44 protein-coding genes (1 of these 44 running past the window's edge) are annotated in these 57,671 nt (G+C 73.3%); 22 read left to right on the top strand and 22 right to left on the bottom strand.

Annotated elements, in window-relative coordinates; translation table 11 throughout:
* The 7 genes from ACIBO1_RS26225 to ACIBO1_RS26195 form a co-directional block, all read right to left on the bottom strand.
* A protein-coding gene (locus ACIBO1_RS26225; protein ID WP_350694631.1) for a beta-ketoacyl-[acyl-carrier-protein] synthase family protein crosses the window boundary here: on the bottom strand, positions 1 to 874 show its 5' portion. The gene continues 332 nt to the left of window position 1, outside the view; 874 of the gene's 1,206 nt are visible here — the first part of the coding sequence; it begins with the start codon at positions 872 to 874; the stop codon falls past the left edge of the window.
* Positions 875 to 876: 2 nt separating this feature from the next.
* Positions 877 to 1,131, bottom strand: a complete 255-nt coding sequence (locus ACIBO1_RS26220; RefSeq protein WP_117227778.1) for an acyl carrier protein — start codon at positions 1,129 to 1,131, stop codon at positions 877 to 879.
* A gap of 6 nt (positions 1,132 to 1,137) precedes the next feature.
* Positions 1,138 to 2,193 carry a 3-hydroxyacyl-ACP dehydratase FabZ family protein gene (locus ACIBO1_RS26215; RefSeq protein WP_396751003.1) on the bottom strand — a complete coding sequence of 352 codons (1,056 nt, stop codon included), beginning with the start codon at positions 2,191 to 2,193 and terminating at the stop codon, positions 1,138 to 1,140.
* The gene (gene fabG / locus ACIBO1_RS26210) at positions 2,190 to 2,930 is read right to left on the bottom strand and encodes a 3-oxoacyl-[acyl-carrier-protein] reductase (RefSeq protein ID WP_350694635.1); all 741 of its coding nucleotides are present in this window, start codon (positions 2,928 to 2,930) and stop codon (positions 2,190 to 2,192) included. Before fabG ends, ACIBO1_RS26215 begins: the two co-directional genes overlap by 4 nt.
* Before the next feature lie 107 nt (positions 2,931 to 3,037).
* A complete protein-coding gene (locus ACIBO1_RS26205; protein ID WP_396751001.1) occupies positions 3,038 to 4,276 on the bottom strand; it encodes a CaiB/BaiF CoA transferase family protein in 1,239 nt (412 codons plus the stop codon).
* Positions 4,273 to 5,424 carry a steroid 3-ketoacyl-CoA thiolase gene (locus ACIBO1_RS26200; RefSeq protein WP_396750999.1) on the bottom strand — a complete coding sequence of 384 codons (1,152 nt, stop codon included), beginning with the start codon at positions 5,422 to 5,424 and terminating at the stop codon, positions 4,273 to 4,275. Before ACIBO1_RS26200 ends, ACIBO1_RS26205 begins: the two co-directional genes overlap by 4 nt.
* A gap of 5 nt (positions 5,425 to 5,429) precedes the next feature.
* A complete protein-coding gene (locus ACIBO1_RS26195) occupies positions 5,430 to 5,624 on the bottom strand; it encodes a ferredoxin (protein ID WP_350694639.1) in 195 nt (64 codons plus the stop codon).
* 170 nt (positions 5,625 to 5,794) lie between these two features.
* Here ACIBO1_RS26195 and ACIBO1_RS26190 point away from each other — a divergent pair, with 170 nt between their 5' ends.
* From ACIBO1_RS26190 to ACIBO1_RS26175, 4 genes are read left to right on the top strand one after another with little or no spacing between them, the layout of a single operon-like run.
* Positions 5,795 to 7,390 (top strand): (2,3-dihydroxybenzoyl)adenylate synthase, encoded by a 1,596-nt coding sequence (locus ACIBO1_RS26190; RefSeq protein ID WP_396750997.1) that lies wholly within the window; start codon positions 5,795 to 5,797, stop codon positions 7,388 to 7,390.
* Positions 7,387 to 8,775: an NAD(P)/FAD-dependent oxidoreductase gene (locus tag ACIBO1_RS26185; protein ID WP_396750995.1), complete on the top strand. Its 1,389-nt coding sequence runs from the start codon at positions 7,387 to 7,389 to the stop codon at positions 8,773 to 8,775. The genes ACIBO1_RS26190 and ACIBO1_RS26185 overlap by 4 nt, the downstream gene beginning before the upstream one ends.
* Positions 8,776 to 8,819: 44 nt before the next feature.
* A complete protein-coding gene (locus ACIBO1_RS26180; RefSeq protein ID WP_350694643.1) occupies positions 8,820 to 9,050 on the top strand; it encodes an acyl carrier protein in 231 nt (76 codons plus the stop codon).
* A gap of 27 nt (positions 9,051 to 9,077) precedes the next feature.
* The gene (locus ACIBO1_RS26175) at positions 9,078 to 13,034 is read left to right on the top strand and encodes an amino acid adenylation domain-containing protein (protein ID WP_396750993.1); all 3,957 of its coding nucleotides are present in this window, start codon (positions 9,078 to 9,080) and stop codon (positions 13,032 to 13,034) included.
* A 55-nt stretch (positions 13,035 to 13,089) separates the two neighbouring features.
* On the opposite strand, the gene ACIBO1_RS26170 is transcribed toward ACIBO1_RS26175, so the two are convergent.
* Entirely contained in the window at positions 13,090 to 14,094 is a 1,005-nt protein-coding gene (locus ACIBO1_RS26170; RefSeq protein WP_396750991.1) for an acyl-CoA dehydrogenase family protein, read from the bottom strand.
* A 162-nt stretch (positions 14,095 to 14,256) separates the two neighbouring features.
* On the opposite strand from ACIBO1_RS26170, the gene ACIBO1_RS26165 reads away from it, so the two are divergent.
* Together ACIBO1_RS26165 and ACIBO1_RS26160 are read left to right on the top strand one after the other, a co-directional pair.
* Positions 14,257 to 15,084, top strand: coding sequence for an SAM-dependent methyltransferase (locus ACIBO1_RS26165; protein WP_396750989.1), 828 nt, complete (start codon positions 14,257 to 14,259; stop codon positions 15,082 to 15,084).
* 61 nt (positions 15,085 to 15,145) lie between these two features.
* The gene (locus tag ACIBO1_RS26160; protein WP_396750987.1) at positions 15,146 to 16,150 is read left to right on the top strand and encodes an MBL fold metallo-hydrolase; all 1,005 of its coding nucleotides are present in this window, start codon (positions 15,146 to 15,148) and stop codon (positions 16,148 to 16,150) included.
* Between the two features lie 94 nt (positions 16,151 to 16,244).
* Here ACIBO1_RS26160 and ACIBO1_RS26155 read toward each other — a convergent pair whose 3' ends face one another.
* Both ACIBO1_RS26155 and ACIBO1_RS26150 read right to left on the bottom strand, forming a co-directional pair.
* Complete coding sequence (locus ACIBO1_RS26155; protein ID WP_396750985.1) at positions 16,245 to 17,672, bottom strand: NAD(P)/FAD-dependent oxidoreductase; 1,428 nt, start codon at positions 17,670 to 17,672, stop codon at positions 16,245 to 16,247.
* A 42-nt stretch (positions 17,673 to 17,714) separates the two neighbouring features.
* Positions 17,715 to 18,203: a VOC family protein gene (locus ACIBO1_RS26150; RefSeq protein ID WP_396750983.1), complete on the bottom strand. Its 489-nt coding sequence runs from the start codon at positions 18,201 to 18,203 to the stop codon at positions 17,715 to 17,717.
* A gap of 116 nt (positions 18,204 to 18,319) precedes the next feature.
* Here ACIBO1_RS26150 and ACIBO1_RS26145 point away from each other — a divergent pair, with 116 nt between their 5' ends.
* The 5 genes from ACIBO1_RS26145 to ACIBO1_RS26125 are packed head-to-tail and all read left to right on the top strand — an operon-like array spanning position 18,320 to position 24,599.
* Positions 18,320 to 19,696, top strand: a complete 1,377-nt coding sequence (locus tag ACIBO1_RS26145; protein ID WP_396750981.1) for an NtaA/DmoA family FMN-dependent monooxygenase — start codon at positions 18,320 to 18,322, stop codon at positions 19,694 to 19,696.
* 3 nt (positions 19,697 to 19,699) lie between these two features.
* Positions 19,700 to 20,836 (top strand): acyl-CoA dehydrogenase family protein, encoded by a 1,137-nt coding sequence (locus ACIBO1_RS26140; RefSeq protein ID WP_396750979.1) that lies wholly within the window; start codon positions 19,700 to 19,702, stop codon positions 20,834 to 20,836.
* Between the two features lie 16 nt (positions 20,837 to 20,852).
* Positions 20,853 to 21,935, top strand: a complete 1,083-nt coding sequence (locus ACIBO1_RS26135; RefSeq protein ID WP_396750977.1) for an acyl-CoA dehydrogenase family protein — start codon at positions 20,853 to 20,855, stop codon at positions 21,933 to 21,935.
* 46 nt (positions 21,936 to 21,981) lie between these two features.
* Positions 21,982 to 23,007, top strand: coding sequence for a methyltransferase (locus tag ACIBO1_RS26130; RefSeq protein ID WP_396750975.1), 1,026 nt, complete (start codon positions 21,982 to 21,984; stop codon positions 23,005 to 23,007).
* A complete protein-coding gene (locus ACIBO1_RS26125) occupies positions 23,004 to 24,599 on the top strand; it encodes an AMP-binding protein (RefSeq protein WP_396750973.1) in 1,596 nt (531 codons plus the stop codon). Before ACIBO1_RS26130 ends, ACIBO1_RS26125 begins: the two co-directional genes overlap by 4 nt.
* Here the strand turns inward: ACIBO1_RS26125 and ACIBO1_RS26120 are convergent.
* From ACIBO1_RS26120 to ACIBO1_RS26100, 5 genes are read right to left on the bottom strand one after another with little or no spacing between them, the layout of a single operon-like run.
* Positions 24,574 to 25,329 (bottom strand): alpha/beta fold hydrolase, encoded by a 756-nt coding sequence (locus tag ACIBO1_RS26120; RefSeq protein ID WP_350694659.1) that lies wholly within the window; start codon positions 25,327 to 25,329, stop codon positions 24,574 to 24,576. The two genes, ACIBO1_RS26125 and ACIBO1_RS26120, sit on opposite strands and share 26 nt — an antisense overlap.
* On the bottom strand, positions 25,326 to 26,492 hold the full coding sequence (locus tag ACIBO1_RS26115; RefSeq protein ID WP_396750971.1) for a Gfo/Idh/MocA family oxidoreductase: 1,167 nt from the start codon (positions 26,490 to 26,492) through the stop codon (positions 25,326 to 25,328). Before ACIBO1_RS26115 ends, ACIBO1_RS26120 begins: the two co-directional genes overlap by 4 nt.
* Positions 26,489 to 27,562: a saccharopine dehydrogenase NADP-binding domain-containing protein gene (locus tag ACIBO1_RS26110; RefSeq protein ID WP_396750969.1), complete on the bottom strand. Its 1,074-nt coding sequence runs from the start codon at positions 27,560 to 27,562 to the stop codon at positions 26,489 to 26,491. The genes ACIBO1_RS26115 and ACIBO1_RS26110 overlap by 4 nt, the downstream gene beginning before the upstream one ends.
* Positions 27,559 to 32,760, bottom strand: coding sequence for an amino acid adenylation domain-containing protein (locus ACIBO1_RS26105; RefSeq protein WP_396750967.1), 5,202 nt, complete (start codon positions 32,758 to 32,760; stop codon positions 27,559 to 27,561). Before ACIBO1_RS26105 ends, ACIBO1_RS26110 begins: the two co-directional genes overlap by 4 nt.
* Positions 32,757 to 39,227 (bottom strand): amino acid adenylation domain-containing protein, encoded by a 6,471-nt coding sequence (locus ACIBO1_RS26100; RefSeq protein WP_396750965.1) that lies wholly within the window; start codon positions 39,225 to 39,227, stop codon positions 32,757 to 32,759. The genes ACIBO1_RS26105 and ACIBO1_RS26100 overlap by 4 nt, the downstream gene beginning before the upstream one ends.
* A 179-nt stretch (positions 39,228 to 39,406) precedes the next feature.
* Between ACIBO1_RS26100 and ACIBO1_RS26095 the strand changes: the two genes are divergently transcribed.
* Together ACIBO1_RS26095 and ACIBO1_RS26090 are read left to right on the top strand one after the other, a co-directional pair.
* The gene (locus tag ACIBO1_RS26095; protein ID WP_396750963.1) at positions 39,407 to 40,240 is read left to right on the top strand and encodes a 4'-phosphopantetheinyl transferase family protein; all 834 of its coding nucleotides are present in this window, start codon (positions 39,407 to 39,409) and stop codon (positions 40,238 to 40,240) included.
* 86 nt (positions 40,241 to 40,326) lie between these two features.
* Positions 40,327 to 42,033 carry an MFS transporter gene (locus tag ACIBO1_RS26090; protein ID WP_396750961.1) on the top strand — a complete coding sequence of 569 codons (1,707 nt, stop codon included), beginning with the start codon at positions 40,327 to 40,329 and terminating at the stop codon, positions 42,031 to 42,033.
* 79 nt (positions 42,034 to 42,112) lie between these two features.
* On the opposite strand, the gene ACIBO1_RS26085 is transcribed toward ACIBO1_RS26090, so the two are convergent.
* The 3 genes from ACIBO1_RS26085 to ACIBO1_RS26075 form a co-directional block, all read right to left on the bottom strand.
* A complete protein-coding gene (locus ACIBO1_RS26085; RefSeq protein WP_396750959.1) occupies positions 42,113 to 42,535 on the bottom strand; it encodes a VOC family protein in 423 nt (140 codons plus the stop codon).
* Between the two features lie 107 nt (positions 42,536 to 42,642).
* On the bottom strand, positions 42,643 to 43,053 hold the full coding sequence (locus tag ACIBO1_RS26080; protein WP_350694674.1) for a VOC family protein: 411 nt from the start codon (positions 43,051 to 43,053) through the stop codon (positions 42,643 to 42,645).
* Positions 43,054 to 43,131: 78 nt separating this feature from the next.
* Positions 43,132 to 44,340: a cytochrome P450 gene (locus ACIBO1_RS26075; protein ID WP_396750957.1), complete on the bottom strand. Its 1,209-nt coding sequence runs from the start codon at positions 44,338 to 44,340 to the stop codon at positions 43,132 to 43,134.
* Between the two features lie 154 nt (positions 44,341 to 44,494).
* On the opposite strand from ACIBO1_RS26075, the gene ACIBO1_RS26070 reads away from it, so the two are divergent.
* A complete protein-coding gene (locus ACIBO1_RS26070) occupies positions 44,495 to 45,754 on the top strand; it encodes a condensation domain-containing protein (RefSeq protein ID WP_396751041.1) in 1,260 nt (419 codons plus the stop codon).
* 45 nt (positions 45,755 to 45,799) lie between these two features.
* On the top strand, positions 45,800 to 46,165 hold the full coding sequence (locus ACIBO1_RS26065) for an MmcQ/YjbR family DNA-binding protein (protein ID WP_396750955.1): 366 nt from the start codon (positions 45,800 to 45,802) through the stop codon (positions 46,163 to 46,165).
* Positions 46,166 to 46,395: 230 nt separating this feature from the next.
* Here ACIBO1_RS26065 and ACIBO1_RS26060 read toward each other — a convergent pair whose 3' ends face one another.
* Positions 46,396 to 46,770: a hypothetical protein gene (locus tag ACIBO1_RS26060; protein WP_396750953.1), complete on the bottom strand. Its 375-nt coding sequence runs from the start codon at positions 46,768 to 46,770 to the stop codon at positions 46,396 to 46,398.
* Positions 46,771 to 47,286: 516 nt separating this feature from the next.
* Here ACIBO1_RS26060 and ACIBO1_RS26055 point away from each other — a divergent pair.
* A complete protein-coding gene (locus tag ACIBO1_RS26055) occupies positions 47,287 to 48,483 on the top strand; it encodes a cytochrome P450 (RefSeq protein ID WP_396750951.1) in 1,197 nt (398 codons plus the stop codon).
* Positions 48,484 to 48,532: 49 nt separating this feature from the next.
* Here ACIBO1_RS26055 and ACIBO1_RS26050 read toward each other — a convergent pair whose 3' ends face one another.
* Together ACIBO1_RS26050 and ACIBO1_RS26045 are read right to left on the bottom strand one after the other, a co-directional pair.
* The gene (locus ACIBO1_RS26050; protein ID WP_396750949.1) at positions 48,533 to 49,552 is read right to left on the bottom strand and encodes a methyltransferase; all 1,020 of its coding nucleotides are present in this window, start codon (positions 49,550 to 49,552) and stop codon (positions 48,533 to 48,535) included.
* Positions 49,549 to 50,520: a ferritin-like domain-containing protein gene (locus tag ACIBO1_RS26045; RefSeq protein ID WP_396750947.1), complete on the bottom strand. Its 972-nt coding sequence runs from the start codon at positions 50,518 to 50,520 to the stop codon at positions 49,549 to 49,551. Before ACIBO1_RS26045 ends, ACIBO1_RS26050 begins: the two co-directional genes overlap by 4 nt.
* A 59-nt stretch (positions 50,521 to 50,579) precedes the next feature.
* Here ACIBO1_RS26045 and ACIBO1_RS26040 point away from each other — a divergent pair, with 59 nt between their 5' ends.
* The 4 genes from ACIBO1_RS26040 to ACIBO1_RS26025 all read left to right on the top strand — a co-directional run bounded on the left by ACIBO1_RS26040 (position 50,580) and on the right by ACIBO1_RS26025 (position 54,172).
* A complete protein-coding gene (locus tag ACIBO1_RS26040) occupies positions 50,580 to 51,887 on the top strand; it encodes a condensation domain-containing protein (protein ID WP_396750945.1) in 1,308 nt (435 codons plus the stop codon).
* 175 nt (positions 51,888 to 52,062) lie between these two features.
* Positions 52,063 to 53,175 carry an LLM class flavin-dependent oxidoreductase gene (locus tag ACIBO1_RS26035; protein WP_396750943.1) on the top strand — a complete coding sequence of 371 codons (1,113 nt, stop codon included), beginning with the start codon at positions 52,063 to 52,065 and terminating at the stop codon, positions 53,173 to 53,175.
* Positions 53,172 to 53,843 carry an NADPH-dependent FMN reductase gene (locus ACIBO1_RS26030; RefSeq protein WP_396750941.1) on the top strand — a complete coding sequence of 224 codons (672 nt, stop codon included), beginning with the start codon at positions 53,172 to 53,174 and terminating at the stop codon, positions 53,841 to 53,843. The genes ACIBO1_RS26035 and ACIBO1_RS26030 overlap by 4 nt, the downstream gene beginning before the upstream one ends.
* 29 nt (positions 53,844 to 53,872) lie before the next feature.
* The gene (locus tag ACIBO1_RS26025; protein ID WP_131057237.1) at positions 53,873 to 54,172 is read left to right on the top strand and encodes an acyl carrier protein; all 300 of its coding nucleotides are present in this window, start codon (positions 53,873 to 53,875) and stop codon (positions 54,170 to 54,172) included.
* Positions 54,173 to 54,285: 113 nt separating this feature from the next.
* On the opposite strand, the gene ACIBO1_RS26020 is transcribed toward ACIBO1_RS26025, so the two are convergent.
* Positions 54,286 to 55,374 carry a class I SAM-dependent methyltransferase gene (locus ACIBO1_RS26020; RefSeq protein WP_396750939.1) on the bottom strand — a complete coding sequence of 363 codons (1,089 nt, stop codon included), beginning with the start codon at positions 55,372 to 55,374 and terminating at the stop codon, positions 54,286 to 54,288.
* Positions 55,375 to 55,508: 134 nt separating this feature from the next.
* On the opposite strand from ACIBO1_RS26020, the gene ACIBO1_RS26015 reads away from it, so the two are divergent.
* Both ACIBO1_RS26015 and ACIBO1_RS26010 read left to right on the top strand, forming a co-directional pair.
* Positions 55,509 to 56,633 (top strand): acyl-CoA dehydrogenase family protein, encoded by a 1,125-nt coding sequence (locus ACIBO1_RS26015; RefSeq protein WP_396750937.1) that lies wholly within the window; start codon positions 55,509 to 55,511, stop codon positions 56,631 to 56,633.
* 66 nt (positions 56,634 to 56,699) lie between these two features.
* Positions 56,700 to 57,509 carry an SDR family oxidoreductase gene (locus ACIBO1_RS26010; RefSeq protein WP_396750935.1) on the top strand — a complete coding sequence of 270 codons (810 nt, stop codon included), beginning with the start codon at positions 56,700 to 56,702 and terminating at the stop codon, positions 57,507 to 57,509.
* The last annotated feature ends 162 nt before the right edge of the window (positions 57,510 to 57,671 follow it).

The raw sequence follows: 57,671 nt of genomic DNA, 5'->3' as shown, positions 1-57,671 counted from the left end.
CGCAGATGTAGTCCACGTCGGCCGGCTTGACCGAGGCGTTGCGGTGGGCCGCGCGCATGCAGGCCGCGATGCTGCCCCGGTCCGGCGCGACGGGGTGGTTGGCATCGCAGTTGACGCCGTACCCGAGGACCTCGGCATAGATCCGTGCGCCCCGGGCACGGGCGTGGTCGAGGGTCTCCAGCATCAGGATCGCCCCGCCCTCGCCGGTGAGGATGCCGGAGCGGTCCCGGTCGAAGGGCGAACAGGCGTCGGCGGTGAGCGCCCCCAGACGGTAGAAGCCGGCGTGCGCCCAGCGGCAGACCGAGTCGGCGCCACCGGCGAACATCACCTCCGCCTCACCGGTGGCCAGCATGTCGTACGCGTAGCCGATCGCGTAGTTGCTGGCCGAGCAGGCGGTGGCCAGAGTCAGCGACTCCCCCGCCAGATCCAGTTCGGTGCTCACCGCGTGCGCGAGCCGACCCGCCGGCACCTGCCGCAGCAGGTCCGGGTCCATGCCCTCGAAGCCGGACTCGACCTGTTGGGCGGTCACCGCCTCGACCACCACCGACTCGCCGCTGGTGGTGCCGACCACCACCCCGGCCCGCTCCGGCGCGACCGCCGCCGGGTCCAGACCGGAGTCGGCCAGGGCCAGGCGTGCGGCGGCGGCCGCGAACTGCGCGGACCGCCCCCAACGCGCCACGTCGATCCGGTTCAGCAGCGCCTCCGGGCGGAACCCGGGTACCTCACCGGCGTTGCGGTGGGGGAAACCGCTGGCGTCGAAGCTGCGGATCGGCGAGATGCCCGATCGGCCTTCACGCAGGCCGTCGGTGAACGCGGAGACGCCGATCCCGATGCTGGACACCGGGCCGAGCCCGGTCACCACGACCCGGTTCATGCTCAGGCCTGGTCGGCTGAGTGACGCACCACCGCGTCGTAGACCGCTTTGAGGTTGTTGAGCTGCGGCAACTCCGACTGCGGAATCTCGATCTTGAACTTCTTGTCGATCCGCGCCAGGATCTCGATCGCCCGCAGCGAGTCGGCCTCGTAGTCCTCGGCGAAGTCGCCGGTCTCGGTGAGCTCCTCCGGCTCGAGCTCCAGCACCTCCGCCACGATCTCGCGGAGTTCGGCCATGCGGGGGTCGGTCTGCGTCATGACAGGTCAGCCTTTCCAGCGGAGGTTTGACGAAGCCGGCGGCACCCCGGGCCGGGAGGACTCCCGGCCGGTGGGGACGCCGACGGTTCCCGAGGTGGCGGTCTCGGCGCCGGCCGTGGCCGTGAGCGCCGTACGCGGGCGTCGGGCCGCCATCAGCGTCCCGACGCGGGCGATGCGGCGGTCGCCGACGTACGTCTCGCCGGTGGCGAAGGCGGTGTCGGCGATCACCCGTTCCAGGTGGACCACGTGACGCAGCACGTCGCCCGGGTAGGCGACACCGTCGAAGGTGAAGTCGCGCGCCCCGACGAACATCAACACGTGCTCGTCGCCCACCGGGGTGTTCGATCCGGTGAGCCAGAGCAGGGCGGCGGTCTGCCCGAGCGACTCCACCAGCAGCGACGCCGGGTAGGCGTAGTCGCCGGGCGGCGCGTCATCGGTCAGCGCCCGGTAGCAGGGCTCGGTGGCGGTGACCGTCTTGACCGCCTCGATCCGGTCACCGGGCGCGAGCCCCAGCACCCGGTCGACCAGCAGCAGCGGGTACCGCTGCGGCAGGAGTGCCCGGACCTGGTGGTGACCGAGCCCTCCGCCGGTGACGGTGGGCGAGCCCGACGGGTCGGGCCCGGTCGGCTCGACCAGGTCGCCGCCGTCGAAGCGGGCGCGCATCGTCACGGTCACGGTGCCGTCGTCCCGGCGGCCGGAGGCGGTCACCGCCCACCGGTCGGGTCCGTCCGCGACGGCCTTGATGTCCAGGGTCAACCGGTCGGGTGGCAGCAGCGGCGCCAGGAACCGCACGGCCTCGACCGCCCGGGTACGCAGGCGGGGTCGACCGGCGCCACGCAACGCGATGTCGACCGCCTGCGCGAGGGCCTCGAGAACGAACACGCCGGGGAACACCGGAAAGCCGGGGAAGTGACCGCACAGGTTCGGGTCGTCCGGGCGGACCGGCACCGCGGCGATCACCTCGACGTGCTCGCCGACCGCGGTGACCTGGAGGTCGTCGACGGCGGCCAGCGGCGCGGCGCCGGGCGGGCAGCGGCGGGTGGTGACGGTCGGGGCGCTCACAACGTGATCCCCCCGTCGACCTGGAACACCTGGCCGGTGATGTATCCGGCGCGCGGCGAGCAGAGGAACTCGACCAGGTCGGCGACGTCCTCGGCGCGGCCGAAGCGGCGTAGGGCGATCTGGCCGAGGGCCTGTTCGCGCAGCTTGCCGGAGAGCGCGTCGGTCATGTCGGTCTCGATGAAGCCGGGGGCGACCACGTTGACCCGGATGTCGTACCGGGCCACCTCCTTGGCCAGCGAGCGGCTCAGCCCGATGATCCCGGCCTTGCTGGCGGCGTACGCGGTCTGGCCGGTGTTGCCGTACACGCCGGCCACCGACGACATGTTGACCACCACGCCGGCTCGACGCTTCATGAAGCGGAAGGTCATCGCGCGGCAGAAGTTCCAGGTGCCGGTGAGGTTGGTCGAGATCACCGCCGACCAGTCCTCCTCCTTGGAGAGCACCAGGGGGCTGTCCCGGGTGATGCCGGCGTTGTTGACCAGACAGTCGATCGGCCCGAGCGCGTCCTCGGCAGCGCCGACGAACGCCTCCACCGCGGCCAGGTCGGTCACGTCGCAGGGCGCGAAGTGCACCGGCACCCCGAACGCCGCGACCTCGGCCCGGGTCTTGGCCGCCGCCTCGCTGGCGGTGCTGTAGCAGCCGGCCACCGCGTAGCCCTGTTCGGCGAGCCGCAGCGCCGTCGCGCGCCCGATTCCCCGCGAGACGCCGGTCACCAGAGCTCGAAGCTGAGTGGTCAAGCCAACCTCCCCTGTCGGACGACTGCCGACCGAACGCGATACAACACTCCACTGACGCGTATGTTGTATCTGTTCCGCGCCAACATACTGACCCACCGGCGACGGGCTCAGCAAGTGGTGTCGTATGTTTTTTTTGCCACCTCGACGGGCACCAGACCGAGCTCGTCGAGCACCTGCGCGGTGTGCTGCCCGGGGGCCGGCGCGCCGTGTCGCACCCGGGTCGGAGTACGCGAGAACTTCGCCGCCGGACCGACGATCGGAGCGGTGCTGCCGTCGCTGAGCACGGTGGGTTGCAGCATCGCCCGCTGGGCCAGGTACGGATCGGCGGCCACCTCGGCCACGGTGCGGACCCGGGAGACGGTCAGACCCCGTCCGACCAGCTCGGCGACCACGGCGTCCGCCGGCCGCCCCCGGCACCACCCGGCCACCACGGCGTCCACCTCGACCCGGTTGGCCAGCCGGTCGGCCGCGCGCCCGAAGTCGGGGGCACGGGCCAGCTCCGGGCGGTCCATCGCCTCGGCCAGGTCCCGCCAGTGCCGGTCCAGCGCGACGGCGAGATAGATCTGCCCGTCGGCGCAGTCGTAGACGTTGGACGGCACCACGAAGTCGGTCTGGTTGCCCCACCGCTCGGGTGGACGCCCGGCGGCGGCGAGGGTGTGCAGGCCGGCGCTGCCGGCGAGCATGGCGTCGAACATCGCCACGTCCACGTGCTGCCCCTCACCGGTGCGCGCCCGGTGCCAGAGGGCGGCCAGCGCGCCGATCGCCCCGTGCAGACCGGCCAGCTCGTCGGCGAGGAACGTCGGCGCCCGGACCGGTCCGGCGTCGGGTGGCCCGTTGAGCGCCATCCACCCGCTGGCCGCCTGCATGATCGGGTCGTAGGCCGCCTCGGTACGCCGCTCGCCGTACTGGCCCCAGCCGGAGATCGAGACGAAGACCAGGTCGGCGCGGACGGCCCGGCACTGCGCCCAGCCCACCCCCCATCCGTCCAGCGTGCCGGGACGGTAGTTCTCCACCACCACGTCGGCGGTGGCGACCAGCCGCAGGAAGGTCTCCCGGCCGGCCGTCTCGCGCAGGTCGAGCCCGGCGCTGCGTTTGTTGCGGTTGACCGTCTGCCGGAACCACGACAGACCGGTGCCGGGAATCCGGGGCGGCACCTCGCCGTCGCGCCCGTGCGGCAGCTCCACCCGGATCACGTCGGCGCCCAGGTCGGCGAGGATCGCGCTGGTCAGCGGGCCGGACCAGACCTTCGTCACGTCCAGCACCCGGATTCCGTCCAGCGGTCCGGCCAGATCGTCGCGGGCCTCGCGATAGAAGTCCCCGGCGTCGTGCCCGTGCACCGCGCTCACATCCGCTGCAGGATCGAGGCGGTGCCCAGCGCGCCACCGCAGCACATGGTGACCAGGGCGAGTTCCCGGTCGGTGCGTTCCAGCTCGTGCAGCGCGCTGACCAGCAGCCGGGTGCCGGAGGCGCCCAGCGGGTGACCCAGCGCGATCGCGCCGCCGTTGACGTTGACCCGCTCCGGGTCGGCGTCGTGTGCCGCCGTCCAACCGAGCACCACCGCCGCGAACGCCTCGTTGACCTCGGCGACGTCGATGTCGGACAGTCGCATCTTGGCCCGGTCGAGGATCTTGCGGGTGGCCACCACCGGCCCCTCCAGCAGCAGGGCCGGATCGGAGCCGGTGACCACCTGGTGCAACAGGCGGGCGCGCGGGCGCAACCCGAGCGCGGCGGCCCGTTCGGCCGACATCCAGAGGATCGCCGCCGCGCCGTCGGAGATCTGCGAGGTGGTGCCCGCGGTGTGCACGCCGCCCTCGACGGTGGGCGTGAGCGCGGCCAACCCGTCCGGGCTGCTCTCGCGCAGGCCCTGGTCCCGGGTCACCTCGACGGTGTCGCCGTCGGGGCCGGGGGCGCGGACCGGGACCACCTCGGCGTCGAAGCGTCCCTGCGCCCAGGCCGCCGCCGCGCGCCGTTGCGACCGCAGCCCGTACGCGTCGGCGGCGGCCCGGTCGACGCCGTACTTGGCGGCGATCCGCTCCGCGCCGCCGAACTGCGCCTTGGGCGGGTCGTCCCACGGGTAGTCGTCGGTCTTGTAGTGGCCGGGGCCCTGGTAGAGGTTGGTGCCCACCGGCACCCGGGTCATCGACTCCACCCCGCAGGCGATCCCCACGTCGATCGCCCCGGCGGTGATCAGCGCGGAGACCAGGTGGTTTGCCTGCTGCGCCGAGCCGCAGGACACGTCCACGGTGGTGCAGGCGACCTCCGGGTCCAGCCCGGTGCTCAGCCAGGCGTTACGGGTCACGTTCAGACTCTGCTCGCCGACCTGGGTGACGCAACCGCCGATGATCTGGTCCACCGCCGAGGCCGGCAGGTCGACCCGGTCGAGCACCTCCCGCTGCACGGTACGCAGCAGCTCGACCGCCTTGAGTCCACCCAGCCAGCCGTTCCGCCGACCGATCGGGGTACGCGCCGCCGCGACGATCACCGCCTCCGCCACGGCGCTCACTCCCCCCGCAACGACAGGGCGAGCTTCGGGCAGCCGCGTACCGCGGTCTCGACCTGCGGCAACTGCTCCGCCGACGGCTGCTCGACCAGCACGTACATCAGGTCGTCGTCCCGGATCTCGAACACCTCCGGGGCGCTGTCGGCGCAGACCCCGTGGCTGTCACAGCGGTCGTAGTCCACGACTATCCACATCGTCTTCTCCCACGCTTCGGGTTGGCCGGGGCACGCCCACGATAGATGACGCATGTAGGATTCGCCGACCAGAAACAACAGACACTTGCGCGAGAGAAGAAACGTCGCATAGCGTCGGGCGGTCCGCTCCGGCGGGTAGCTTCCCCGATGGCACGTCCTGGAGGCCGAGCATGCTGACCGGATGCGTCCCCTGGCCCGACGAGTTCGCGCAGCGCTACCGCCGCGACGGTATCTGGCGCGGCGAAGTGCTGGGTGACCTGCTACGCCCCTGGGCCGCACGGGACCCGGACCGGATCGCGGTGGTGACCCGGCACGGCCGGCACACGTACCGCGAGCTGGACACCCGCGCCGATCGGCTGGCCGCCGGCCTGGTCGCGCTCGGCGTCGGGGCGGGTGACCGGGTGGTCGTGCAACTGCCGAACACCCCCGACTTCGTAGTGACGTGTGTGGCGCTTTTCCGACTCGGCGCGCTGCCGGTGCTGGCGCTGCCCGCCCACCGCCGGGCCGAGCTGGTCTATCTCGCCGAGTACGCCGACGCGGTGGCGCTGGTGGTGCCCGACGTGGTGGCCGGCACCGACCACCGGGACCTGGCCCGGGCGGTACGCCGGGCGGTGCCCTCGGTCCGGCACGTGCTGGTGGCCGGCGAGCCGCAGGAGTTGACCGCGCTGCGCGACGTCGACGCCGAGCCGGTGGACCTGCCCGCCCCCGACCCGTCGGAGGTGGCGTTCTTCCTGCTCTCCGGCGGCACCACCGGGCTGCCCAAGCTGATCCCGCGCACCCACGACGACTACGCGTTCCAACTGCGCGCCACCGCCGAGGCGATGGACTTCGACGAGAACGGCGCGTACCTGGCCGCGCTGCCGGTGGCGCACAACGCCGCGCTCGGCTGCCCCGGGGTGCTGGGGGCGCTGCGGGCCGGCGGTCGGGCCGTCCTCGCCGCGAGCCCCGCCCCGGACGAGGTGTTCCCGCTGGTCGCGGCCGAGCAGGTCACGCTGACCACGCTGATGCCGGCGCTGCTGCCGGTGTGGACCGAGACCGCCGGCATCTTCGGGGCCGACCTGTCGAAGCTGGTCATCGAGGTGGGTGGTGCCACGCTCAGCCCGGAGGTGGCCCGCCGGGTGCGCCCGGCCACCGGCGCCACGCTGACCCACTGGTTCGGGATGGCCGAGGGGGTGCTCTGCTTCACCCGCCCGGACGAGGGCGACGAGGCCGCCGCCACCAGCCAGGGCACCCCGCTGAGCCCCGCCGACGAGCTGCGCGTGGTGGACGACGCCGACCGCGACGTGCCCGACGGCGAGGTCGGCGAACTGCTCGCCCGGGGTCCGTGCACGCTGCGCGGCTACTACGCGGTGCCCGAGCACAACCGCACGGTCTTCACCGCCGACGGGTTCCTGCGCACCGGTGACCTGGTCCGCCGCGACGCCGCCGGACGGCTGGTGGTGACCGGTCGGATCAAGGACGTGGTGAACCGGGGTGGCGAGAAGATCTCCGTCGACGAGGTCGAGGCCCACCTGATCGCGCATCCGGCGGTGCGGACCGCCGCCGTGGTGCCGGTGCCGGACGCGCGCCTCGGCGAGAAGACCTGCGCGGTGATCGTCGCCCGGGACACCCCGCCCGGCCTCGGGGATCTGCACGACTTCCTACGCGAACGCGGGCTCGCTGACTTCAAGCTGCCCGACCGGCTGCACATCGCGCCCGCGCTGCCGTACACGCCGGTCGGGAAGATCGACCGGCGGGCGCTGGCCCGTGAGGTGGCGGCGGCGTGACCCGCCCACCGTCGGTCACCGGCACCGCCGACCGGGTGCTCTGGCTCGACGGGCTGCCCGCCGACCAGCTCGCCCCCCGCCCGCCGCTGGACGGCGACACCACCGCCGACGTGGCCATCGTCGGCGCCGGGTACACCGGCCTGTGGACCGCGTACTACCTCAGCGTGCACCGTCCCGAGCTGTCCATCGTGGTCGTCGACGCGGGGCGGGCCGGGTTCGGGGCCTCCGGACGCAACGGGGGCTGGTGCACCGCCGAGATGCCGGCGCTGCTGCCCGGTCTGATCCGCCGGCACGGACCGATGGCCGCGATGCGGCTGTACCGGGCCGGCCAACGCACCCTCGACGAGCTGCGCAAGGTGTTCGCCGCGGAGGACATCGACGCGCACTGGCGGCACGACGGTTCGCTCTACGTCGCCCGCAGCGCGCCGCAGGTCGACCGGCTGCGCGGCTGGCAGGAGGTGCGGGACAAGCTCGGCATCACCGGCCTCACGCTCACCGTGGGGCCGTCGGCCGCCGCGCAGATCGGTCTGACCGGGGTACGCGCCACCGCGTACACGCCGCACTGCGCCGCCGTGCAGCCGGCCCGCATCGCGCGCGGCCTGCTCGCCGCCGTCGAACGTCGCGGGGTCCGCGTCGCCGAGCGGACCCGGGCCCTGCGGATCGCCCCGGGTCTGCTGGTCACCGACTCCGGCACGGTGCGCGCCCGGTCGGTGCTCTGCGCCACCGAGGGCTACACCGGTCGGCTGCCCGGACACGCCCGGCGGGTGCTGCCGCTGCACTCGTACGTGTTGGCCACCGAGCCGCTGGACGACGCGACCTGGCAGCGGCTGGGCCTGACCGACCACCGGACCGTCGCCGACGGGCGCTACCAGTTCGGCTACCTGCAACGCACCCTCGACGACCGGCTGGTGCTCGGCGGGCGGGGCGCCTACTACCGGTTCGGCTCGGCCACCGACCGGGGCCGCACCGCCGACCGTCGGGCGCACGACCGGCTGCGCCGCACCCTGGCCGAGCTGCTGCCCGACCTCGCCGACGTGCCGGTGTCGCACCGGTGGAGCGGGGTGTACGGGCTGCACCGGCACACCGAGCCCGAGGTGGTCTACGACCGGGACACCGGGCTCGGGCACGCGGGCGGCTACGGCGGCGAGGGCATCGCGCTGAGCAACCTGGCCGCCCGGTCGCTGGCCGCGCTGGTGGCCGGGGTCAGCCGCCCGGAGACCCGACTCTGCTGGGTGGACAACGCGTCCCGCCGGTGGGAGCCGGAACCGTTGCGGTTCATCGGCGTGCGGGGCGTGAGCGCGGTCGCCACCGGCGCCGACCACTACGAGCACCGTATCGACCGGACGGCGCCCCTGGCCCGGCTCGCGCTGCGCGCCATCGTGTGAGCCCCCGACCGGCTGTGCCCCCGACCAGCGACGAGGAGCCTGGCATGGACGACCTGCAGAGAATGCGCAAGGTCTGGGAGTTCATCTTCCAGCAGTCGGTCACCGACGACGCCGACTTCTTCACCGATCTCGACGGCGACTCGATGGCCGCCGCCGCCCTCGTGCACCACGTGGCCGAGGAGTTCGGTGTCTCGCTGCCCCTGTTCGAGGTCTTCGACCGCCCGACGCCCGCGGAACTGCTCGCGGCCGTACGGGAACAGCTCACGGTCGGCTGACCGCCGGCCACCCCAGCGAGGAGCACGATGGACCAGCTCACGGCAACCGGGTTCGGACTCAGCGACCTCCAGCAGGCGTACCTGATCGGCGAGCTGGGTGACTTCCAGCTCGGCGGCCCCGCGCTGTTCTACGAGGAGTACGCCGCGCCTCCCTTCGACACCGACGCGTTCGCCACGGCCGTGCAGGCCCTGGTCCGCCGGCATCCCATGCTGCGCTGCGCGGTCGGCGAGGACGGCCAGGTGCGGATCCTGGACGACCCGCCGTCCCCGCTGTCGGTCCGGTCGCTGCGCGGTGAACCCGCCCACCGCCGCGCCGAACTGCTGGCCGCCGGCCGCCGGGAACTCTCCGGCGACGGACCGCCGCTGACCGGACCGGCGGCCTTCCGGATGCTCGTCTGGTGCGACGACGGGGAGTACCTGGTCCAGATGGCCGGGCGCCTGATCGTCTTCGACGGCCAGTCCGGCGAGGTCTTCGCCCAGGAGCTGCGCACCCTGCTCGCCGGTGGGGACCTCGCGCCGCTGGACTTCACCTACGAGCGGTACCGCCGGGAGCTGGACCAACGCCGGGACGGCCCGGAGTACGCGGCGGCCCGCCGGTACTGGACCGACCGGCTCGACGACCTGCCCGGCGCGCCGGAGCTGCCGCTGCGCCGGGGTGGACGGCACGACGGCCCGCTCATCCGGCGCGTCTTCACGCTGCCGGTCGCGGTGACCGACGCGTTCTCCGCCGCGCTGCGCCGCCGTCGGCTCACCCCGACGATGGCGGTGGCCGCCGCGTTCGCCCGGGTGCTGCGGCACTGGAGCCGCCAGGACCGGTTCACCGTCAACATCATGTACGGCGAGCGGCTCAACCTGCACCCGGACGTGTCCCAGTTGATCGGCAGCTTCGCCAGCACCCTGCTGCTGGAGTGCTCACCGGCCGGTCAGGAGAGCGACTTCGCCGCCGACGCCGCCGCGTTGCGGGGCCGGATGCTGCGCGACATGGCGCACGGCGCGTTCAGTGGGGTGTCGGTGATCCGGGAGTTGAACCGCCGCTCCGGGACGGTCTCCGGTGCCCGGATGCCGGTGGTGTTCACCAGCATGCTCGGGCTCGGCTCCGACACCGACCCCGTCTTCCTGGAGCTGCTCGGTTGGCAGCGCCGCGAGTCGCTGGTCCGTACCCCGCAGGTCGCCTTCGACCACCAGGTGTTCATGCGTAACGGCGAGATGGTGTTCAGTTGGGACACCGCCGACGGGCTCTACCCGCCCGGCATGGTCGACGAAATGTTCGCCGCGTACCGGGCCCTGCTGGTCGACCTGGCCGGCGACGACGCGGCCTGGTCGACGGCGCGGGGTGACCGGCTCACCCCGGCGGGGCAGCTCGCGGTCCGGGCGCAGGTCAACGACACCGCCGCCGAGGTGGCCGCGCAGACCCTGCACGGCGGCTTCCTGGCCCAGGCCCGCCGCACGCCGGACGCCGACGCGGTGGTCACCTCCGCCGGCACCGTGACGTACCGGGAGCTGCGGGCGCGGGCGGGTGTGGTGGCCGCCGCGCTGCGGGCCGCCGGACGCGGTCCGGGTGACCTGGTCGCGGTCGTCGCCGACCGGGGCGTGGACCAGATCGCCGCGCTGCTCGGGGTGCTGATGACCGGCGCGGCCTACGTGCCGGTGGCACCGGCCTGGCCGCTGCCGCGCCGCGCGCAGATCCTCGCCGGAGCGGGTGTCCGTGCGGTGCTCGGCGAGACCGACGACGATCTCGACGGTGCGCCGGCCGACGCGGTCCGCTGGCGGTTGGCCGACCTGCCGCCGGGCGACCTGCCCGACGCCGAGGTCGCCGACGACCCGGAGGCGCTGGCATACGTGATCTTCACCTCCGGCACCACCGGTACGCCGAAGGGCGTGATGATCCGTCACCAGAGCGCGGCGAACACCATCGTGGACGTGAACACCCGCTTCGGTGTCGGGGCCGCCGACCGGGTGCTGGCCGTCTCGGAGTTCACCTTCGACCTGTCCGTGTACGACGTCTTCGGCCTGCTGGCCGTCGGCGGCGTCGTGGTCGTTCCCGATCCGGGCCAGGCCCGCGAGGTGGTGCACCTGCACGAGTTGGCCGTCCGGGCGGGCGTGACGGTGTGGAACTCGGTGCCGGCCTACCTGGCGATGTTCGTCGACTACGTCCGGGCCGCGGCGGACCGGGAGCGCCCGGAGGCGCTGCGGACGGCGATGGTCAGCGGCGACTGGGTGCCGTTGTCGCTCGGCCGCGAGCTGGCCGAGATCGCCCCGAGGGCCCGGTGCGTGGCGCTCGGCGGGGCCACCGAGGCGTCGATCTGGTCGAACTGGTTCGACGTCCCCGCCCGGGTGCCCCCGGAGTGGACCAGCGTCCCGTACGGCTGGCCGCTGCGGAACCAGCGCTTCCACGTCCTGGACTCCCGGCTCGCCCACCGGCCCGACTGGGTGCCCGGGGACCTGTACATCGCCGGACGCGGGCTGGCCGACGGCTACCTGCACGCGCCGGAGCTGACCGCCGCCGCGTTCGTCACCCACCCGGTCACCGGTGAGCGGCTCTACCGCACCGGCGACCTGGGCCGGTACCGCCCGGACGGAGTGATCGAGTTCCTCGGCCGCGACGACCCGCAGGTGAAGATCAACGGCTTCCGGGTGGAGCTGGGCGAGATCGAGGCGGCGCTGGTGGCGCAGCCGGGGGTGACCGACGCCGTGGTGGTCGCCCGCCGGGGCGAGCGGGGTGCGTCGCTGGTCGCCTTCGTGGCCGCCGAGGCGGCGAAGCCGGACCTCGCCGACGAGGTCCGCGCGGCGCTCGGCGCGACGCTGCCCGCGTACCTGGTGCCGCCGGTGATCGAGGTGCGGGAGGCGTTGCCGCTGACCGGCAACGGGAAGGTGGACCGGGCCGCCCTGGTCGCGGACGCGGCCGGGCTGGCACCGAGCGGCGGGCGGTTCCGCGCTCCGCACACCGCCACCCAGCGGCGGCTGGCCACGCTCTGGTCGGACCTGCTCGGCCTGCCCTCGGTCGGCGTCGACGACCCGTTCTTCGCCCTCGGCGGCAGCTCGTTGCAGGCCGCGCAACTGATGAACCGGGTCGAGCGGGAGTTCGGCAGTCGGCTCCCGCTGGCTGCCCTCTACCAGCACCGCACCGTCGCCGAGCTGGCCCGCCTGCTCGACGAACGGGACGGCGCCGCCCGGTCCTCGCCGGTGCAGTCGCTGGCCCCTGGCGACGGCACGCCGGTCGTGCTGATCCACCCGGTCGGCGGCGACCTGCTCTGCTACCGCGAGCTGGTCGCGCGGCTGCCGGAGGGCTGGCCGGTCCTGGGGGTCGCGTCGCCCGCGCTGGACGGTACGGCCACCGTGCCGCCGACCCTGACCGAGCTGGCCCGCGCCTACCGGGGGGAGCTGACCGCCGCGCTGCCGGCGGACACCCCGGTACGCCTGGTCGGCTGGTCGCTCGGCGCGGTGCTGGCGTACGAGGTGGGTCGGCAGTTGACCGAGGCGGGCCGCACCTGCACGGCGGTGCTGATCGACCCCTGGGTCGGTCCGCCCGGTGCGCCCGCCGAGCCGAGCGCCGCCGAACTGGTCCGGGCGTTCCTGACCGACGTGACCCGGGGCGAGGTGTCCGACGACGCCGCGGTGGGCCCGGACGCCTCCGGAGTGGAGGCGTTGCGGGCGGCGTGGCCGCAGGTGGCCGCCGCCCGTCCGGCGCTGGCGTCGCTGGGCCTGGACTCGGCCGAGCGGCTGTTCGAGGTCTTCGCCGCGCACACCCGGGCGCTGGTGCGCTACCCGGTCCCGGCGGCGCCCGGCCTCACCGTGCACCTGCTGGAGGCCCGGACCGCGCTGGGCGGCGCGGCCGGCGGCTACCTGGTGCCGCTGGGCGAGCGGCTGCCCGAGGGGGCCGTGACGACCCGGCGGCAGGTGCCCGGCGACCACTTCGCGGTGACCGACCCGGACGCGGTGACCCCGACCGCCGCCGTGGTGACCGACGTCCTCACCACGTCCTGACCGAGAGACGCCCGGGGTACGGATCCGTACCCCGGGCGCGTGGTCGACGGATGGTTCAGCTTCGGTGCAGCCGGTCGAGCAGGTCGGCGCGGATGCCCGGGCGGGTGCCGAAGACCAGCAGGAACAGCGCCTCCCGCATCAGCCGCTCGGCCGGGCGGTGCCGCAGCACGGCCGCGCTGCCGGTGGTGGTGGCCAGCAGTCCGGCGGCGCGCAGGGCCAGGGCGGCGGCCGCGCCCCGGGCCGAGGGCAGCTCCTCCGGGCCGGCGGCGTCGAGGGTGGCCCGGCACTCGTCGATCGCCGCGTCCAGCGGACTCGGCCCGATCAGGCGGGCGCAGCGGGTCGCCACGCCCAGCGGCAGGGACCCGTTGAACCGCAGGGTCGCCGGGTCGCGTTGCAGATAGACCTCGTGCGGGACGACGCCGGTGACCCGGTGCTCCGGCACGAAGTGGCCGGTGAAGGTGACCTGCACGGTGCGGCTCGCCGACACCGCCACCATGTCGACCGGCGTGACGCTGAGCGTGTCGCTCTCGGTGGCGTCCAGCAGCGACCAGACCAGCGTGTCCGAGGCGTCCCGGGCGGCGGTGAACAGGGTGTCGACCAGACCCCACCCGGTCACCCAGGACGCGGTGCCGTGCAGCAGCCAGCCGCCGTCGACCGCTTCGGCGCGTACCGCCGGGGGGCCGGGCCGGGTGGCGGAGAGGATGGCCAGCCCGGCGCGTCGCTCGCCCCGGCACAGTGGCTCCAGCCACCTCTCGGAGATGCCCGGCCGTTGGCTGTGCGTCGCCGCCATCACCGCGCTGTGGTGTTGCGCCCAGACGAACGCCGTGGTGAGGCATCCGCTGGCAATGATCTCCAACGCGCGGGCCGCGGTGGCGGTCTCCTCGGCGGCCATCTCGCTGAACTGCGGCGGGCCGGCCAGGCCGTAGAAGCCCTCGGCGGCGAGCAGGTCGAGGTGGGTGCCCGGGACCGTGTCGGCGGCGTCGACCTTCTCCGCCGCCGGGAACAGCACCTCCTCGGCGATGCGCTCCGCGCGGTCCAGCACCTTGGCAGAGTTGCTCATCGGTCGGTCCACCGTCCGTTCCGTCGTCAGTCGGTGTGGGTTCTGCGCACAGCCTAACGAAGACACCACCGGCGGCCTAGAAGCTACATAAAGACAGTGTTGTGTTTGCCGCAAACGACGGACACTATGCTGAGAAACGTCAATCCACGGGGGAGGTCGCAGGTGACCGAAGATCCAGAAACACGGGCCGAACGGGTCGGTCTGTTCTATGACCTGATGGGCCCGTTCCTCGACGCCGTCTACGGCGACAACCTGCACTACGGCTACTGGTCCGACGAGCACGACCCGGCAGGCGTCGCGCAGGCCCAGGCACGGCTCAACGACGAACTCGCCGGTCGGCTGGCGGTCGGGCCCGGCGACCACGTCCTGGACGTCGGCTGCGGCACGGGCGGCCCGAGCCGCCACGTGGCCCGGGTGACCGGCGCCGAGGTCAGCGGGGTCTCGCTCTCCGGCCGTCAGGTCGAGCGCGCCGGGGAACTCGCGGAGAAGGAGGGCCTGGCCGACCGGGTCCGCTTCACCCGGGCCGACGCCACCGCCCTGCCGTACCCGGACCGGTGCTTCGACGCGGCGCTGGCGCTGGAGGTGCTGGTGCACGTGCCGGGCAAGGCCGCCGCGTTGAGCCAGGTGCACCGGGTGCTGCGCCCCGGCGGGCGGCTCGTCCTCGCCGAACTCACCCTGGTCCGGCCGATGGACGACGCGCAGGCACGGATCTGGTCGGGGATGCCGATGTCGACGCCGCCGACCGCACCGGACTACGTCGAGCTGGTCCGCGCGGCCGGCTTCGAGGTGGTCGACGTCGTCGACGCCGGGGCTCACGTCCGCCGCTCGCACGAGGCCACCCGCGAGGCGGTGGCGCGCGAGCGCGAGCGCCTCGCCGGCACGTACGGGCCCCGGGTGTTGCGCCAGCTCGGCGACGCGGTCCTGGACCTCCAGGCGGTCGCCGAGTCCTGCCTGGGCTACCTGCTGCTCACCGCGCACCGGCGGGGGTGACGCCGATGCGCAGGCCACCGCCCGGCGGCCGGTGCCGACCCCATTACCCGAGGAGGAACCCGTGTACCGACCACGTGCCGTGCACCGCGCTCTCGCCCGGCTCACCGGGGCGCCCCGGGGGCGTACCTGGCCCGGTGGTTTCACCGACCGTCTCACACACCCGGTGCCCGGCCCGGCGGCGGTGCTGCGGCTGATGCGCGAGCGCGGCACCCACCCGGTCGGCGCGACCGGTGGCCGGGTGCCGGTGGTGGACGAGGCGGTGCCCCGGGTCGGTGCCGGACAGACCGCGGTGACCTGGATCGGGCACGCCACCTGCCTGGTGCAGATCGGCGGCCGGGCGGTGCTGACCGATCCGGTCTTCGCCGACAAGATCCCGGGTACGCCGCGTCGGTACACCCCGCCCGGGGTGCGCTGGGAGTCGCTGCCGCCGATCGACGCGGTGGTGATCAGCCACAACCACTTCGACCACCTCGACGAGCCCACCGTGCGCCGGCTGCCCCGGGACACTCCGGTGCTGGTGCCGGCCGGGCTGGCCTGGTGGTTCCAGACACGGGGTTTCCGCCGGGTGGTCGAGCTGGACTGGTGGGAGTCGACCGTCGTCGGCGGCGTACGGTTCGACTTCACCCCGGCGCACCACTGGAGCCGGCGGGGCCTGTTCGACACCTGCCAGAGCCTCTGGGGCGGCTGGCTGATGACCAGCGAGGAGGCACCGACCCACCGGGTCTTCTTCGCCGGTGACTCGGCGTACGGGCCGGCCTTCGCCGAGATCGGCGCCCGCTTCCCCGGCATCGACGTGGCGTTGCTGCCGGTCGGCGCGTTCCGACCGCGCTGGTTCATGAAGCCGCTGCACATGGACCCGGCCGAGGCGGTCCGCGCCTGCGGCGACCTGGGCGCGGAACGGATGCTCACCATCCACTGGGGCACCTTCGCGCTCTCCGCCGAGCCGGTGCTGGCCCCGGTGGAGCTGGCGCGCAAGGCGTGGGCCGAGTCAGGCCGACCAGCGGACACCCTCTGGGACCTCGCGGTCGGACAGAGCCGGCTGTTCGGCACCACCGACCGGAGCTGAGCAGGCGGCCCGGCCGGTGGTGACCGGCCGGGCCTCCTGTTCGCTGTGGTTCCCGGTCGTCGGGCCGGACCGCTGCGGGGTGCGGTGCGAGGGATCAGCGGCTGGCGCCGGCAGCCCGGCGTGCGGCACGTCCGGCGAAGAACGACCGGGGCGCCAGCGCGGCCGGGTGCGGCAGCATCAGCGGCAGCCGGTCTCCGGTCTCCTGCCGCCAGATGAACAGGTGCGCGCCCTTGTCGCCCATCGCGCCCTTGGCGAACTTCGGCTGGTTGACGGTCACGTACGCCAGGTCGGTGTACTCGGTGTCGCGGCGCAGCACCAGGTCCCGCAGGATCTTGCCGCCGGTGTGGCTGGGCGCGATCCCGTTGCCGGTGTAGCCGTGCCCGTACACCAGGCCGTCGTCGGTGCGGCCGAACTGCGGGATGAAGGTGCGGCTCCAGCCGATCGGGCCGCCGAAGGCGTGGCTGAACCGGACGTCCCGCCAGGCCGGGAAGAAGCGGGCGAAGGACTCCCGCAGGGCGGCGTGGGCAGCGTCGTTGCGCAGGTGCGAGCGGTCGGTGTCCCGCTGGTCGTAGTAGTACCACCGGCCGCCGGACCAGACCACCCGGTTGTCGGCGGTCAGGCGCGCGGCATGGGCGAAGGAGAGCGAGTTGCTGACCCCCTCCCGGCCGGGCCAGGCGACCCGGGAGAGCTGCGCGTCGGTCAGCGGTTCGGTCACCATCAGGTAGTTCCACACCGGCATGACCTTGGTGTGGGTCTGGGCGAAGCTGTGCTGCCAGGCGTTGGTCGCCAGGACGACCTCGTTGGCGGTGATCGTGCCGGTGGGGGTGGTCACCCGGTACCGTCCGCCGACCTTGCGGACCTCGGTGACCGGGGTCCGCTCGTGGATGTCCACGCCCTGCTCGCGCACGACGCGGGCCAGGCCCTGCACCAGCCGGTGCGGGTTGACCAGTGCGCCGGTGGTGCGCAGCGCGCCGAGCACCTGCGGGGAGCCGATGCGCTGCTGCGCCTCGTCGCGGTCCAGCAGCTTGAACGACCCGCGCAGGCCGGTACGCTCGCTGCGCTTGACCTGGAGTTCGAGCCGGGCCAGTTGCTTGCGGTCGGTGACCACCTGGAGCACGCCGTTCATGGCGAAGTCGGCGTCGATGCCGTACTGGCGGCAGAACCGCCCGATGTCGATGATCGACCGGGCGCCGCTGCGGTAGACACCGGCGGCCTTCTCCCGACCGTAGTACCAGAGCAAACGGCGCAGCACCTTACCCGCGGTCAGCCCGACGAACCCGCCGTTGGCGCTGGACGCGCCGCCGCCCACCGCCTGCGCCTCCAGCACCTTGATGTCGGCCGAGGGCTCGGCCTCGGCGAGGAAGTGCGCCGCCCACAGGCCGGTGTAGCCGGCGCCGACGATGCAGATGTCGCAGCTCGCGTCACCGTCGAGGGGCTCGCCGACCTCGACCGGCTCGGTGTCGTGCCAGTAGACGCTGTTCCGGGTCTCTTCCACGTCGCTCTCCAAGTCGTCGGTCCGCACCCACTATCCATAGTGTGTGTTGTGTTCGGCAAGACCCGACAATCACTGCCGGTCGGCGGCCAGCCGCGCCGCCCGCTCGGCCCGGTGCTGCTGGCGCAGCCGGTTCATGAAGTAGTCGGCGTTGAGCCAGTAGAACTCCAGCCAGATGTTGTCCGGGTCGCGCAGCCAGATGCCGTAACCGGCCTCCAGGAACAGCTCGCGGACACCGGAGTGCTCGGCGCCGACGGCGTCCAGGTGCGCGGCCCACTGGTCCAGGTCGGCCAGTTCGGGCACGTGGTAGCCCAGGTGGTGCAGGCCCACCCGGCGTTCGTCGAAGGGGGCCGGATCGGGCTCGACGGCCTGACCGAGCACGATCGAGGAGAGCGAGCCCCGGTGCACCAACGTGCGGAAGGTGAACCCGGACTCGGCCGGCGTCGCGTCGCGTACCGGTGTGAAGTCCATGACCCGGCAGTACCACTCGGTGCTGCGATCCAGGTCGCGGACGGTCAGGTTGACGTGGTTCCTGCCGTTGAGTTTAGGCACATGACGCATCATAGATGCTTCACTTGTATCTTGGGTGTGGCGTGTTGTCGTCGACAACCGGTAGCGTGTCGTCACCTGGCAGCGCGCTGCCCGTACCGGGCCGGAACGGATGTGAGGAACCGGGCATGCATCTGAACGTGTTCACCCAGTGCTCGCCGTCACCGCAGTTCAAGGGCATGTGGCGGCTCCCCGGCGACCGTACGGCCACCGGATACCGGTCGCTGGAGTACTGGATCTCCCGCGCCCGGCAACTGGAGGCGGCCTGCATCGACGCCTTGTTCTTCGCCGACATCCACGGCGTCTACGACGTCTACCGGGGTTCCTGGGCACCGGCGGTGCGGCACGCGGTGCAGATCCCCTCGATCGACCCGGCGCTGCTGCTGTCGGCCGCGGCGGCGGCCACCCGGCACCTCGGCTTCGCGATCACCTACTCCACCACGTACCACTCCCCCTACGAGTGCGCCCGGCTCTTCTCCTCACTGGATCACCTCACCGGTGGCCGGGTCGGCTGGAACATCGTCACCTCCTACCTGCGCTCGGCCACCGCCAACGGCCTCGGGGAGTACCTCGACCACGACGAGCGCTACGAGCGGGCCGACGAGTACGTCCAGGTCGCCCGGGCCCTCTGGGAGGACAGCTGGGACGCCGACGCGGTGGTCCGCGACGCCGAACGCGACATCTTCACCGACCCCGACCGGGTCCGCCAGATCGACCACGAGGGCCGCTGGTTCAGCGTCCGGGGTCCGCACCAGTGCGAACCGTCACCGCAGCGCACCCCGGTGCTCTACCAGGCCGGTTCCTCGCCTCGGGGCATCGAGTTCGCCGCCCGGCACGCCGAGGTGGCGTTCCTGACCCTGGCCGATCCCGCCTCGGGCGCGGAGCCGGTGGCCGCCCTACGCGCGGCGGCGGCCCGGCACGGCCGGGACCCGGGCATGGTCAAGGCGTTGCAGGGCGGCATGGTCATGATCGGGCGGGACCGGGCCGAGGCGAAGGCCAAGGCCGAGGCGTACAACACGCTGTGGAGCAGCGAGGGACAGCTCGCCAAGTGGTGCGGCTGGATGGACATCGACCTCGCCGCCTTCCCCGACGAGACCCCGGTGGACGAGATCCGCAGCCAGGCCAGCCACTCGTTCCTCGGCTTCCTGCGCAAGCTCAGCCCGGACCGCACCTGGACCGTCGGGGACGTGAAGTACCTGGTCTCCCGCCCCCGCCGGCCGCGGGTGGACGCCCCGGTGACGTTGTTCGGCACGCCCGAGCAGGTGGCCGACCGGATGGAGCAGTGGCTGACCGTCGCCGACGTGGACGGGTTCAACCTGATCCCCAGCCCGCCCTCGGACGGCATCGACGACATCTGCGACCTGCTGGTGCCGGAGCTGCAACGGCGGGGCCTGTTCCGGACCGCGTACGACCCGGCGGAGACGACACTGCGCGAGCGGTACTTCGGCGCCGGGGTGAGCACCTACCGCGACCCGGCGCGCGCCGTCACCGCGCGGGAGGGCTGAGGGATGCACCTGCGCGACACCCCGCAGGAGGCCGCCTTCCGCCGTGACCTGCGCGCCTGGCTGGCCGAGAACGTGCCCCGACACCGCGACGGCGGCGCACCCGGCGACTGGACCAAGGCGTTGCACGCGGCCGGCTACACCGGACTGACCTGGCCGGCCGCCTACGGCGGACGCGGACTGGCCCCGACCTACCAGGGCATCTACGCCGAGGAGAGCGCGCTGGCCGAGGCGCCCGACCACGGCAACGTGATCGGCCTGGGCATGGTGGGACCGACCATCGTCTCGCATGGCAGCCCCGAGCAGCAGGAACGCTTCCTGGAGCCGATCCTGTCCGGCGCGTACGTCTTCTGTCAGGGTTTCTCCGAGCCGGACGCGGGCAGTGACCTGGCCGCGGTGCGGACCCGGGCGACGGCCACCGCCGACGGCTGGCGGGTCACCGGCGAGAAGGTCTGGTCGTCCTACGCGCACCAGGCCGACTGGTGTCTGCTGCTGGCCCGCACCCAGCCCGACTCCACCGCGCACACCGGCCTGACCTGCCTGCTTGTCGACATGCGCAGCCCCGGGGTGCAGGTGCTGCCGCTGCGGCAGAGCACCGGCGACGCCGACTTCAACCAGATCGTGCTCGACGACGTGCTGGTGCCCCGCGACTGCGTGTTGGGGCCGGTCGGCGAGGGCTGGCGGATCGCGATGACCACCCTCGCCCACGAACGCGGCACCTTCGGCATCACGCTCACCGCCCGGCTGACCGTCGAGTTCGACCGGCTGCTGCGGACCGTACGCGACCTCGGGCTGGCCGACGACCCGACAGTCCGTGCCGAGGTGGCCGAGTTGCACGTGCAGTTGCAGGCCCTGCGCTGGACCGGTCACCGGACGATGGCGACGCTGGCGCGGACCGGCAAGCCCGGTCCGGAGAGCTCGGTACTCAAGCTGCACTGGTCGGTCACCAACCAGCGGCTGGCCGCGTTCGCGCTGCGTCTGCTCGGCCCGGCGGCGATGCTCGACGGCCCGGACAGTCACGCCGCCGGTCACTGGCAGCACCTGCGGTTGCGCAGCCGCGCCAACTCGATCGAGGGCGGCACCTCCGAGATCCTGCGCGGCATCATCGCCGAGCGCGTGCTCGGTCTGCCCCGCACCCGGTGACCCGGAGAGGATGACCATGGACTTCGCCCTCACCGACGACCAGCGTGACCTGGCGTCGGCCGCCGCCCGGCTGCTCGCCGACCGGTACCCGCTCGACCGGGTGGCCGCGCTCGCCGAGGCCGGCGACGCCGACCCGGACGGATGGCCGCACCTGCGCCGGCAGGGCTGGTGCGACCCGGAGCTGGGCGTGGTGGAGAAGGGCCTGCTGGCCCAGGAGGCCGGGTACGCGCTGGCCGCCACCGGCTGGTGGAGCACGGTCGGCCTGACCCACCCGGTCCTCGCGGCGGCCGGGCGTGAGCTGCCGACCGGCCCGCTCACCCTGGCCTGGCAGGACGACCCGGACACCGGCCAGGGCGCCCGCGCCGAGCAGCGCTCCGGCACCTGGCGGGTGACCGGTCGACGTGGCCTGGTCACCGAGGCGGCGGGGGCCACCGCGCTGGTGGTCGCCGCCGACACCGACACCGGACCGGCCCTGTTCCTGGTGGACTCCTCGGCCGACGGGCTCACCGTCGCGCCGCAGCCCGCCCTGGACCGGCTGCGCGGCGCCGCCCGGCTGGACCTCGTCGGCACCCCGGCCGAGATGCTGATCGGACCGGAGCACGCCGAGCGGGTGCTGGCCGACGCGCGCCGGCACGGCGGCACGTTGCTGGCCTGCGAGGCCGTCGGCGTCGCCCGCCGGGCCCTGGACCTGGCCCGCCGACACGCCCTGGACCGGGTGCAGTTCGGCCGACCGATCGGGGCGTACCAGGCGGTGGCGCACCGGCTCGCCGACGGCTACGTGGCACTGGAACTGGCCACCTCGCTCGCCCTGCGGGCCTGCTGGCTGGTCGGCGCCGGGCCGGACGACGCGGCACCGGACGAGACCGCCCAGGCGTACGCCGAAGCCGTCGTCGCGGCCCGCCGGGCCGCCGTCCGCGCCTGCGAGGACGCCCTCCAGGTCACCGGCGGACTCGGCGCGACCTGGGAGTACCCGCTGCACTGGTGGTACCGCCGGGCGCTCTGGCTGGACAGCTTCGACACCCCCACCGACCACCACCTCGCCACCCTCGCCGGTCACCTGCTGAACGGGCGGGCGCAACCGGCACGGCCGGCCGCGTGACCCCACCGGCCGACGGCGCACCGACCGAGACTGACAAGGAGCAGCGATGCTGACGAGACGACGTCCCCGGATCGACGTACCGGCCATCCTGCGGCTGATGGAGGTGGGCGACTACCTGCTGCCGTACACGATCCGGGCGGTCTGCCTGCTGCGGGTGGCCGACCAGCTCGCCGACGGGCCGATGGCCGCCGCCGACCTGGCCCGCGCCTGCGACGCCCATGAGCCCTCGCTGACCAAGGCGCTGCGGTACCTGGCCTCCCGGGACCTGTTCGCCGAGGTCACGCCGGGCGAGTTCGGGCTGACCCCGATGGCCGACCTGCTGCGGGCCGACCACCCGTACTCGGCCCGGGACATCTTCCTCTCCCCCGTGGTGTGCACCCGGGCGATGGAGGGCCTGGACCACACGCTGCGCACCGGTGAGGGCGCCTTCGACGCGGTGCACGGCGTCGGCATGTGGGACCACTTCGGGCAGCACCCCGGCGACGGCGAGGCGTTCGACAAGGTGATGAGCGGGGTCACCGGGATGGAGCTGGAGGCAATCCTGCGCGCCTCGGACTGGTCCCGCTTCGGCACGGTGGTCGACGTCGGCGGCGGCAACGGCCGCTTCCTCGCCGACCTGCTGGGCCGCTTCCCCCGGATGCGCGGTGTGCTGTTCGACAAGCCCGGCGTGGTGGCGAACGCGCCGGAGACGTTCGCCACGGCCGGCGTCACCGACCGGGTACGCGTGGTGCCCGGCAGCTTCCTCACCGACGACATCCCCGCCGGCGGCGACGCGTACGTGCTCAAGCGGATCCTCTACAGCTGGAGCGACGAGGAGGCGACCGGGGTGCTGCGCCGCATCCGGGCCGCGATGTCCCCGCAGGGCCGGGTGTTCATCCTCGAGGCCGGACGGCAGTCCGAGGCGGAGAGCACCCCGCTGGCCCGCCGGATGGACATGCTGATGCTGACGTTGAGCGCGGGCGGCGCGCGCAGCCTGGACGAGCAACGGGCGATCCTGGCCGGCGCCGGGCTGGAACTGGTCGAGGCGACGCAGACCCCGATGTTCCCGGTGATCGAGGCCCGACCGGTATGACCGGGCTGCTGTCCTGGCTGGCGCAGCCGCGCGCCGACCGGGGCATCCGGTTCTCCCGCCCGGACGGGGACTGGGACCGGTGGTCGTACGCGCGGCTGGCCCGGCTGGCCCATGGACACGCCGCCGGGCTGGCCGCGCGGGGCGTACGCCCGGACGACGTGGTCGGGGTGGTGCTGCCCTCCGGGCCTGGATTCGTCGGCACCCTGTTCGGCGCGCTGCTGGCCGGGGCGACGGTCTCCCCGCTCGCCCCGCCCGCTGCCTTCGGCGACCCCGACCGGTACGCCGAGCACCTGAGCGCGGCCCTGACGGCGATGCGGCCCCGGCTGCTGGTGGTCGACGGCGCGTCCGCGCCCTCGGTGGCCCGGGCGGCGGCCGACGCCGGGGTGTCCACGGTCGACGTCGCGGACCTGCCCGCCGAGGCGGCGGAGCCGGTGGTGGTCGCGCCCGCCACGGTGGCGCTGCTCCAGTTCACCTCCGGCACCACCGGCGCGGTACGCGGGGTGCGGGTGCCGCGTACCGCCCTGGAGGCCAACATCGCGGCGGTCCGGGACTGGCTGGAGATGACGCCCGACGACGCGACCGCCTCGTGGCTGCCGGTGCACCACGACATGGGTCTGGTCGGGTGCCTGCTCGCACCGGTCGTCACCGGTGCCGACCTGTGGCTGCTCACCCCGGCGGAGTTCGTCCGGCGTCCCAGCCGGTATCTGGAGTGCTTCGGCCGCGCCGGGGCCCGGCTGACCGCGATGCCCGGCTTCGGACTGGCGCACGTGCTGCGGCGGGTCCGCCCCGAGCAGCTCGCCGGGCTGGACTTCCGGCAGTGGCGGGCGGTCATCGTCGGCGCCGAACGGATCCCCCCGGCCACCCTGGCCGCCTTCGCCGACCTGCTCGCTCCGCACGGGCTGCGCCGCGAGGCGCTGCTGCCCGCGTACGGGCTGGCGGAGGCGACGCTGGCGGTGACCGGGCTGCCGCTGCGGACCGGGTGGCGGCAGGTGCCCGGCCCGGACGGCGTACCCGTGGTGGGCTGCGGTGGGCCGGTGACCGGGGCCCGGATCGCGGTGGTCGACGACGACGCCCGACCGGTCGACGACGGGACGGTCGGTGAGATCGTGGTCGGCGGCGCGTCGGTCGCCGACGGTTACGCGGGCGGCCCGCCCTTCGACGGCACGGTCCGCACCGGCGACGCCGGCTTCCTGCGGGACGGGCAACTCTTCGTGCTGGGCCGCCTCGGCGACAGCCTGAAGGTCCACGGGCGGACCGTCTTCGCCGAGGACGTCGACGCGGTGCTCGGCGCGGCCCTGGACGCGCCGCCCGGACGGCTGGCCACCGTGCTCGGCCTGGTGGCGGGCGCCCCGACCGTGGTGGCTTATCTGGAACATCCCCGGCCGGACTGGCTGCCCCGGATCCCCGCCCTGGTCGCGCCGCTGGTGCCGGGGGCCGACGTGCACGTGGTGCCGGTGCCGTCCGGCACCATCCCGCGTACCACCAGCGGCAAGCCGAGACGGCGTCAGCTGTGGCGGCGGCACCTGGACGGGTCCGCGCACCCGCCGCACGACGCGGCGGGCACGGTCAGGTCAGGCCGAGGCTCCGGATGACGCCGGCCAGCACCTTCGTCCGGTGCGGCACCAGATAGAAGTGGTCGCCGTCGAAGACGGTCAGGTCGAAGGCGGCCCGGGTGTAGCCGGCCCAGGCCGCCACCTCGTCCACCGCCGCCTCGGTGTCCACGTCGCCGACCAACGCCGAGATGGGTGTGGCCAACGGCGCGGCGTCGACCGGGCGGTAGCTCTCGATCAGCCGGTAGTCCGCCCGCAGCGTCGGCATCAGCGCCGACCGGAGCTGCGGGTTCTCCAGCGCCGCCGGGTCGGTGCCGCCCAACCGGCGCAGCTCGTCCCAGAGGTCGTCGTCCGGGCCGAGGTGCTTGCTGCCCGGCCGGTGGTGGCACGGCGCGGGACGTCCCGAGACGAACAGGTGCGCCAGCGGCGCGGCGTGCCGCCGCTCCAGCCGGCGCGCCACCTCGTACGCGACGGCGGCGCCCATGCTGTGGCCGAACAGGGCGATCGGCAGGTCACGCCGGGGCGCGAGCACGTCGGTGACCATGTCCGCCAGCACCGGCATGGCGGTCAGCGCGGGTTCGGCGATCCGGTCCAGCCGGCCCGGGTACTGGACCGCCAGCACCTCGACGTCGTCCGGCAACTCCCGGGCCCAGCTCCGATAGAACGGGGCGCTGCCGGTGGCGTGCGGGAAGCAGACCAGGCGCACGGTGGCCGCCGGCCGGGGCCGGTAGCAGCGCAGCCACCGTCGCGCGCTGGTCTCGACCGAGGTCACCCGCCCACCCCCGCCGGCTCCCGCGCGTCCGCCGGGTCGGCCGCCGCCGCCTCACCGGCCGCCGCCAGGGCCGCCAGGTCCTCCGCGCCGAGCATCCGGGGCGGCTCGGCGGAGACCAGCTCCGGTGGGCCGAGGATCGCGGTCAGCTCCTGCCACAGTTGGCACAGCGTCAGGTGGTACTGCCCCTGCCGCAGCGGGTCCTCGCCCCGCTCGACGGTGTCCCGCAGGGTCCACAGTGCCCGCCGGACGCCCTGCGGCCAGGTGGTGCCGAAGACCGTGTCGTAGTGCGGCACCTCGCTCGGGCCGAAGGTGACCGCGCTCGGGGTGCTGGTGTCCCGGTCGGCGGCGAAGTGCGGGTCGGCGCCGATGCCGGCGACCTCGCGGGGGAAGTCGGGCCGGGCGGTCCACACCGTCGGGCCGTGCGTACCCACCAGCGTGAGGTTGCCGGCCTCGGTGCCGATGGTGATCCGGTGCATCAGGTGGGCGTAGTTGTCCGGGTCGGCCGGATCCATCTGGTTCTGCACCCGCAGCGTCACCGGCACTCCGGCCAGCACCCCGTCCAGGCTGCGGAACGGCAGGTCCAGTTCGGTCGCCGAGGTGACCGTCGGGGGCAGCGCCGGCAGCTCGGTGAACCGCCACGGTCGCACCCCGCCGAGCGCCTGACCGAGCAGGTCCAGCAGCGAGTACGCCAGCTGGAAGCCGCAGGCCACGTCGAGGTAGCGCGGTGGCTGGCGACGCAGCAGCTCGCCCGCCGCGCCGAGGAACCGGCGGACCGGCGTGATGTGCCGATAGAACGGGTTGAGCTGGTACACCACCTTGTGCCGGCGGGCCTGACGCAGGCAGCGGGCCAGCTCGTCGTGGTGCAGCGGGTGCTCCTGGAGCACGTGCACCCCCCGCGCCATCAACTCCATGGCCAGCTCGGAGCCACGGCCACCGAGCAGCCCGCCCCGGATGACCACGCAGGCGATGTCGATGTCGTCGGGCAACTGGTCCACCGCCGTGTACAGCGGCACGCCGTAGTGCGCGGCGCAGGCCCGGGACCGGTCGCTGCCACCGGCGAGGACACCGGAGAGCTGGAAGCTCGGGTCCACCTCGCGGAAGGACTCCAGATAGACCTGGCCGAACCGGGTGCCGCAGACGACCACCCGGGTGGGTCGCTTCATATCACGTCCTCCTCGTACTGCTCGACGGCGGAGACGTCCGCCACCACGGTGGCCAGCGGCACCGCCGGCACCGCCGCCAGTTCGGTGACGGTGGCGATCGGATCGAGGACCTCGTCGGCGTGCCAGACGCCCGGCGGCACCGCGCCGGCCAGCACCGCCCGGGCCGTCAGCGCGGCGATGCTGCCGGTGAGTTCGCTGGCGCCGGTGCTGCGGACCACGGCGGTCCGCTCCCCACTCGGCCCGGAGAGGGTGACCACCAGGTTCTGGTACGCCGGGTGGCCGAACAGGTCCAGCTCCGCCGCCCGGCACAGTCGCTCGCCGGCCTCCCGGTGCCCGCCCTCGGCGGCCCCGGGGACGGCCCGCAGCGCGGCCAGCACCCGTTCACCGGCGAAGACCGAATACCAGTCGACCTGTCGCAGCCCCAGCGCGGCGGCCACCCGGGCGGTCTCGGTGCCCAGGTAGGGCTGCGCGGTGACCGGCTCGGGAAACCACGGCAGGGTCAGCTCCGGCACCGGGCGCAGCGCGTTGCGCACCACCCGGCCGTCCCGCCAGGCCGCGGCGGGCCAGCCGAAACTCTCGTCGGCGGCGACGTAGTCCACGGCGGCGGTCAGGGTGAACCGGTCCCGCCCACCGACGTAGCCGGTCAGCCGCTCGCCGTCGGTCAGGTGGGCGGCCAACAGCCGGGGCAGCAGCCCGGTCAGTCCCGGCATCATGCCGGCCGACACCACGGCCGTCCGACCGCTGCCGTCGGTCACCGCCGCCACCGCGGCGTGCAGCGCGTCGTCACCGGCCGCGTCGACGTAGTCGGCACCGGCCGCCACCGCCGCGCGGGCCACCTGGTCGACCAGTTCCACGGCCGGGCCGGCGCAGTTGAGCACCACCCGGGCACCGGCGCAGAACCGGGCCAGGTCGGCCGCGTCGCGGGCGTCCACGACCATCCGGTCGACGCCGTCGAGCTGCGGGGGACGCCGGGCGCCGACCCGCAGCGGGCCGACGTCCCAGGACCGCAGCAGCGCCACCGCCGCCCGCCCGACCGCCCCGGAGGCGCCGAGCACGGCGACAGCGGTCACCGCGCCGGCTCCGGGTCGAGGGCCGCCAGCGCGGTCCCGGCCGCCGGACCCAGCACCGTCAGATGGTCGGCGTCCACGTCGACCGTGCGGACGTCGCCCAGGCACAGGTCGGGCCAGAACTCCAGGTCCTGCGCGTCGTAGGGCACCGCGCCGGTGGGCCGCAGCACGACGAGGTCACCGGCGTAGAGCGTCGGCTCGTGTCGGGCGACGGCCGCCAGTCGCGCGGCGAAGTCCTCGCCGGGCTCCGCGCCGCCGGTCTCCGCCCGGTACGCCGCCGCCGGGTCACCGCCAGGGGTCGGCCGCCACGGCGAGATCAGCACCACCGCGTCGACCTGCCCGCCGGCCTCGATCAGCGACCGGGCCACCTCCAGCGTGGCCGTGGCGCCGAGGCCGTACCCGACCAGCCGTACCGCCGGGTGTCCGGCCGCGGTGACCAGCCGGGCCTGCGCGGCGGCGACCCGGAGCAGGTCGTCGGCCGCGCCCGGGGCCAACCCGAGCACCGGTCCGGTCGCCGCCAGGTGCGGCACCAGACCCGCGTACGGGTCGGCGTCCGCGCCGCCGGGCACCAACACCCAGGGCACCCCCTCGGCGCCCTCGTGCCGCAGCGACAGCCCGTCCCCGCTCGACGTGGCCGGCTCCGACGGCGACGCGGTGACCGGGGTGGCCGACTCCGCCTCGACGTGCCCGGCGAGGGCGGCCACCGTGGGCTGCTCCAGCACCTGCCGCAGCAACTGGTCGAAGAAGAGACCGGCGGCCTGCGGGACCTCCTCCAGGATCCGGCCGGTGATCTGCGCCGCGACCAGGGAGTCCCCGCCGAGTTCGAAGAGGTTCTCGTCCCGGCCGACCCGGGGCAGCCGCAGCGCCTCGGCCCACACCGCCGCGATCCGGCGTTCCAGGTCGCTGCCGAGGGCACCGGAGGACCCGGCGGCGGTCGCCGTGCCCCGTCGGGGCAGTCGACGGCGCAACGCCGCCCGGTCGATCTTGCCGTTGGCGTTGAGCGGCAGGGCGTCGACGACCTGGACCACCGACGGCACCATGTACTGCGGCAGCCGCCCGGCCAGGTGCTCGGTCAGGTCGTCGCGGGAGATCCGCACCCGGTCGGTCTTGAAGCGGGCGGCGAGCACGCACATGCCCAGCTCGGCGATGAAGCCGTCCGGCTCGGGCAGGCACAGCGGCTGGGTCGCGCCCGCCGCGCCCAGCACGTCCAGCCAGGAGCGTCGGTCGAGGAACACCTGCTCGGTGCCCTGCCGCAGGTCGGTGAAGTCGGCCGTGGCCTCGTCCACCCGGACCAGCAGTTCCAGCGAGGTCATGATCTGGTGGTGGTCGCGGGTCATCTCGCAGGCGACCAGCCAGCCCTGCGGGGCGAGCACCTCGCGCAGCCGGTCCAGCGCCCGGCCCACGTCGGCGCTGGCGTGCAGCACGTCGCCGGCCACGATCACGTCGAAGGAGTTCGGGGAGAGCCCCTGCCCGGCCAGGTCCCGGTCGATGTCGACCGCCTCCAGGCGCAGGCCGGGCCGCTCGCCGAACCGGGTCCGCAGCTCGCCGAGGAAGAACGGGGACAGGTCGGTGGCCAGGTAGTCCACCTCGTGCCCGTCCAGCGCGGCGAGCACGGCGGCGGTGGTGCCACCGGCCCCGGCCCCCACCTCCAGCACCCGCAGCGCACCGGGTTCGATCCGCTGCTCGGCGATCCGCCGCACCAGGGCCGCCGCCGCCTCGTTGGCCCACCGGTTGAACAGCGTGCGTTCGTAGAGGCCCTGCGAGACGTCCACCCGGCCCTGCGGGAACAGCAGCGCCAGCGGGTCGTCCTCGCCGCGCAGCAGCGCGGGCAGTTGCGCGGTGCTGGCCCGGAAGTAGTCCAGCAGGTCCCGGTCCTCGGCGTCGGCGAGCTGCGCGACCTCCCGCCATCCGGCGTCGGTGTCCGCCGCCGCGCCCGCCGGGGTCAGCCCGTACCGGCCGTCGGCGTCCTGGTCGAGCAGGCCGGCGCCGGTGAGCGCGCGCAGCCAGCGCCGGACCAGCCGGTGGTGGCGGGGCGCGACGTGCGCGGTCTCCAACAGGTCCGCCAGCGGGTGCCGGCTGCCGGCGGCGAACAGCCCGGCGGCGCGGAACGCGTCCACCATGGCCGGCAGCGCGACGTCGTCCAGCCGGTGCGCGTACGCGAGGTAGCGGTCCCGGTCGACACCGGCGAGCGTGCTGTCCGCGTCGGCGCAGGCGTCCTCGCCGAGCTGCCCGACGGCCGCCTGGTCGTGCTCGGCCTGTGCGGCGGTGACCGCACGTCCGGCCGGTTCGACGAACGCGGCCAGCCGGCGCTCCAGCGGGGTGTCCCCGTCGACCACCACGACCGCCCCGGCGACCGCCGGGTGTCCGCCCAGCGCCGCCTCGATCTCGGCCAGCTCGATCCGGTAGCCCCGGATCTTGACCTGGAGGTCCTCCCGGCCGAGGAACTCGATGGTGCCGTCGGGCAGGTACCGGCCCAGGTCACCGGTGCGGTACAGCCGCTCACCGGTCTGCGGGTGCACGACGAAGCGCTCGGCGGTGCGCTCGCGGTCGTTCAGGTAGCCCACCGCCAGCCCCACGCCGCCGATGTACAACTCACCGCTGACCAGGTCCGGGCGGGGCCGCAGGGCCGCGTCGAGCACGTGGAAGCTCTGGTTGGTCAGCGGACGACCGTACGGGATGCTGCGCCACTGGGGGTCGACCTGCTCGATCGGATACCAGATCGACCAGATGGACGCCTCGGTCGCCCCGCCGAGGCTGACGATCCGCAGTCCGGGCACCCGGGCGCGGATCTGGTCCGGCAGCGCCACCGGGATCCAGTCGCCGGAGAGCATCGCCAGCCGCAGCCCGGCCGGCACGGTGTCCGTGGCCGAGACGAGGTAGTCGTGCAGCATCTGCAACTGGGCGGGCACCGAGTTCCAGACCGTGACGCCGTGCGTGCCGACCAGGTCGGCCCAGTGCGACGGGTCGCCCCGGCGCTGCGGGTCGGGCAGCACCACCGCACCGCCCACCGACAGCGGCCCGAAGATGTCGTACACCGACAGGTCGAAGCCGAGGTTGGAGAGGCCGAGCACCCGGTCGTCGGGGCCGACGCCGAAGCGGTCGTTGATGTCGAGCACCGTGTTCACCGCGCCCCGGTGATTGATCATGACGCCCTTGGGTGCGCCGGTGGAGCCGGAGGTGTGGATGACGTACGCCAACTCCTCCGGGTCGCCGGAGCCCTCGACCGGCTGCGGCTGCCCGGTGCCCAGCAGGTCCACGTCGAGCAGGCGCAGCCCCTCGGCCCAGCCGTCGCGGTCCACTGCGGACTGGGTGAGTGCGCAGCGGATCCCGGCGTTGGTCAGGATGGTCCGGCGGCGCGCCGCCGGTTGCGAGGTGTCCACCGGTACGTAGACGCAGCCGGCCAGCAACGCGCCGAGCACCGCGACGACCTGCTCCCAGCCCCGGTCCATGACCACCGCGACCAGTTCCTGGCGGCGGCAGCCGGCGGCGGTCAGCGCCTCGGCCACCCCGGCGGCCCGGCCGAGCAGTTCGGCGTAGTCCAGCGTGCGGTCGGCGGCGACGACGGCGGGCCGGTCCGGGGTGCTCAGCGCCTGCAACACCACCCGGTCGTGCAGCATCCCGGCGGGGACCGGCGCCTGCGTCCGGTTGGTCTCGGCGCGGCGGTCCCGCGTCGCCTCGGGCGGGTCCGGGTGCCCGGTCCCGGTCCAGGCCGCGTCGTCGCCGGCCAGCCGGTGCAGCAACGCGTCGTACGCGGCGAACATGCCGTCGACCACGCCGGGCGGGAAGACCTCCTCCCGGACGTCCCAGTTGGACACCAGGCCGCCGTCGCGCTCGATGTTCTGGCAGTCGATCCAGACCTGCGGCGTCTGGCTGATCCCGTAGCCCAGCTCGCCCAGCGGCGCGCCGTCGGCGGCGGCCCCTGCCGAGGTGATGCCGATGGCGCTGGTGAAGACCACCGGGAACAGCGCCGCCTCGGCGCCCTGCCGGCGGGCGATCTCCCGCATCACCTCGATGCCGCTGAACGAGCGGTGGTCCAGGTCCTCCCAGAGCTGGGCCTGCAGGTCCCGGGCCCGCTCGTCGAACCGGCGGGTCGGGTCGGCGTCCACGGCCAGCAGGTCCACCGAGGTGAAGTCACCGACCAGGGCGTTGACCTGATCGTGCACCGGTGCCCGGTTGAGCAGGGTGATGTCGAGGGTGAACCGGGACCGCCGGCTGTACGCGGCGATGGTGTCGGAGAACGCGGCCAGCACCGCACCGGACGGACTGACCCCGTGTCGACCGGCGCGCTGCCGCAGCCCCTCCCAGACCTGCGGCGACAGCCGGGTCTCCCAGCGGCGGAAGCGGCCCTCGCTGTCGGCGGGACGGGCCACCGTGGGCAGTTCCGGCGCGGCCGGCAGGTCGTCGACCCGGGCCAGCCACCACTGCTTGTCCCGCTCGTGGCGCGGGCTCTCCCGCACCGCGCGCTCGGCGAGCTGGTAGTCCCGGAAGGTGATCTCCAGGGGCGGCAGCGGCTCGTCCGGCCGGTGATAGAGCCGGTGCAGCTCGTCGAGGACCACCTGGACGCTGATGAAGTCGGCGATCAGGAAGTCGATCGACACGTGCAGCACGGTCCGGTGGTCGGCGCGGGTGATCCGGGCGGCGAACAGCGGCCACCGGTCGGGCGTGTGCACCAGGTGGTCCATCTCGGCGCGGACCGCGCTGACCGCCGCCTCCACCACCGCCTCGGGACGGCCGGTCAGGTCGATCACCGGCACCTCGAACGGCGGCACCTCGGCCAGCACGCGCTGCGCGCCGTCGGCCTCCACCACCGCGCGGAGCATGTCGTGCCGGGCGATCAGGGCCCGCCAGGCGGCGGTCATCCGCTCCGGGTCCAGCTCGGGATAGACCAGTTCGCCGTAGCCGTGGCAGGCGACGCCGCCGTACGCGAACGTCTCGCCCCGCCCGAGCAGGTACGCCGCCTGCACGTCGGTGACCGGGAACGGGTCGTGCCGGTGCGCCCGGTCGGGGACCAGGGTGCCGTTGCCGGCGGCGTTGTCGAGGTGCGCCACGATCTCGTCGCGGCGGGCGCGCAACGCCTCGCGGCGATCCGGCGTCATCGCCCCCTGCGGTGCCCGGAAGCGCAGTTGACCGGCCTCCAACCAGACCCGTACCCCCACGCTCTCCAGCTCGGCGAGCAGGTCACCGGCGGACGACTGACTCATATCGTGCCCTCCTCGAAGTCACCGGGTTCCACCGCGCCGCGGTGGGCGTCGAAGACGTCTGCAAACTGCGCCACGGTCGGCGCCAGGAACAGTTGCCGCAGCGACAGCTCCACCCCGTGGCGCAGCCGCAGCGTCTCCACCAGCCGGGTGGCCAGCAGGCTGTCCCCGCCGAGGGCGAAGAAGCTCTGCTGCCGGCCGATCCGCTCGCAGTCGAGCACCTCGGCCCAGATCTCGGCGATCAGCTTCTCGCTGTCCCCGCGCGGGCTCTCGTCGGCCGCGTCGTCGGGTTCGGTGTCCACCTGGGCGGTCAACGCCCGACGGTCCACCTTGCCGTTGGCGGTCAGCGGCAGCCCGGGTACGCCGACCACCCGCTCCGGCACCATGTAGCTGGGAAGCCGAGACGCCAGGAAGCCGAGCAGCGCCGCCTCGTCGACCGGCTCGTCGGCGGCGACCACGGCCAGCGCCAGCCGCCGGTGCGTACCCTCGCCGACGGTCAGCCCGACGGCGCGGGCCACCCCGGCGTACGCCTCCGCTGCCGCCTCGATCTCCCCCAGCTCGATCCGGTGCCCACGGATCTTGACCTGGAAGTCGACCCGGCCGAGGAACTCCAGCGTGCCGTCGGGCCAGTACCGGCCGAGGTCCCCGGTGCGGTACCACCGCGCTCCGTCCACGGTGACGAACTGTCGTGCGGTGGTCTCCGGGTCACCCCGGTAGCCCCGGGCCACCCCGACGCCGCCGATCCACAGCTCACCGGGCACCCAGTCCGGGCAGTCCCGGCCGCGGGGATCGACCACCCGGTAGCGCTGGTTGCGCAGCGGCAGCCCGTACGGCACGGACCGCCAGTGCGCGGGCACCACGTCGACCTCGCAGGCGTTGGACCAGATGGCCGCCTCGGTGGCCCCGCCGAGTGCGACGAACCGGGCCTCGGGGCACCGGTCGCGCAGTCGGCCGGGCAGGTCGAGCCCGACCCAGTCGCCGGAGAGCAGGGCCAGCCGCAGCCGGTCGGGCAGACCGTCGCTGTCGGCGGCGACCAGCAGCATGTCCAGCAGCGCGGGCACCGAGTTCCAGACCGTGACGCCGGCGCTGCGGGCGGCGGCGGCCCACCGGCGCGCCTCCCGCCGGTCCTCGTCGGCGACGCAGACCACCGCGCCGCCGACGCCGAGCAGCCCGAACAGGTCGTACACGGAGAGGTCGAAGTCGAGCGCCGAGATGGCCAGCACCCGGTCCTCGGGACCGACGCCGTAGCGGGTGTTGATGTCGTCGACGGTGTTCAGCGCCGCCCGGTGGGTGATCTCCACGCCCTTCGGCTCACCGGTGGAGCCGGAGGTGAAGATGATGTAGGCGAGTTGCTCCGGGTCCACCTCGACGGGTGCGGGCAGCGGGGTGGCGGGCGTCTCCGGCGCCAGCACCGGATGCCCGGTGTCCAGGTCGGGCCGGGCGACGACGGCGCGTACCCCGGCTCGGGAGTAGATCCGGTCGCGGCGTTCGGCCGGCTGGTCGACGCCGACCGGGACGTAGTGGCCGCCCGCCGCGAGCACGCCGAGCACCGCGGCGACCTGGTCGACGCCGCGCGGCAGGGTGACCGCGACGGCGTCGCCGGGCCGGACGCCGTGCGCGCGCAACGCCCCGCCGAGGCGCAGCGCCCGCACGGCGAGCTCGCGGTAGTCGACCGCCACGCCGTCGGCGGTCACCACGGCCGTGGCGTCGGGCGTGGCGGTGGCGTGCGTGAAGAAGCCGGTGTGCAGCAGGCCGGTCGGCAGCGGGCCGGTGGTGTCGTTGACCGTGTCACGGACCCGCCGCTGCGTCGCCGGCAGCGGGGCCGGGGGCACCGCGTCCCACTCCGCCGTGGTCAGCCGCAGCAGCAGCTCCCGGTACGCGTCGAACATGGCGTCGAGCAGTCCGGCCGGGAACAGTTCGTCGACCGAGTCCCAGTTGTAGACCAGCCCGCCGTCGCGCTCCATCACCTGGTTGTCGAGCCAGACCTGCGGAGTCTGCGAGATGCCCCAGACCAGCTCGCCGAAGGGGAACGACATCTCGCTCATGCCACCGGCGACGCCGAGGGCGCTGGTGAACACCACCGGCATGCTCACCGCGCCGCCCTGCTGGCGGCGGGCGAGATCGCGCAGCACCCACAGCGCGGAGACCGAGTCGTGGGCCATCCCCTCCCAGACCTGCTCCTGGGTCCGTCGGACCACGTCCAGCCAGGTGTCCCCCTCCCCCGCCCGGTGCGCCAGCAGCAGCAGGGAGGTGAAGTCGCCGAGGATGTTGTTGATGTCGGGGTGCACGTCACGGCGGTTGAACAGGGTGAGATTGAGAGTCAGCTCCCCGCGACCGCACCAGGCCGACAGCACCTCGGCGAAGGCGGCGGCCAGGACGCTGGCCGGGGTCACCCCGTGCCGGCGGGCCTGCTCGGTCAGCCGGGCCCACTGGGTCGGGTCGAGCCGGTCCTCCCGGCGGACGAAGCGCGGGGCGACCACGGTCTCCGGGTCCACGGCCAGCGGCAGCGGCGGCGCGGGCGGGAGGCGGTCCAGCCGCTCCCGCCAGTACCGCTGGTCGTCCTCCACGGCCGACGAGTCGGCCAGCACGTAGTCGCGGAAGGTCACCCCGACCGGCCGCAGCGATGCCGCCGGGTCGGTGTAGAGCGTGGTCAGCTCGTCGAAGAAGATCACGATGCTGAGCGCGTCGAGCACGATGTAGTCGAAGCTGAACCCGATGCGGACCCGGCCGTCGGCGTACCGGACGGCGGCGATCGCCAGCAGCGGCCAGCGGCTCGGGTCGGGGACCCGGTGGGCCATCCGCTCCCGCAGGTCGCGCAGTTCGGCGTCACCGCCGTCGTGGACGGTGATCCGGAACCGGTCCACCTCGGCCAGCACCCGCTGGTCGCCGTCGTCGTCGAAGATCGCGCGGAGCATGTCGTGCCGGGTGACCAGCAGGTCGACCGCGTCCTCCAGCCGGTCCAGGTCGACGTCGGCGCCGTCGAACTCCCAGTACCAGTGCGAGCCGACGCCACCGAGGGCGAACTCGCTGCTGCGCCCCAGCCAGTACGCCCGCTGCACGTCGGTGGGCGGAAAGGGCGCGTAGCGGTTGGCCGGGTCGGATCGCAGCTCGGCGACGACCGGGCGGCTCCCCTCGGCGCGGCGCAGGGTGGCGGCGAAGTCGGCCAGCACCGGGGTGGCGAAGAGTTGGCGCAGGTTCGCACCGTCCAACCCGGCGGCGGTGAGCAGGGCCATCGACCGGGTGGCGACCAGGCTGTCGCCGCCCGCCGTGAAGAAGCTTTGCCGCCGCCCGACGGCGGGTACCCCGAGCAGGTCGGCCCAGATCCGGGCCACCTCACGCTCGATGTCGCCGACCGGCGGATCGAGCTGCTCGGGGCCGGGGCCGGCGGCCTCGACCAGCCGGGTCACCGCCCGTCGGTCGATCTTGGCGTTGGCCGACAGCGGCAGGTCGTCGGTGAGCACCACCCGCTCGGGCACCATGTACCCGGGCACCTGCTCGGCCAGCCAGTCACGCAACGCGGCCGGGTCCAGGTCGGTGTCGGTGGTGACGGCGACGGCGAGTTGTCGGGGCGTACCGAGGGCGACCGCGACCGCGCGGCGGACGGCGGGGTGCCGTTCCAACGCGGTCTCGATCTCCCCCAGCTCGATCCGGTGACCCCGGATCTTCACCTGGGCGTCGGCCCGGCCGAGGAACTCCACGGTGCCGTCCGGGTGGTAGCGGGCCAGGTCACCGCTGCGGTACCAGCGCACCCCGTCGATCTCGCGGAACTGCGCGGCGGTGCGGGCGGGGTCGCCGCGGTAGCCGTCGGCCACCGACCGGCCGCCGATCCAGAGTTCGCCGGTGACCCAGTCGGGCCGGTCCCGGCCCGCCGGGTCGGTCACCCGCATGAGCTGGTTGGCCAGGGGCACGCCGTACGGCACCGAGCGCCAGTCGTCGGGCACCGGCACCGGCACCACCTGGACGGTGGAGTGGATCGCGGTCTCCGTGGTGCCGCCGAGCGCCACCAGGACCGCGCCCGGCGCCTGCGCGGCCAGCCGTCCGGCCAGGTCGAGCCCGACCCAGTCGCCGCCGAGCAGGGCCAGTCGCAGCGGCAGGTCGCCGTCGGTGCCGGTGGTCAGCAGCATGTCCAGCAACGCCGGCACGGACTGCCAGATCGTCACCCGGTGTCGCCGGACCAGCTCCACCCAGCGGTCGGCGTCACGCCGCTCGTCCTCGCCGACGCAGACCAACGCCGCACCGACGCTCAGCATGCCGAACATGTCGTACACGGAGAGGTCGAAGTCGAGCGCCGAGACCGCGAGCACCCGGTCGTCGGGGCCGACGTCGAAGCGCCGGTCGATGTCGTCGATCGTGTTGACTGCCGCCCGGTGCGGCACCTGCACGCCCTTCGGCTCACCGGTGGAGCCGGAGGTGAACAGCAGGTAGGCCGGGTCGTCGTCGCTGCCGGGTACCGGTCCGGCCGCCGGGTACGAGCGGTCCGCCACGTCGACCACGCACAGGTCGGCGGGCAGCTCCGGCAGGGGAACCCCGGCCACCACGTGCCGTACCCCGGCCACCGCGTGGATCCGGGCCCGGCGGGCGGCCGGCTGGTCGACGCCGACCGGCACGTACACGCCGCCGGCCCGCAGCACGCCGAGCACCGCGACGACCTGTCGGGGTCCCTTCTCGACGGTGACCGCCACCGGGTCGCCGGGGCGCAGCCCGTTGGCGACCAGCGCTCCGGCGATGCGGTCGGCCTGCGCGGCCAGGTCGCCGTAGTCGAGCCGGCCGTCGGTGCCCCAGAGCAGCGCCGGGCGGTCCGGCTCGGCGGCGGCCCGGGCGAAGAAGTCGTCGTGCAGTCGCCGACGACGGACCGGACGGGCCGTGTCGTTGGCCGCCGCGCGGACCTGCCGGGTCCGCTCCGGCAGCAGCTCCGGCGGGTACGCGGCCCAGTCGGCGTCGTCGTCGAGCAGCCAGCCGAGGATCCGCAGGTACGCGTCGAACATCTCGCCGACCAGCCCGGCCGGGAAGAGTTCCTCGACGCAGTCCCAGTTCACGAACAGCCCGTGCTCGCGCTCGGTGACCTGCACGTCCAGCCAGACCTGCGGGGTCTGCGACATGGTCCAGCCGGGTACGCCGAAGCTCTCCCGCACCTCGCCGTCGAACAGTTCACCGAGGCTGAGCGCGCTGGTGAAGACCACCGGGGCGCCGACGGGCGTACCGCCGCGCAGCCGGGTCAGGTCCCGCAGCACGTCCACTCCGGTGTAGCCGGGGTGGGCGGCGTCGGCGCGCAGCCGCTCCTGCACGGCGCGGGCGAAGGCGGCGAAGTCGCGCTCGGTGGTGGTGTCCACCTCCAGCAGCAGCAGGTTGGTGAAGTCGCCGACCAGGTGGGCGACGTCCGGGTGCACCGGCTGCCGGTCGTAGAGCGGCAGGTTGAGCAGGAACCGGCCGGCGGCGCTCCACCGGCCCAGCACGTGCCCGAAGGCGGCCAGGAACAGCACCGGCAGGGTCAGCCCGTAGGTGCGGGCGCGGCGGGTCAGTCGCTCGACCTGGTCGGCGGCGACCCAGTGGTGGTGCCGGACCACCCGCTGGCCGCTGACCTGCTGCGGGTCCACGGCCAGCGGCAGCTCCGGCGGGCCGGGCAGCTCGGGCAGCCGCGCCTGCCAGTACGCCTGGTCCGCGTCCCGCTCGCCGACCCGGCGCTCACGCAGGGTCGCCAGGTAGCTCGGGTAGTCCAGCGCGATCGCGGGCAGCTCGGCGTCCGGGTCCCGATAGAGGCGGGCGAGTTCCGACATCAGGATCCGGAAGCTGTGCGCGTCGGCCACCAGCATCTCGATGTGCACGTGGCAGCGCGTACCGCCGTCGGGCAGCAGCGAGAGCTGCACGTCGAAGACCTCGCCCCGGCCCACCTCCAGCCGCCGGTGCGACAGCCGGTCGCGCAGGTCGAGCAGGGTCCGCTCGGCCTCGGCGTGGTCGTAGGCCCGCAGGTCGTGCACGGTCAGGCCGGGCCAGGGGCTCTCCGGCAGGATGCGCTGCCGGCCGTCGTCGTCGAAGCGGGCCCGCAGCATCCCGTGTCGGCGCAGCAGGGCACGGACCGCGGTGTCGAGCCGGGCCGGGTCCACGCCGCTGCCGTCGAACTCGTTGTAGAAGTGCGCGCCGACGCCGCCGAGGGCCTGGCCGTCGCCCCGCCCCACCCAGTACGCGTGTTGCATCGCGGCGAGGTCGAAGGGTTCGTCCGCGTCGACGACGGTCAGCGGCGGCGCGTCGGACGTCACCGCGTCGGCGGGAGCCCGCCCGGCGACCATTGCCCACCAGTCGTCCAGTGTGCGTCCCTCGACCAGCTCCGCGAAGCTCACCGTCACGCCCCGCTGGTGCCAGCGGGCCACCAGTCGCATCACACCGATCGAGTCGAGACCGAGCTGAAGCAGGTCGGCGTCGTCCGCGACAGTGCCGGGTGGTTCACCGAGGACGGCCGCGATGTCGTCCCGCATGCCGTCCCGGGTGAAGGGTCGTGTGTGTTCGGCCTCGACGCCCAATCTGGGTCTCCCCTGTTCGACGGAGTTGTCCGGCACCGCCACACGAGTCCGTGCCGACGCCAAGGTAACAAGCCGACACGGATACGTACAGTAGAAAGAACATGCTACTTGCAATAGGCTCCACATACGACGGCATGACGGCCGGTCAGACCCCGGTGGTGACCGGCGGAGAGGTGGCACCCGCGATGGTGACCGGCCCGCCCGTGGAGGGCACCTGCCAGGTCTGGTGGGCCGAGGTCGGGTCACCGGACGACGAGCGCCTGCTCGCCCTGCTGTCCGCGCCCGAACGCGACCGGCACGCCGGGTTCACCGACCCGCACTCGCGCGCGACACACCTCACCGCCCGGGCGCTGACCCGGCTGGTGCTCGCCGGGATGCTCGACACCCCGGCCACCGGGTTGCGTTTCGAGGCGGTGTGCCGACAGTGCGGCGGTCCACACGGCAAGCCGGTGCTGCGCGTACCCGCCGCACCGGTGACGTTCTCCGTCGCGCACTCCGGGCGCTGGTGTGCGGTGGCGTTCGCCGGTCGCACCGAGGTCGGGGTGGACGTCGAACGGATCTCGGTACGCGGACGGGACCTCCCGTGGCGCGCCCTGTCCCCGGTCGAGCGCGCGGTGGTCGCGGCCACCGCCGACCGGGACCGCACGGCCGCCTTCATCCGCTACTGGACCAGGAAGGAGGCACTGGTCAAGGCGACCGGAGACGGCCTGACCGTCGACCCGGCCACGATCACGGTGTCCGCGCCGGACCAGCCGGCCCGGATGCTGCGCTGGACGGGCACATCCACCCCGGTCGCCCGACCGCACCTCGCCGACCTGGCCGCGCCCACCGGGTACGCCGCCGCACTAGCGAGCCTCGGCAGAACCCTTGTCGTGTCCACTCACGACGGCAATTCACTGCTCGACCCGATCCGCTCCGGTGTGGCGGGTTTCGCATCGACACACATTTCCAATAAGTTGCTGACCTAGCGCGACCGGGTGATCTCCTTCCGTGCCCGAGACCGGGGACGCACCCGCACCGTCACGTCCACCGAACCCCCCAGGAGAGGGATCTGATGTCTGACGACACTCGCACGTCGCCAGGAACCGACACCGACACGGTGTCGGCGCCTGCGCCGGCCGCGACGCCACCCGACGAGTTCGTACCACCGGTCACCGGTCGCAAGCGCACCCTCGCCCTGATCGTGGTGCTCACCGGGTTCGTGCTGGACCTGCTCGACATCACCATCGTCAACGTGGCGCTGCCGTCGATCCGGGACGGCATCAACGCCACCGCCTCCACCATGCAGTGGCTGGTGGCCGGCTACGCGCTCGCCTTCGCCTCGATGCTGATCATTTCCGGTCGGCTCGGCGACATCGTCGGCGTACGCCGGATGTTCCTGATCGGTGTCGCCGGCTTCACCTTCACCTCGTTGCTCGCCGGCATGGCCCAGTCGCCCGAGCAGCTCATCGTGCTGCGCTTCCTCCAGGGCGCGATGGGCGCGGTGATGGTGCCGCAGGTCTACACGCTGATCCAGTTGCTCTACGCCCCCAAGGAACGCGGCCGGGCGTTCGCCGCACTCAGCGCCGCGCTCGCCTTCGGTACGGTCGGCGGTCCACTGGTCGGCGCGCTGCTGACCACCGCTAACGTGGGCGGCCTCGGCTGGCGCATGATCTTCCTGGTCAACGTCCCGATCGGCATCGCGGCGTTCTTCGCCGCGCGGGCGCTGCTGCCCGAGTCCGAGCGCAACCGCGGGGAGCGGCTCGACGTGGTCGGCGCGACGCTGATCACGGCGGCGGTGATGCTGATCGTCTACCCGCTGGTGCAGGGTCGCGAGCACGGCTGGCCGCTGTGGACGTACGCCATGATGGTCGCCGGTCTGGTGGTGTTCGCGCTGTTCGTGCTGCACCAGCGCTCCCGCACCGAGTCGCCGCTGGTGCCGCTGTCGCTGTTCCGGCACCGCTCGTTCAGCTCCGGCCTGGTGGTGGTCTTCCTCTTCCAGGGCGCGGTGATGTCGTTCTTCCTGGTCATCACGATCTACGTGCAGATCGGCGTGGGCTACAGCATCCTGCGCGCCGGTCTGGCCGGGCTGCCCTGGGACATCGCGGTACCACTGCTCGGCTGGCTCTCCGCCCGCTGGATCACGCCGAAGCTCGGTCGGGTGGGCCTCCAGCTCGGGTTGGTGCTGCTGATCGCCAGCATGTTCTGGTTCATGTGGGTGATCGACAGCACCCCGCAGGTGACCATCTGGCAGTTGCTGGTGCCGATGTTCATCGGCGGTGCCGGCATGGGTATGACCTTCCCGCCGCTGATGGGGTACTCCCTGCACGACGTGCCCGGGCATCAGGCCGGATCGGCCTCCGGGGTGGTCAACGCCAACTACCAGATCGGCGTGACGCTGGGCATCGCCGCCTGCGGCACGCTCTTCTTCAGCCTGATCGCCGCCAACGCGCCCACCGCCACCGACGACGTGGGACCGCGTCTGCGCGCGGACCTGGTCGCCGTCGGTGTCGCCGAGGGCCAGGCCGAGCAGATCGGGCAACGCTTCCGGGACTGCGTGAGCACCCAGCTCGGCGCCGCCGACCCGACGCTGCCGCCGGCCGGTTGCGACAGCGCGACCGTGGCGGCCGGTGGCGGTGACCGGGCCGTCGAGGTGATCGAAGAGCGGTCGTTCGAGGCCAGCCAGATCAGCTTCCAACGGGCCATGGTCGGCACGCTCTGGTTCAGCGTGATCAGCTTCGCGCTGGCCCTGCTGGGTAGCTTCCTGCTGCCTCGCCGCTGATCAGGTTCGGCCGACACGAACGGCGGCCCCGGTACCTCCGTCGCGGAGGTACCGGGGCCGCGGTGTGTCGCGGGTCGGATCAGCCGAGCGCGGTCCGGTAGGTCGCGATGGTCCACACGTGGCCCTGCGGGTCCTGGCAGGTGAACTCGTACGAGTCGTGCGGCTTGCTCTCCGGCGCGAGCAGGATCTCGGCGCCACCGGCGACCGCCTTGGCGTGCAGCGCGTCCACCTCGGTGTCGGTCTCGACCCGGACGAACGTGCCGGCGGTGGCGGCACCGAGCGCCCGCGGCTCGCCGAGCCGCAGCCCGCCGTTGGCCGGGTTGATCATGATCAGACCGTGGTCACCGATCTTGAGTTCGGCGTGGTAGACGTTGCCCTGCCCGTCGTCGAAGACCCCGAGCGTGGTGAAGCCGAACGTGTTCACCAGCCATTCGATGGCCTTGGCCGGGTTCTCGTAGGCGATGTACGGGGCGATGGTGGGCGGCACGGAGGAATCGGCCATGGGTCACTCCTCGGAGTCGATACGGCGAGCCTGTCAGGACGAACAATCACTCTATGTGCTCTTTGCGTCCGGCGGACGACAAGAAGCCGACGTTCTGTCGTCGACGGTCAGTCGAGCTTCGGGGCGTAGCTGCCGAAACCCCACAGGTGGCCCTCCAGGTCGCGGACCACGTACTCCCGCGAGCCGTAGTCGGTGTCGGTGAGCGGCATGACCACCTCGGCGCCCGCCGCCACCGCCCGGTCGTGGTGGGCGTCGACGGCGTCACCGACGTAGACGTAGACGCCCTGGCTGGTCATCGGCAGATCCCGGGGGCTGGCCATGGGCAGGCTGGACGAGCCGGCCGGACCGAGTTGGAACGTCCCGATGCCCCACCGCAGCTCGGCGTGCACCACCTGACCCTCGCCACCGGTGGTCTTCTCCAGCAACGTGAACCCGAAGGCGGAGCAGAGCCAGTCGATGGCGGCACCCGGGTCCCGGTAGCGAAGGAAAGGGATCACCGGCGCGACCACATCGGACATGTGTGGATCCTCCTGATGTCGACAGACGACATCCACCCTACCCAGCCGCCTCCGGCCCAGACAGCCGACACACCCGGGTCAGCGCGGTCGTACCAGCAACGGTAGCTGCTCGTACGAGCGCAGGCTGGCGTGTCGGCGCCGGACCGGCGGCCCCGCCGGACCGAGGATCTCCACCGTCCGCACCAACCGCTCGAACACGATCACCGACATCAACCGGGCCATCGCGGTACCGAGACAGTGGTGCAACCCGCCGCCGAACCCGAGATGCGGGTTGGGGTCACGACCGACGTCCAGGCGCTCGGCGTCGGCGAACACGGTGGCGTCCCGGTTGGCGGCGCCGAGCAGCAGCAGGACGGTCCGACCCGCCCGGATCTTCACCCCCTCCACCTCCACCGGTTCGCGGGCCACCCGGATGACGTTCTGGATCGGCGCGTCGTACCGCAGGAACTCCTCCACCGCGGTGGGCACCAGGCCCGGGTCGGCGCGCAGCCGGCGCAGTTGGTCCGGGTGCGCGAGCAGCGCCGCCACGCCGTTGGAGACCAGGCCCATGGTGGTCTCGAAGCCGGCGTGGAACAGGAAGAGCATGTTGTCCACGAAGTCGGCCACGGACAGCCGGTCGGTGGCCGACTCCTCCCAGTACATCCCGGCCAGCGTCGGTCCGCCGGGCTCGTCGCGGCGGGTGGCGAGCAGCTCGCCGAGGTAGTCGTGCAGCCACGGCAGCGCGGCGTTGATGTCGTGCAGGTCGGCTGGGGTGAGGTTGGCCGCGTCGAAGACCTTGGCCAGTGAGATCACCCGGGTCAGCACCTCCGGCCGGTCCTCGGCCGGGATCCCGATCAGGTCGCACACCACCCCGACCGGCAGCGGCACCGCGAGGTCGGTCACCACGTCGAGGGTGCCGCGTTCCAGGGCGGGGTCGAGCAGCGCGTCGGCCGCCGCACCGATGTGTCCGGTCAGCCGGCGCGCCACCGGGGTACCGAGCGCCCGACCGATGAACCGCCGCAGTCGGGTGTGGTCCGGCGGGGTACGGGTCAGCACGATCCGGTCCAGGAACTCCGCGCCCGGCCCGTCGCCGAGGGTGATCCGCGTGTACTCCGGCGGCATCCGGCTCTCCAGCCGGCCCTCGCGCAGCAGCGTGGACACCAGGGAGTGCCCGGTGACCAGCCACTGACCCAGCTCGGCCCGGGACAGCGGGCCGCGTTCCCGCAGTTGCGCGTAGGCCGGGTACGGGTCGTCCTGGGTCGCCAGGAACGCCGCGGACAGGTGAGGACGCGCGGTCTCGGCTCGCATACAGAGCACTATCCGGGAGAGCCTGGCGGGCGGCAAGACCCTACATACATCTATCGACACAGTCGACAAGGTCCACGGGCTGTTCTAGGCTCGGTCCGTGGCTCAGTTCGTGCGTGAGGAACCCGCTTCCGTCGGTCAACGCCTCCTGGCCCTGATGGACCACTACCGGGGACGGGACAGCGCTCTCAACGAACAGGTGCTGTGGCGCCTGCGTGGTCCGTACGACCACGAGGCGATGACGCGGGCGGTGGCCGCCCTGACCGCCCGGCACGAGCCACTGCGGACCACGTACCCACGGGGTCGCCGGATGCGCCAGCAGATCCACGAGCCGCGCCCGGTGCCGGTGCCGGTGACCGACGTGTCGGCCGAGGCCGACCCGGCCGCCGCCGCCCGGGAGATCGTCGCCACCGAGGTGGCAGGCGGGGTCGACGCCTCGGTGTGGCCGCTGCGACCACGGGTGGTCCGGCTCGACCCGGAGCACCACCTGGTGGTGCTCACCCTGCACCACTACTGCTCCGACGACTACTCCAACGCGTTGCTCGCCCGCGACCTGCGGACGCTGTACGCGGCCGAGACCGGCGAGACGGTCGACCTGCCCGCCCCGCAGTGGCAGTACGCGCAGTGGGCCCGCTGGCAGGCCGAGCAGCTCTCCGGTGCGAACCTTCAGCGGCTCACCGACTACTGGACCGGCAAGCTGAGCGGCGCGCGCCTGGTGGAGCTGCCGGCCCGCAGACGGCGTCCGGTGCCCGAGGGCGAACCGCCGTGGATCTCGGTCGAGCACTACGTGGACGCCGAGACCACCGCCGCCCTGCGACAGCTCGCCCGTCGGCACCGCACCACGCTGTTCCCGGTCACGCTGGCGGTGTTCTACGCCCTGCTGTACGCCGAGACCGGCGCCGACGACCTCACCGTGGCCTCGCTGTTCGCCAACCGTGGGCAGCCGCAGGTACGCGACACGGTGGGCTTCTTCGCCAGCATGGTGTTGCTTCGGGAACGCTTCACGCCGGACACCACACTGAGCGAGCTGATCGCACAGGCCCGGACCACCGTGATGGACGCGATGCGGCACCAGGACCTGCCGCACCAGCTGCTCCCGCCGGACACCGTGGCGGGCGGCACCGGACGCACCGACGACGTGCTGTTCCAACTGCTCGGCAGCCTGATGACCCGGGCGGACATGGCCGGCGAGGAGCTCGACGACATGGAGGCCCAACTCGAACGGCGGCGCTTCGCGCTGGAGTTCGTCGTGGTGCCGCAGGGCGATCAGCTCTCCGCCCTGCTGTTGTGTTCGCGGGCGGAGTTCGACCCACTGTGGGCGGACACCTTCGTCCGCGACTATGTCACCCTGGTGCGACGCGCGGTCGCCGACGCCGACGTCCCGCTCGCCCGGCTGCGCGGCGCGCCGGTGACCTGAGCCCGCCGGCCCTCTCCGGGCCGGCACGACCCGGAGAGGGCCGAGATGATCACTGAGGACGAGGTCCGGCGGATCGCGCTGCGCCTGCCCGAGGCGCAGGCCAGCGCCCACTTCGACAACGCCGACCTGCGGGTCCGCAACAAGATCTTCGCCGCCTTCCCGGCCGGTGCGGGCACCGTCATGCTGCGGCTCGACCCGCAGGAGCAGGCCGCGCTGCTCGCCGAGGACCCGGCCACCTTCGGCGCCCCGGACAACCACTGGGGACGCCAGGGCTGGACCAGTGCCCGGCTGGACCGGGTCGATCCCGGGCAGCTGTCCGAGCTGCTCACCGAAGCCTGGCGACGGCGGGCGCCCCGACGTCTGGTGGCGGCGTTCGACGCGACGCGTCCGGGCGAGGGCGGTGTCGGGTAGTGGGCTCGCGCGGCCGACCGGAACAGGCGACATCCGACAACACAATTGATTGAACCCGCAATTATCGACGTCGCACGAATCGAGCTATTCCCCACCGACGTGACGCCGTCGACCACTTATGCAAATTGCAGATCTCGCCGCGCGGATAATCCGGTTAAGTCTTTCTGAATCGGACCGAAACGACACACATAAACTTTCGGACCGACCGACCCGCACCCCCGCAGATCCGGTCAGCCCCGATTGCGCCCGGCGAGTGGGCCGGGGCACCAGCGCACCACCCGCGCCTCCGCCACCGCCGGTCGCGACCTGCGCCGACGCACCAGGAACTGCAGGTGCAGCCGCAGCATGCGGCCGATCTGCTCGGACGCCACGCCGCGCCCGCTGCGCCGCCCCTCCAGCATCGCCCGCTCCGCCCCGCAGCGCACGACCACCGCGGCCCCCGCCGCGCTCGCACCGGCCGCGACGTCGACGAGCGAGGTGAAGCCCACCTCGTCCACGCCGGTGACGTCGGTCAGGTCCAGTTCCACCTGGTCGGGCAGCAGGTCACCGTGGTCCAACATGTACTCGGCGACGCGGGTGACGTACCCCGCCGTGCTCTGATCCACGCTGCCGCTGACGGAAATCGCTACGGCGGTTCGACTCACCCTCCGAGCCTTGACCATAGGCAACACAATTCCCCCCTCCTGCTGATCTCACACCATAGAACGCACTCGCGCGGCATGGGAATAACCGATCGGCTTCAATACTGGGACATCCGCGTGCTATCTCCGGCTGATGATTCTGATGGACCACAATGCACGTTACTTTCCGTGCCTACACAGGAAGATCTCCGGCCGCCCGACCCCGGTCCCGGGCACCGGACCGACGCCTCGTTGGTGAGCAGCGGCTACGACCTGGGGAACCGGACACCCGTCCCGTGCATGCGGCACGGCGGAGCCGATGCCCGTTCGGGCGCACCGGTCACCGCACGTGATCGCACCCGGACCGCCGGCCGAACATCCGACAAAAGTCGACGGAGCCCCTGACCGGCACGGATCGGACGTCCCGACCGGACCGACGGAGTGTGTGGTGTGTCGTCATCACTCTTGCCCGACGGCGGCAACCCGACAGACACTAGGCAGATGAGCGCACCGACCCTCGCACCCCGGTTCGACGCCCTGGACCCGAACGTCGTCGAGGACCCCTACCCCGAGTACGCCCGGCTGCGCGCCGCCGGCCCGCTGTGCCGGATCGGGCCGGGCAGTTGGGGTGTCACCCGCTTCGCCGACGTGGTGGCCCTGCAACACGACCCTCGACTGGGCAGCGAGTTCCCCGCCGGCTACCACGAGGTGTCCGTGGGCGACGGCCCCGCCAGTGCCTTCTTCCAGCGCATCATGCTCTACCGCGACCCGCCGGACCACGTCCGGCTGCGCCGGCTGATGAGCCGCGCGTTCAGCCCCGCAGTCGTCCGTCAACTGCGGTCCTACGTCGAGGAACTGGTCGACGAGATGCTCACGCCGGCCGTGGCGGCGGGCCGGATGGACCTGGTCCCCGAGCTGGCCTACCCGCTGCCGGTGCGGGTGGTCTGCCGGCTGATGGGCATTCCGCCGGAGTCCACCGACGACGTCCGTCGGCACGCGATGAACCTCGGTCGCGCCTTCACCGCCGTGGTCCCCGAGCACGCCCGCGCCGACGCCGACGTGGCCGTCCGCTGGCTGCGCGAGCACATCGGCGACCTGCTCGACCAGCGCCGCTCCCGCCGGGGCGACGACCTGCTCTCCCGGCTGCTCGACGTCGAGGAGTCCGGCGACAGCCTGAGCCACGACGAGATCGTGGACAACACCGTCTTCTCGTTCTTCGCCGGCTTCGAGACCACGGTGCACATGATCACCACCGGCACCGCCGCGCTGCTGGCCCACCCGGACCAGCTCGACCGGCTACGGGCCGACCCGGCCCTGGCGACCACCGCGGTCGACGAGTTCCTGCGCTGGGACGCCCCGATCCAGGGCACGGCCCGCTACGTGCACGAGCCGATCGAGATCGGCGGGCGCACGGTCCGCAAGGGACGGGTCCTGGTGCTCATGATCGGTTCGGCGAACCACGACGAGCGCCGGTTCACCCGGCCGGACCGGCTGGACGTGGGCCGCACCGACAACCCGCACCTCGCCTTCGGTGGCGGCGCCCACCTGTGCCTCGGTGCCTTCCTGGCCCGGATGGAGGGTGCCGTGGTGTTCGACCGGCTGGCCCGCCTCGCGGTGCTCGAACCGGACGGCCCGACCGTACGCGAACGCGACACGCCGTTCCGCGCGTACGCCTCGGTGCCGATCCGGCTCGGCTGACCGGCCCGCCGCAGCGGGCCGGTGCGTCCGAGGTCCCCTGCCGGCCGGCTCAGTCGGCCGGCAGGGCCTCGATCGCGGTCAGCGTGGGCGTACCGATGACCTGGGTCAGTCGCAGCCCGGCCCGCTCCAGCAACCGACCGGTCTCCTCGGCGCTGCGGTGCGCGCCACCGGTGAGCACCATCGCGTGCACGTCGAAGAGCTTCGCCATGTCGAAGGCGTCCCCGGGCGGGAGCACCGCCTCCAGCAGGACCAGCCGCGAGTCGGGTCGCATCGCGGCGCGCACGGTGCCGAGGATGCGCGCCGCGTCGTCGTCGTCGAAGCCCGGCAGCACGGTCTTGAGCAGGTAACCGTCCCCACCGGCGGGCACGGTGCCGAAGGCGTCGCCGGGCACCACCTCGCAGCGGTCGGCCACACCGGCCTCGGCCAGCACCTTCGGCGCGCCGGCCACCACGTGCGGCAGGTCGAACAGCACCCCGCGTACGCCGGGGAAGCGGGTGAGCAGACCGGCCAGGAACCCGCCGGTCCCGCCGCCGACGTCCACCAGCGTGCCGAACCGACGCCACGGGTACGCCCCGAGCACGGTCCGCAGGTGCAGGTGGTTGACGCTGCGCATCCAGTCGTCGACGCGGGCGCTCTCCTGCGGGTGGTCGGCGAGGTAGCTCCAGTAGTCCTGGCCGTGCACGTGCCCGAAGGCCGGTTCCCCGGTGCGCAGCGTGTGCCCGATCGCGGCCCAGGCCCGCACATCGGATTCGAGCAGCGTGAAACTGTCGCGCAGCGACATCGGGTGGTCGCCGCGCAACGGCTCGGCCAGCGGGGTGAGCGCGAAGGTGGCGTCGGCGACCTCGCTGAACACGCCCCGGGCGGCCAGCGCCCGCAGCAGGCGCAGCAGCGCCCCGGTATGCGCGCCGGCCGAGGCGGCCAGCTCCGACACCGGTCGCGGACCGTCGACCAGCAGGTCGGCGATGCGCAGGTCACAGGCGGCCCGCAGGGCGAACGGGGTGATCTGGTCCCCCAACTCGCCGAGCCGGACCACGGCGGTCAGGTCGAGATTGCGTCGGGTGGCCGTCATGCCAGTCTCCCCCTACGGATACGCAGCCGCTCACCGGCGAACTGCAACAGACCCAGCTTGTCCAGTCCGGTGCGGACCGGTTCGGTCATCAGGCCGATCTGCCCGAGCGCCACCGCGACCCGCGAGAACACCGCCTGCCGGTACTTGATCATCAGGTCGTGGTTGGTGGCGAAGGCGACGCCCTCGGCGCGGTTCACCTCCAGCCGCTCCCAGATGTCGTCGAGCAGGAACCGCCGACGGATCAGGGCCGCGGCGTCCAGGACCAGTTCCTCCCGCTCCGCCCGCTCGGCCGTGGTGAGCTGGTCGTAGAGCCCGGAGAGGGAGAGCACGCCGAAGGTGACGTGCCGGGCCTCGTCCCGGGCCACGAGATGGGTCAGCTCCTTGATCAGCGGATCATGGAAGCTGCTGTTGGAGAGCCGGAACGAGGCCATTGCGATCGCCTCGACCATGATCTGCATGCCGAGCGCGGTGACGTCCCAGCGCGAGTCGGACAGGATGTCGGTGAGCAGTTCCCGCAGCGGCTCGGAGACCGGGTACGGTTCGGGGATCTTCTCCCGCAGGTACCGGGAGAAGACCTCCACGTGCCGGGCCTCGTCCACGGCCTGGGTGGCGGCATAGAACTTGCTGTCCAGGTCCGGCACGGTCTCCACCAGCCGGGCCGCGACGATCATCGCGGCCTGCTCGCCGTGCAGGAACTGACTGACCATCCAGGACTGGAACTCCCACCGGAACGCGTCCCAGGCCCGGGGACCACGCGGCGCAAGCGGCGACTCGGCGAACGCGGCCATCGCGAAGGCGGAGTCGTCCGGCAGCGGTTCGCCGAACGGCACCGGCACCGACCAGTCGACGTCGGAGACCTTCCACTGGGCTTCCTTGGCCCGTTCGTAGAGCGCCACGAGCCGTGGATCGGAGGCTTCGTAGTCCCAGGTGAGTGTGGTGTCGACGCGGGCCGGCACAACAAAGCTCATACGACACAAGGTACCCAGAGACCTCACCGATGCCAATGCGGTGACGCTATGGTCCGTGCGTGGAGACACAACAGACACCAGCTTCCGTGGCCCAACGACTCCTCTGGATGATCAAGCACTACCGCACCGACTTCGGTGCGCTGAGCTGCCCGCTGCTGTGTCGGCTCACCGGTCGGGTCGACGCCGACGCGCTGGACGCCGCGTTGTCCGCCCTCACCGCCCGGCACGAGTCGCTGCGCACCACCTTCACCGGTCGGGGTGCGCGGCTGGCCCAGGTGGTGCACCCGCCGGCACCGGCCGCCGCCCGCCGGGTGGACCTGTCCGACCGGCCGGACCCGGCCGCCGCCCTCGACCAGGCGGTACGCGCCGAGCTGCGGACCGCGATCGACCCGACCGAGTGGCCGTCGCGCAGCACGCTGTGGCGGCTCGGGCCGGACGAGCACGTGCTCTGCCTGAACCTGCACCACCTGGTCACCGACGCCTGGTCCACCGGCATCCTCTTCCGGGACCTCGGCGTGCTCTACGCGCAGGCCCTCGGGGTGCCGGCGCGGCTGCCCGCCACCGGTTGGCAGTACTCGTCGTTCGTCCGCTGGCAGCAGGAGCTGCTCGACGGCGACGGGCTGCGCCGGCACCGGGAGTACTGGCGGCGGCAGCTGACCGGCAGCGAACTGCCGGCGGTGGGCACGACCGCGGTCGTCGATCCGCCGTCGGAGGGTCCGGCCACCTCGGACGTGGCGGTCGACCTGGACCGGGAGGCGGTGGCGCGGCTGCGCGCGCTGGCGCGTACCCAGCGGAGCACCCTGTTCGCGGTGCTGCTGGCGGTCTTCTATCACCACCTGCACCGCATCACCGGCCAGGACGACCTGGCGGTGGCCTCGATGTTCGCCAACCGGTCCCGTCCGGAGCTGCGGGAGACCGTCGGCCTGCTGGCCAACATGGTGCTGCTGCGGGCGAAGGTCGGGCAGGCCGAGACCTTCGCCGACCTGGTCGGGCAGGCGCATGGGGCGGCCATCGGCGCCTTCACCTATCAGGACCTGCCCTACCAGATGCTGCCGCTGGACGTGGTGCAGACCGGCGGCCGGCGCGCCGACGACGTGCTGTTCAACGTGATGGCCGAGGTGCAGCACCAGACGGTGTCGGCGGGCGTCGGCTTCGAGCTGCTGGTGCCGCCCGGGCTGGGCAGCCGGTTCCAGTTCGAGCTGGCGGTGGCCCCGGTCGGCACGGCGGACCTGCGTGCGGTCTTCTACCACAGCACCGCCGCGTACCCGCCCGCCGAGGCGCAGGCGTTCCTGACCGGCTACGCGGACCTGGCCGCCCGGCTGGCCGCCGAACCGACCGCACCGCTGCGGACCAGGCGCGGCGGCTGACGGCACCACGAACAAGCGCCACACAACACGACACTGGCGTCACACACTCTTGACACCGCATCCGGGTGCTGAGAGGCTTCGACCAGCCCTACCTGGTAGCGCGCAGGAAGCGGGGGTGCCTGTACCCGCCGGACGCGACCGCTCACACGACCACTGCTGTGACAGGAAGGTCCACATGCCACTTCACCTGCACTGGTTCCTCCCGTCCCACGGTGACGGCCGTGAGGTGGCGAAGACCCCGCAGGGCGCGCCCGTCGACCCGGCGGACAACGTCCGGCGCGCGCCGGACATCGACTACCTGGCGCAGGTGGCGATGGCCGCCGACCGGTTCGGTTTCACCGGCGCACTGGTGCCGACCGGGCTCTTCTGCGAGGACCCGTGGCTGGTGTCGGCCGCCCTGGCGGACCGGACCCGCCGGCTGCACTTCATGGTCGCGGTACGCCCCGGCTCGATGGCCCCGACGATCGCCGCGCAGATGGCCGCCACCCTGCAACGCCTCTCCGGCGGTCGGCTGCTGCTCAACGTGGTCACCGGCGGCGACCGCGACGAGCAGTTGCGCTACGGCGACTGGCTCGACCACGACCAGCGCTACGCCCGGGCCGAGGAGTTCCTCGACGTGTTCGGCCGCGCCTGGTCCGGCGGCACGTACGACTTCGAGGGCACCCACTACCGGGTCCGCGCCGGTCGGCTCACCCGGGGACACCCGGTCACCCCGCCGGTCTTCCTCGGCGGCTCCTCGGCCGCCGCGCACGACGTGGCCGCCCGGCACGCCGACGTCTACCTGGCCTGGGGCGAACCGCCCGAGCAACTCGCCGCCCTGGTGAAGAAGGTCCGGGACCGGGCCGACGCGCAGGGCCGCGAGCTGTCCTACGGCTCCCGGTTCCACGTGATCAGCCGGGACACCACCGAGGAGGCGTGGGACGTCGCGCACCGCCTGGTGGCCGGGATGCACCCGGACACCATCGCCGCAGCCCAGCGGCGCTTTGCGCGCACCGAGTCCGAGGGGCAACGCCGGATGGCCGCCCTGCACCAGGGCCGCACCGAGAGCCTCGAGGTCTATCCGAACGTGTGGGCCGGCTACGGGCTGGTCCGCCCGGGCGCCGGTGCCGCACTGGTCGGCAGCCACGTCGAGGTGGCCGACCGGATCGAGGAGTACCACGCCCTCGGACTGGACCATCTGATCCTCTCCGGCCAGCCGCATCTGGAGGAGGCGTACACCTTCGGCGAGGGTGTGCTGCCGATCCTCCGCAGGCGGGGACTGCTGGCCGAACCGGAAGGAGACCGGTGACCGACCTGCGGCAGCACGCGCCCGAGCGGATGATCCCACCGACGGATCCCCGGTCCGTACCGACCACCGTCCTGATCGGCAACCCGCGCCGGGGCTCGCGCACCCTCACCGTGGCCCGGCACGTGACCGGCGCTCTGCGTGACGGTCTGGCCGACCTCGGCGTACACCTCGGCGAGCCGCACCTGGTCGACCTGGCCGAGCTCGGCGCGGACCTGCCGTCCCGGCTGATCGCCGGCACCGCCGCCCACGCGCCCCTGGAACGGGTGGTCGCCCGGGTCCGCGGACCCGGCCTGCTGGTGGTGGTGAGCCCGACCTTCAAGGGCTCCTACACCGGCCTGCTGAAGCTCTTCCTCGACATGCTCCCCCGCGAGGGCCTGCGTCCGGGCACGGTCGCCGTACCGGTGACGACCGCCGGCTGGGCGCAGCACCGGTACGTCGCCGACGCCCAACTGCGGCCACTGCTGGTGGAGTTGGGCGCCGTGGTGCCGGTCCGCGGTCTGGCGGTGCTCGAGGAGGAGTTCGGCGACCTCGACGCGGCGGTCGCCGGATGGACCACGGCCGCGGTGCCGGTGCTCGCCGCCGTGCTGCGTAGTTGCCAGACCCCGTCTGTGGGACCGCACCGACCCGCGGAACCCGTTCCCGTCCATCAACCCGCACAGCTCCGGTGAGCCGGGCGATCCGGAAGGAAGTAGCGACCATGAGTGAGCAGACCCCGACGGTCGTGGGGCCGAAGCAGTCCGACGAGCAGATCCGCGCTCAGGTCCAGGCCATCGTGCTCGACCTGGCGCCCAACCCCGACGGCCTGCGTGGGGAGGAGACGGCCCTGGTCCAGGACCTCGGCTTCCACTCGCTGGCCCTGATGGAACTCGCCTTCGCGCTAGAGGACGAGTTCGACCTGGAACCGATCGACGAGAAGACGGCCCGGTCGATCACCTCCCTCGGCGCGGTGCAGGAGCACGTGCTGCGCCGGATCGCGGAGCGTGACGCCGGGGCCTGATCCTCGCAAACGGCAACGGCCGGCCACCCACAAGGTGGTCGGCCGTTTCGTCGTCCGGCCCGCCGCCCGCCGGGTACGACGCCGGCGGGCGGTGGGCCGGGACGGCGGCGGGCTCAGCCGATCAGCCGGTACAGCCGGTGGAAGCGGTCGTCGATGGGCAGTTGGGTGACCGCCACGAACCCGGCCTCGGTCGCGAGGTCCCGGACGACGTCCGGGCGCAGCACCGTGCCGGTGCCGGCCGAGGGCTGCTGACTGCGGCTCGCCGGTAGGCAGTGCAGCACGCTGGTGGCGTACTGGAAGCGTTCGATCTCGTCGGCCGGTGCGGCGAACCGCTCCGTCACCCGGGCGTCGAGCACCAGCACGCTGCCGCCGTCGGCGCACAGCCGCCGGCAGGCCCGCAGCACCTCCACCGGGCGCGCGATCTCGTGCAGCGCGTCGAAGAGGCAGACCAGGTCGTACGTGCCGGCCAGGTCGGGATCGGCGGCGTCCCGGGCGGCGAAGGAGACCCGGTCGCTCAACCCGGCGTCGGCGGCGTGCCCGGTGGCGTCCGCGATCACCTCGGGGTCGATGTCGTACCCGTCGACGGTGATCCCGGGGAAGGACCGGGCCAACCCGATGCCCGCCCAGCCCGCACCGCAGGCCACGTCCGCGACCCGGGCCGGGGTGCCGACCAGTCGGGTGTGGATGTCCGGGGCGTGCCGGCGCAGCCAGCCGGCCATCTGGTGGGTGAACATCGCCCGGTTCGCCCCGGCATGCCCCTCCCGCCAGTCGACGCCGTAGACCGCGTCGGCCACGCCGTCGCCGCTGCGGTACGCGTCGAGCAGCGCCGGCAGCGCCGCCGCGACCCCGCCCAGCGGCAGCACGGCCAACGCCGACATGGACAGCGGACTGTCCGAGACGGTCAGCACCTCGGCGTGCGCGGCGGGCAGCGTGAACACCCGCTCGTCGGCCGGGGCCGAGGCGTCGTCGACGGTCAGGACACCGGCCACCGCCTGCTGTTCCAGCCACTCGCGGGCGTACCGGGGGTCGACCCCGACCCGCGCGGCGATCTCACCCACCGTGCCGGGCCCCTTGGCCGCGAGGTCGTCGTAGAGCCCGAGACGGACACCGAGGTAGGTGGCGAGCAGTTCCTGGGTGGCCAGCAGCGAGGTCCACATCCGGACCGCGAAGACCCGAGCCTGCGGGTCGACGGGAGTCGTCATCGGTATCCCCTCCGGCGACACATGTGTGTGTTGTTTTCTCGACACACTCTATCCACGCGGGCGCGCCATGGACAGCACCCGGCGGCGGGAGATAGCGTCCGAACACGACACACCGAACACAGGAGGGGGCCGACGTGAACCCAACGCTGTCCCGGGTACGCGAGCTGGCGTCCCGCGTGGCGAAGCACGCCGAGGAGATCGAGCAGCGGCGCGGCCTCCCCGACGACCTCGTGGACGACCTCCGCACGGCCGGCTGCTTCCGGATGTTCGCCCCCGCCAGTCACGGCGGCGACCAGCTCGACCTGCCCGACGTGCTCGCCGTGCTGGAGGAACTCGCCCGTGCCGACGCGGCCACCTCGTGGACGGTGGGTCAGGTGGCGCTGTCGCACCTGATCGTGGGGTGTGGTCCGGCCGCCGCGCTGGACGAGGTCTTCGCCGACGGCGCGGACACCCTGGTCGCCGGTGCCGTGGCACCCAAGGGCCGGGCCCGTACCGGCGACGACGGCTGGCGGGTGACCGGCCGCTGGCCCTTCGTCACCGGGTGCCCCCGGGCCGCCTGGTTCTATCTGAACTGCGTGCTGGTGTCCGGTCGCAGCGTCCCGGTCGGCCCGGACGGCGCACCCGCCACCCGCATCCTGTTCGTCCCGGCCCGCGACGTTCGCGTCCTCGACACCTGGCAGGTGCTGGGCCTGCGCGGCACCGCCAGCCACGACGTGACGGTCGACGACGCGCGGGTGCCGGAGCATCTCGCGGTCTCTCCGCAGGACGATGACGCCGCGCACCGCATCGCACAGTCCAGCCTGATCATCGGCGCGGTGGCGGTCGGTCTGGCCGACGGCGCGCTGACCGACCTGGTGCGCCTGGCCGCCGACGGCAAACGTCCGGCGTTGAGCGCGCGGCGGCTCGCCGACTCGCCGGTCTTCCTCGACCGGCTGGGCGAGGCGCAGACCATGCACCGCGCGGCCCGGGCGCTGCTGTACGCGGAGGCGGCCGAGGCCACGACGGCACCCGACTCCGCGTCGCCGGGTGGCCGGGCCCGGCTGCGCGCGGCGGCGGCCCAGGTGACCGGCCTCTGCGCGCAGGTCGTCGACGCCACGTACACGCTGTCCGGCGGTACCGGGGTGTACGACACCTCGCCGTTGCAACGGCGGATGCGGGACATGCGTACCGCCACCCAGCACTTCGTGGCGGGTCGCGACTCGTACGCCACGTTGGGCGCGCTCGCGGTGGACGAGGAGACGTCCGCCGGGCCGCGCTGACCCGAGTCGTCGCGGGGCCGGCCGTGGACCGGCGCCGCTGAGAGCACATCGTCTGTGGAGGTTCCAATGAGTGAGTTGTTCTCGGTCGCCGGCAAGACGGCACTGGTCACCGGCGGCACCCAGGGCATCGGCCGGATGATCGCGGAGGGTTTCGTCGCCGCCGGTGTGCGGGTCTATCTGACCGCGCGGACCAAGTCCGACTGCGAGGACGTGGCCCAGGAGCTCTCGGCCGGCGGTGGGACGTGCGTGGCGATCCCCGCCGACCTCTCCGACGAGGCCGAGTGCGTCCGGCTGGCGCGGGAGATCGGCGAGCGGGAGTCCGCGCTGCACATCCTGGTGAACAACGCCGGCACCGCCTGGACCGCGCCGGTGGAGCAGTTCCCCGCCAACGCCTGGGACAGCGTGCTCGACCTGGGCCTGAAGGCGCCGCTGTTCCTGGTGCGGGAGCTGGCCGGACTGCTGCGGGCGGCGGGCACCGCCGAGGATCCGGCCCGCATCGTCAACATCGGCAGCGCGGACGCCCAGCGGGTGCCGGAGATGCCGACCTACTCGGCCGCCGCGGCCAAGGCGGCGATCCACCACATCACCCGGATGCTGGCGCACGACTTCGCGCCCACGGTGACCGCGAACGTGATCGCGCCGGGCAGCTTCCCGTCCCGGATGATGGCCGGCGTGCTGGAGGCGATGGGTGAGGAGATCGCCGCGGTGACGCCGTTGCAGCGCATCGGGCGGCCGGACGACATCGTCGGCACCGCCATCTACCTGTGCAGCCGCGCCGGGTCGTACGTGACCGGTGCGGTGGTCACGGTCGACGGCGGGCTCTCCACCGCCCGGACCGGATACGTGCCGGGCCGCTTCCTCACCGACGAGCAGTGACCGACCCGCCGGAGACCGCGCGGGGGGGGGGGGGGGGGGGCGGGCGCCCCCCCCCCCCCCCCCCCCCCCCCCCCCCCCCCCGGGGCGGGAGGGGTGGGGGGGGGGGCCCCCCCCCCCCCCCCCCGGGGCGCGGCTGGCGCCCCCCCCGCGGCCCCCCGGCGG

This window comes from Micromonospora sp. NPDC049903, assembly GCF_044460945.1.
Lineage (GTDB): Bacteria > Actinomycetota > Actinomycetes > Mycobacteriales > Micromonosporaceae > Micromonospora.
This window is presented reverse-complemented; position numbering and strand designations above follow the sequence as displayed.

Excerpts from the sequence above, each read along its gene's own strand:
- ACIBO1_RS26220 (WP_117227778.1), bottom strand. The coding sequence starts at position 1,131 with ATGACGCAGACCGACCCCCGCATGGCCGAACTCCGCGAGATCGTGGCG.
- ACIBO1_RS26195 (WP_350694639.1), bottom strand. The coding sequence starts at position 5,624 with ATGTGGATAGTCGTGGACTACGACCGCTGTGACAGCCACGGGGTCTGC.
- ACIBO1_RS26190 (WP_396750997.1), top strand. The coding sequence starts at position 5,795 with ATGCTGACCGGATGCGTCCCCTGGCCCGACGAGTTCGCGCAGCGCTAC.
- ACIBO1_RS26180 (WP_350694643.1), top strand. The coding sequence starts at position 8,820 with ATGGACGACCTGCAGAGAATGCGCAAGGTCTGGGAGTTCATCTTCCAG.
- ACIBO1_RS26175 (WP_396750993.1), top strand. The coding sequence starts at position 9,078 with ATGGACCAGCTCACGGCAACCGGGTTCGGACTCAGCGACCTCCAGCAG.
- ACIBO1_RS26170 (WP_396750991.1), bottom strand. The coding sequence starts at position 14,094 with ATGAGCAACTCTGCCAAGGTGCTGGACCGCGCGGAGCGCATCGCCGAG.
- ACIBO1_RS26150 (WP_396750983.1), bottom strand. The coding sequence starts at position 18,203 with ATGCGTCATGTGCCTAAACTCAACGGCAGGAACCACGTCAACCTGACC.
- ACIBO1_RS26145 (WP_396750981.1), top strand. The coding sequence starts at position 18,320 with ATGCATCTGAACGTGTTCACCCAGTGCTCGCCGTCACCGCAGTTCAAG.
- ACIBO1_RS26140 (WP_396750979.1), top strand. The coding sequence starts at position 19,700 with ATGCACCTGCGCGACACCCCGCAGGAGGCCGCCTTCCGCCGTGACCTG.
- ACIBO1_RS26135 (WP_396750977.1), top strand. The coding sequence starts at position 20,853 with ATGGACTTCGCCCTCACCGACGACCAGCGTGACCTGGCGTCGGCCGCC.
- ACIBO1_RS26130 (WP_396750975.1), top strand. The coding sequence starts at position 21,982 with ATGCTGACGAGACGACGTCCCCGGATCGACGTACCGGCCATCCTGCGG.
- ACIBO1_RS26125 (WP_396750973.1), top strand. The coding sequence starts at position 23,004 with ATGACCGGGCTGCTGTCCTGGCTGGCGCAGCCGCGCGCCGACCGGGGC.
- ACIBO1_RS26115 (WP_396750971.1), bottom strand. The coding sequence starts at position 26,492 with ATGAAGCGACCCACCCGGGTGGTCGTCTGCGGCACCCGGTTCGGCCAG.
- ACIBO1_RS26105 (WP_396750967.1), bottom strand. The coding sequence starts at position 32,760 with ATGAGTCAGTCGTCCGCCGGTGACCTGCTCGCCGAGCTGGAGAGCGTG.
- ACIBO1_RS26100 (WP_396750965.1), bottom strand. The coding sequence starts at position 39,227 with ATGCGGGACGACATCGCGGCCGTCCTCGGTGAACCACCCGGCACTGTC.
- ACIBO1_RS26095 (WP_396750963.1), top strand. The coding sequence starts at position 39,407 with ATGACGGCCGGTCAGACCCCGGTGGTGACCGGCGGAGAGGTGGCACCC.
- ACIBO1_RS26090 (WP_396750961.1), top strand. The coding sequence starts at position 40,327 with ATGTCTGACGACACTCGCACGTCGCCAGGAACCGACACCGACACGGTG.
- ACIBO1_RS26085 (WP_396750959.1), bottom strand. The coding sequence starts at position 42,535 with ATGGCCGATTCCTCCGTGCCGCCCACCATCGCCCCGTACATCGCCTAC.
- ACIBO1_RS26080 (WP_350694674.1), bottom strand. The coding sequence starts at position 43,053 with ATGTCCGATGTGGTCGCGCCGGTGATCCCTTTCCTTCGCTACCGGGAC.
- ACIBO1_RS26075 (WP_396750957.1), bottom strand. The coding sequence starts at position 44,340 with ATGCGAGCCGAGACCGCGCGTCCTCACCTGTCCGCGGCGTTCCTGGCG.
- ACIBO1_RS26070 (WP_396751041.1), top strand. The coding sequence starts at position 44,495 with ATGGACCACTACCGGGGACGGGACAGCGCTCTCAACGAACAGGTGCTG.
- ACIBO1_RS26065 (WP_396750955.1), top strand. The coding sequence starts at position 45,800 with ATGATCACTGAGGACGAGGTCCGGCGGATCGCGCTGCGCCTGCCCGAG.
- ACIBO1_RS26055 (WP_396750951.1), top strand. The coding sequence starts at position 47,287 with ATGAGCGCACCGACCCTCGCACCCCGGTTCGACGCCCTGGACCCGAAC.
- ACIBO1_RS26050 (WP_396750949.1), bottom strand. The coding sequence starts at position 49,552 with ATGACGGCCACCCGACGCAATCTCGACCTGACCGCCGTGGTCCGGCTC.
- ACIBO1_RS26045 (WP_396750947.1), bottom strand. The coding sequence starts at position 50,520 with ATGAGCTTTGTTGTGCCGGCCCGCGTCGACACCACACTCACCTGGGAC.
- ACIBO1_RS26035 (WP_396750943.1), top strand. The coding sequence starts at position 52,063 with ATGCCACTTCACCTGCACTGGTTCCTCCCGTCCCACGGTGACGGCCGT.
- ACIBO1_RS26025 (WP_131057237.1), top strand. The coding sequence starts at position 53,873 with ATGAGTGAGCAGACCCCGACGGTCGTGGGGCCGAAGCAGTCCGACGAG.
- ACIBO1_RS26020 (WP_396750939.1), bottom strand. The coding sequence starts at position 55,374 with ATGACGACTCCCGTCGACCCGCAGGCTCGGGTCTTCGCGGTCCGGATG.
- ACIBO1_RS26010 (WP_396750935.1), top strand. The coding sequence starts at position 56,700 with ATGAGTGAGTTGTTCTCGGTCGCCGGCAAGACGGCACTGGTCACCGGC.